54 protein-coding genes (2 of these 54 cut by a window edge) are annotated in these 57,403 nt (G+C 58.1%); 32 read left to right on the top strand and 22 right to left on the bottom strand.

Annotated elements, in window-relative coordinates:
* On the top strand, positions 1 to 101 hold the 3' portion of the coding sequence (locus RBB47_RS01315) for a hypothetical protein (RefSeq protein ID WP_305983912.1). The gene continues 442 nt to the left of window position 1, outside the view; 101 of the gene's 543 nt are visible here — the last part of the coding sequence; its start codon lies beyond the left edge, outside the window; the stop codon is at positions 99 to 101.
* Between the two features lie 49 nt (positions 102 to 150).
* On the opposite strand, the gene ade is transcribed toward RBB47_RS01315, so the two are convergent.
* Positions 151 to 1,872, bottom strand: a complete 1,722-nt coding sequence (ade, locus tag RBB47_RS01310) for an adenine deaminase (protein ID WP_305983911.1) — start codon at positions 1,870 to 1,872, stop codon at positions 151 to 153.
* 361 nt (positions 1,873 to 2,233) lie between these two features.
* Here ade and RBB47_RS01305 point away from each other — a divergent pair, with 361 nt between their 5' ends.
* The 13 genes from RBB47_RS01305 to RBB47_RS01245 all read left to right on the top strand — a co-directional run bounded on the left by RBB47_RS01305 (position 2,234) and on the right by RBB47_RS01245 (position 20,919).
* Complete coding sequence (locus tag RBB47_RS01305; RefSeq protein WP_305983910.1) at positions 2,234 to 3,556, top strand: ROK family transcriptional regulator; 1,323 nt, start codon at positions 2,234 to 2,236, stop codon at positions 3,554 to 3,556.
* 25 nt (positions 3,557 to 3,581) lie between these two features.
* Positions 3,582 to 4,598 carry a sugar ABC transporter substrate-binding protein gene (locus RBB47_RS01300; RefSeq protein WP_305983909.1) on the top strand — a complete coding sequence of 339 codons (1,017 nt, stop codon included), beginning with the start codon at positions 3,582 to 3,584 and terminating at the stop codon, positions 4,596 to 4,598.
* A gap of 117 nt (positions 4,599 to 4,715) precedes the next feature.
* A complete protein-coding gene (locus tag RBB47_RS01295) occupies positions 4,716 to 5,786 on the top strand; it encodes an ABC transporter permease (protein WP_305983908.1) in 1,071 nt (356 codons plus the stop codon).
* A complete protein-coding gene (locus tag RBB47_RS01290; RefSeq protein ID WP_305983907.1) occupies positions 5,762 to 6,568 on the top strand; it encodes an ATP-binding cassette domain-containing protein in 807 nt (268 codons plus the stop codon). Before RBB47_RS01295 ends, RBB47_RS01290 begins: the two co-directional genes overlap by 25 nt.
* 79 nt (positions 6,569 to 6,647) lie before the next feature.
* On the top strand, positions 6,648 to 7,595 hold the full coding sequence (locus RBB47_RS01285; protein ID WP_305983906.1) for a carbohydrate kinase: 948 nt from the start codon (positions 6,648 to 6,650) through the stop codon (positions 7,593 to 7,595).
* Positions 7,596 to 7,692: 97 nt separating this feature from the next.
* Positions 7,693 to 9,168, top strand: coding sequence for a glucose-6-phosphate dehydrogenase (gene zwf / locus RBB47_RS01280; RefSeq protein ID WP_305983905.1), 1,476 nt, complete (start codon positions 7,693 to 7,695; stop codon positions 9,166 to 9,168).
* Positions 9,169 to 9,302: 134 nt separating this feature from the next.
* Positions 9,303 to 11,123, top strand: coding sequence for a phosphogluconate dehydratase (edd, locus tag RBB47_RS01275; protein ID WP_305983904.1), 1,821 nt, complete (start codon positions 9,303 to 9,305; stop codon positions 11,121 to 11,123).
* Positions 11,124 to 11,147: 24 nt separating this feature from the next.
* Positions 11,148 to 11,786 (top strand): bifunctional 4-hydroxy-2-oxoglutarate aldolase/2-dehydro-3-deoxy-phosphogluconate aldolase, encoded by a 639-nt coding sequence (gene eda / locus RBB47_RS01270; protein ID WP_305983903.1) that lies wholly within the window; start codon positions 11,148 to 11,150, stop codon positions 11,784 to 11,786.
* A 558-nt stretch (positions 11,787 to 12,344) separates the two neighbouring features.
* Positions 12,345 to 13,493: a LuxR C-terminal-related transcriptional regulator gene (locus tag RBB47_RS01265; protein WP_305983902.1), complete on the top strand. Its 1,149-nt coding sequence runs from the start codon at positions 12,345 to 12,347 to the stop codon at positions 13,491 to 13,493.
* Between the two features lie 26 nt (positions 13,494 to 13,519).
* On the top strand, positions 13,520 to 15,766 hold the full coding sequence (gene bcsA, locus RBB47_RS01260) for a UDP-forming cellulose synthase catalytic subunit (RefSeq protein WP_305983901.1): 2,247 nt from the start codon (positions 13,520 to 13,522) through the stop codon (positions 15,764 to 15,766).
* A gap of 8 nt (positions 15,767 to 15,774) precedes the next feature.
* A complete protein-coding gene (locus RBB47_RS01255; protein WP_305983899.1) occupies positions 15,775 to 18,057 on the top strand; it encodes a cellulose biosynthesis cyclic di-GMP-binding regulatory protein BcsB in 2,283 nt (760 codons plus the stop codon).
* 1 nt (position 18,058) lies between these two features.
* Complete coding sequence (locus RBB47_RS01250) at positions 18,059 to 19,156, top strand: glycosyl hydrolase family 8 (RefSeq protein ID WP_305983898.1); 1,098 nt, start codon at positions 18,059 to 18,061, stop codon at positions 19,154 to 19,156.
* A complete protein-coding gene (locus tag RBB47_RS01245; RefSeq protein ID WP_305983897.1) occupies positions 19,135 to 20,919 on the top strand; it encodes a hypothetical protein in 1,785 nt (594 codons plus the stop codon). Before RBB47_RS01250 ends, RBB47_RS01245 begins: the two co-directional genes overlap by 22 nt.
* Positions 20,920 to 21,024: 105 nt before the next feature.
* Here RBB47_RS01245 and RBB47_RS01240 read toward each other — a convergent pair whose 3' ends face one another.
* Positions 21,025 to 21,648 (bottom strand): PilZ domain-containing protein, encoded by a 624-nt coding sequence (locus RBB47_RS01240; RefSeq protein ID WP_305983896.1) that lies wholly within the window; start codon positions 21,646 to 21,648, stop codon positions 21,025 to 21,027.
* Between the two features lie 289 nt (positions 21,649 to 21,937).
* Here RBB47_RS01240 and pgi point away from each other — a divergent pair, with 289 nt between their 5' ends.
* From pgi to RBB47_RS01215, 5 genes are all read left to right on the top strand, one after another.
* Positions 21,938 to 23,560 carry a glucose-6-phosphate isomerase gene (gene pgi / locus RBB47_RS01235; protein WP_305983895.1) on the top strand — a complete coding sequence of 541 codons (1,623 nt, stop codon included), beginning with the start codon at positions 21,938 to 21,940 and terminating at the stop codon, positions 23,558 to 23,560.
* Between the two features lie 241 nt (positions 23,561 to 23,801).
* On the top strand, positions 23,802 to 24,071 hold the full coding sequence (locus tag RBB47_RS01230; protein WP_305983894.1) for a glycine zipper domain-containing protein: 270 nt from the start codon (positions 23,802 to 23,804) through the stop codon (positions 24,069 to 24,071).
* A gap of 58 nt (positions 24,072 to 24,129) precedes the next feature.
* Complete coding sequence (locus tag RBB47_RS01225) at positions 24,130 to 24,399, top strand: lipoprotein (RefSeq protein WP_305983893.1); 270 nt, start codon at positions 24,130 to 24,132, stop codon at positions 24,397 to 24,399.
* Positions 24,400 to 24,698: 299 nt separating this feature from the next.
* Positions 24,699 to 24,917, top strand: a complete 219-nt coding sequence (locus RBB47_RS01220) for a bacteriocin (RefSeq protein ID WP_305983892.1) — start codon at positions 24,699 to 24,701, stop codon at positions 24,915 to 24,917.
* Between the two features lie 118 nt (positions 24,918 to 25,035).
* Positions 25,036 to 25,308, top strand: coding sequence for a hypothetical protein (locus RBB47_RS01215; protein ID WP_305983891.1), 273 nt, complete (start codon positions 25,036 to 25,038; stop codon positions 25,306 to 25,308).
* Positions 25,309 to 25,381: 73 nt separating this feature from the next.
* On the opposite strand, the gene RBB47_RS01210 is transcribed toward RBB47_RS01215, so the two are convergent.
* On the bottom strand, positions 25,382 to 25,972 hold the full coding sequence (locus tag RBB47_RS01210) for a bifunctional transcriptional activator/DNA repair enzyme AdaA (RefSeq protein ID WP_305983890.1): 591 nt from the start codon (positions 25,970 to 25,972) through the stop codon (positions 25,382 to 25,384).
* Between the two features lie 127 nt (positions 25,973 to 26,099).
* On the opposite strand from RBB47_RS01210, the gene RBB47_RS01205 reads away from it, so the two are divergent.
* Positions 26,100 to 27,014, top strand: coding sequence for a DMT family transporter (locus tag RBB47_RS01205; protein WP_305983889.1), 915 nt, complete (start codon positions 26,100 to 26,102; stop codon positions 27,012 to 27,014).
* A 162-nt stretch (positions 27,015 to 27,176) separates the two neighbouring features.
* Here RBB47_RS01205 and RBB47_RS01200 read toward each other — a convergent pair whose 3' ends face one another.
* Positions 27,177 to 28,097, bottom strand: coding sequence for a LysR family transcriptional regulator (locus tag RBB47_RS01200; protein ID WP_305983888.1), 921 nt, complete (start codon positions 28,095 to 28,097; stop codon positions 27,177 to 27,179).
* Between the two features lie 96 nt (positions 28,098 to 28,193).
* Between RBB47_RS01200 and RBB47_RS01195 the strand changes: the two genes are divergently transcribed.
* Together RBB47_RS01195 and RBB47_RS01190 are read left to right on the top strand one after the other, a co-directional pair.
* On the top strand, positions 28,194 to 29,078 hold the full coding sequence (locus tag RBB47_RS01195) for an SDR family oxidoreductase (protein WP_305983887.1): 885 nt from the start codon (positions 28,194 to 28,196) through the stop codon (positions 29,076 to 29,078).
* A gap of 80 nt (positions 29,079 to 29,158) precedes the next feature.
* Positions 29,159 to 29,998, top strand: coding sequence for an SDR family oxidoreductase (locus RBB47_RS01190; protein ID WP_305983886.1), 840 nt, complete (start codon positions 29,159 to 29,161; stop codon positions 29,996 to 29,998).
* Between the two features lie 78 nt (positions 29,999 to 30,076).
* On the opposite strand, the gene RBB47_RS01185 is transcribed toward RBB47_RS01190, so the two are convergent.
* Together RBB47_RS01185 and RBB47_RS01180 are read right to left on the bottom strand one after the other, a co-directional pair.
* A complete protein-coding gene (locus RBB47_RS01185; protein ID WP_305983885.1) occupies positions 30,077 to 30,706 on the bottom strand; it encodes a LysE family translocator in 630 nt (209 codons plus the stop codon).
* 149 nt (positions 30,707 to 30,855) lie between these two features.
* Positions 30,856 to 31,821: an AraC family transcriptional regulator N-terminal domain-containing protein gene (locus RBB47_RS01180; protein ID WP_305983884.1), complete on the bottom strand. Its 966-nt coding sequence runs from the start codon at positions 31,819 to 31,821 to the stop codon at positions 30,856 to 30,858.
* A 95-nt stretch (positions 31,822 to 31,916) separates the two neighbouring features.
* On the opposite strand from RBB47_RS01180, the gene RBB47_RS01175 reads away from it, so the two are divergent.
* Positions 31,917 to 32,852, top strand: coding sequence for a S9 family peptidase (locus tag RBB47_RS01175; RefSeq protein ID WP_305983883.1), 936 nt, complete (start codon positions 31,917 to 31,919; stop codon positions 32,850 to 32,852).
* A 151-nt stretch (positions 32,853 to 33,003) separates the two neighbouring features.
* Here the strand turns inward: RBB47_RS01175 and RBB47_RS01170 are convergent, their stop codons facing one another.
* Positions 33,004 to 33,669 carry a pyridoxamine 5'-phosphate oxidase family protein gene (locus RBB47_RS01170; RefSeq protein ID WP_305983882.1) on the bottom strand — a complete coding sequence of 222 codons (666 nt, stop codon included), beginning with the start codon at positions 33,667 to 33,669 and terminating at the stop codon, positions 33,004 to 33,006.
* A 62-nt stretch (positions 33,670 to 33,731) separates the two neighbouring features.
* Positions 33,732 to 34,751 (bottom strand): carbon-nitrogen hydrolase family protein, encoded by a 1,020-nt coding sequence (locus RBB47_RS01165; protein WP_305983881.1) that lies wholly within the window; start codon positions 34,749 to 34,751, stop codon positions 33,732 to 33,734.
* 163 nt (positions 34,752 to 34,914) lie between these two features.
* On the opposite strand from RBB47_RS01165, the gene RBB47_RS01160 reads away from it, so the two are divergent.
* Positions 34,915 to 35,880: a helix-turn-helix domain-containing protein gene (locus RBB47_RS01160; protein WP_305983880.1), complete on the top strand. Its 966-nt coding sequence runs from the start codon at positions 34,915 to 34,917 to the stop codon at positions 35,878 to 35,880.
* Between the two features lie 93 nt (positions 35,881 to 35,973).
* Here RBB47_RS01160 and ald read toward each other — a convergent pair whose 3' ends face one another.
* Positions 35,974 to 37,113 (bottom strand): alanine dehydrogenase, encoded by a 1,140-nt coding sequence (gene ald / locus RBB47_RS01155; protein ID WP_305983879.1) that lies wholly within the window; start codon positions 37,111 to 37,113, stop codon positions 35,974 to 35,976.
* A gap of 183 nt (positions 37,114 to 37,296) precedes the next feature.
* Between ald and RBB47_RS01150 the strand changes: the two genes are divergently transcribed.
* Both RBB47_RS01150 and RBB47_RS01145 read left to right on the top strand, forming a co-directional pair.
* On the top strand, positions 37,297 to 37,767 hold the full coding sequence (locus RBB47_RS01150; protein ID WP_305983878.1) for an Lrp/AsnC family transcriptional regulator: 471 nt from the start codon (positions 37,297 to 37,299) through the stop codon (positions 37,765 to 37,767).
* Positions 37,768 to 37,890: 123 nt separating this feature from the next.
* Positions 37,891 to 38,772 carry an SMP-30/gluconolactonase/LRE family protein gene (locus RBB47_RS01145; protein WP_305983877.1) on the top strand — a complete coding sequence of 294 codons (882 nt, stop codon included), beginning with the start codon at positions 37,891 to 37,893 and terminating at the stop codon, positions 38,770 to 38,772.
* Between the two features lie 66 nt (positions 38,773 to 38,838).
* Here the strand turns inward: RBB47_RS01145 and RBB47_RS01140 are convergent, their stop codons facing one another.
* The 3 genes from RBB47_RS01140 to RBB47_RS01130 all read right to left on the bottom strand — a co-directional run bounded on the left by RBB47_RS01140 (position 38,839) and on the right by RBB47_RS01130 (position 40,879).
* Positions 38,839 to 39,357, bottom strand: a complete 519-nt coding sequence (locus tag RBB47_RS01140) for a hypothetical protein (protein WP_305983876.1) — start codon at positions 39,355 to 39,357, stop codon at positions 38,839 to 38,841.
* Between the two features lie 12 nt (positions 39,358 to 39,369).
* Positions 39,370 to 39,957, bottom strand: a complete 588-nt coding sequence (locus RBB47_RS01135; RefSeq protein WP_305983875.1) for a hypothetical protein — start codon at positions 39,955 to 39,957, stop codon at positions 39,370 to 39,372.
* A 91-nt stretch (positions 39,958 to 40,048) separates the two neighbouring features.
* Positions 40,049 to 40,879: a rhodanese-related sulfurtransferase gene (locus tag RBB47_RS01130; protein WP_305983874.1), complete on the bottom strand. Its 831-nt coding sequence runs from the start codon at positions 40,877 to 40,879 to the stop codon at positions 40,049 to 40,051.
* A gap of 346 nt (positions 40,880 to 41,225) precedes the next feature.
* Between RBB47_RS01130 and RBB47_RS01125 the strand changes: the two genes are divergently transcribed.
* A complete protein-coding gene (locus RBB47_RS01125; RefSeq protein ID WP_305983873.1) occupies positions 41,226 to 41,906 on the top strand; it encodes a GntR family transcriptional regulator in 681 nt (226 codons plus the stop codon).
* Positions 41,907 to 42,080: 174 nt separating this feature from the next.
* Here RBB47_RS01125 and RBB47_RS01120 read toward each other — a convergent pair whose 3' ends face one another.
* Genes RBB47_RS01120 through RBB47_RS01090 form a run of 7 tightly spaced genes read right to left on the bottom strand, consistent with a single transcriptional unit; the run spans position 42,081 to position 48,000 of the window.
* A complete protein-coding gene (locus RBB47_RS01120) occupies positions 42,081 to 42,956 on the bottom strand; it encodes a dioxygenase (protein WP_305983872.1) in 876 nt (291 codons plus the stop codon).
* 10 nt (positions 42,957 to 42,966) lie between these two features.
* Positions 42,967 to 44,274, bottom strand: a complete 1,308-nt coding sequence (locus RBB47_RS01115) for a TRAP transporter large permease (RefSeq protein ID WP_305983871.1) — start codon at positions 44,272 to 44,274, stop codon at positions 42,967 to 42,969.
* Positions 44,271 to 44,831 carry a TRAP transporter small permease subunit gene (locus RBB47_RS01110; RefSeq protein WP_305983870.1) on the bottom strand — a complete coding sequence of 187 codons (561 nt, stop codon included), beginning with the start codon at positions 44,829 to 44,831 and terminating at the stop codon, positions 44,271 to 44,273. Before RBB47_RS01110 ends, RBB47_RS01115 begins: the two co-directional genes overlap by 4 nt.
* A gap of 29 nt (positions 44,832 to 44,860) precedes the next feature.
* Positions 44,861 to 45,946: a C4-dicarboxylate TRAP transporter substrate-binding protein gene (locus RBB47_RS01105; protein WP_305983869.1), complete on the bottom strand. Its 1,086-nt coding sequence runs from the start codon at positions 45,944 to 45,946 to the stop codon at positions 44,861 to 44,863.
* Between the two features lie 29 nt (positions 45,947 to 45,975).
* Complete coding sequence (locus tag RBB47_RS01100) at positions 45,976 to 46,431, bottom strand: OsmC family protein (RefSeq protein WP_305983868.1); 456 nt, start codon at positions 46,429 to 46,431, stop codon at positions 45,976 to 45,978.
* Positions 46,432 to 46,441: 10 nt separating this feature from the next.
* Positions 46,442 to 47,122, bottom strand: coding sequence for a malonic semialdehyde reductase (locus tag RBB47_RS01095; RefSeq protein ID WP_305983867.1), 681 nt, complete (start codon positions 47,120 to 47,122; stop codon positions 46,442 to 46,444).
* Positions 47,119 to 48,000 (bottom strand): fumarylacetoacetate hydrolase family protein, encoded by an 882-nt coding sequence (locus tag RBB47_RS01090; protein WP_305983866.1) that lies wholly within the window; start codon positions 47,998 to 48,000, stop codon positions 47,119 to 47,121. Before RBB47_RS01090 ends, RBB47_RS01095 begins: the two co-directional genes overlap by 4 nt.
* Positions 48,001 to 48,102: 102 nt before the next feature.
* On the opposite strand from RBB47_RS01090, the gene RBB47_RS01085 reads away from it, so the two are divergent.
* From RBB47_RS01085 to RBB47_RS01075, 3 genes are all read left to right on the top strand, one after another.
* On the top strand, positions 48,103 to 48,489 hold the full coding sequence (locus tag RBB47_RS01085) for a YciI family protein (protein WP_305983865.1): 387 nt from the start codon (positions 48,103 to 48,105) through the stop codon (positions 48,487 to 48,489).
* 93 nt (positions 48,490 to 48,582) lie between these two features.
* Positions 48,583 to 49,866: a malonyl-CoA decarboxylase gene (locus tag RBB47_RS01080; protein WP_305983864.1), complete on the top strand. Its 1,284-nt coding sequence runs from the start codon at positions 48,583 to 48,585 to the stop codon at positions 49,864 to 49,866.
* Positions 49,867 to 50,078: 212 nt separating this feature from the next.
* Positions 50,079 to 51,767, top strand: a complete 1,689-nt coding sequence (locus tag RBB47_RS01075; RefSeq protein ID WP_305983863.1) for an aspartate:alanine exchanger family transporter — start codon at positions 50,079 to 50,081, stop codon at positions 51,765 to 51,767.
* Positions 51,768 to 52,012: 245 nt separating this feature from the next.
* On the opposite strand, the gene RBB47_RS01070 is transcribed toward RBB47_RS01075, so the two are convergent.
* From RBB47_RS01070 to RBB47_RS01060, 3 genes are all read right to left on the bottom strand, one after another.
* A complete protein-coding gene (locus RBB47_RS01070) occupies positions 52,013 to 53,647 on the bottom strand; it encodes a hypothetical protein (RefSeq protein WP_305983862.1) in 1,635 nt (544 codons plus the stop codon).
* Positions 53,648 to 53,975: 328 nt separating this feature from the next.
* Positions 53,976 to 54,989, bottom strand: a complete 1,014-nt coding sequence (locus tag RBB47_RS01065) for an isopenicillin N synthase family oxygenase (RefSeq protein ID WP_305983861.1) — start codon at positions 54,987 to 54,989, stop codon at positions 53,976 to 53,978.
* Between the two features lie 108 nt (positions 54,990 to 55,097).
* Entirely contained in the window at positions 55,098 to 55,847 is a 750-nt protein-coding gene (locus RBB47_RS01060; protein WP_305983860.1) for a DeoR/GlpR family DNA-binding transcription regulator, read from the bottom strand.
* Between the two features lie 63 nt (positions 55,848 to 55,910).
* Between RBB47_RS01060 and RBB47_RS01055 the strand changes: the two genes are divergently transcribed.
* Positions 55,911 to 56,543, top strand: coding sequence for a TIGR00725 family protein (locus RBB47_RS01055; protein ID WP_305983859.1), 633 nt, complete (start codon positions 55,911 to 55,913; stop codon positions 56,541 to 56,543).
* Positions 56,544 to 56,600: 57 nt separating this feature from the next.
* Positions 56,601 to 57,403, top strand: the 5' portion of a protein-coding gene (locus tag RBB47_RS01050; RefSeq protein WP_305983858.1) for an ABC transporter ATP-binding protein. The gene runs 295 nt beyond the window's last position; only the first 803 of its 1,098 coding nucleotides appear in the window; it begins with the start codon at positions 56,601 to 56,603; the stop codon falls past the right edge of the window.

The following is a 57,403-nucleotide window of genomic DNA, read 5'->3' as shown; positions in this document are numbered from 1 at the left end:
TCCTGCTCGGGTCAATCTTCGCCGGATTGATTGCGATTTTGCTCAGCGTACGGGGCGTGCGCAGGTGGGCCCGATTCCGAAAGAAAATGCGCCGATATTAAAGTCGATTGGTTTCATTCGATTTGGCAGGAGGACCCACACATCCTGCTCTCAGCCGCCCTGATCCACCAGCTCGAACTTGTCGACATCAAAGACACCCAGGTCGGTGATTTTCAGATGCGGAATGACCGGCAGCGGCAGGAACGCAACCTGCAGGAAAGGCTCCTCAAGCGTGCATTCCAGCGACTTGGCCGCCGCCCGCAAGGTTTCGAGATCTTCCCTGACGGTTTCAAATGGCTCCAGGCTCATCAGGCCGGCAAGCGGCAAAGCGAGCTGCGCCAGGACACCATCGCTGTCGGCAACCGTGAAGCCGCCGTTCATTGCAATGACGCGGTTGACTGCGAGCGCCATCGCCGTTTCATCAGCGCCGACAACACAAATGTTGTGGCTGTCATGGCTGACGGAACTTGCAATCGCGCCGCGTTTCATACCGAAGCCATGCACGAACCCCCGGCCGATGTTCCCGACACCCTTGTGCCGCTCCACGACGGAGACTTTCAAAATGTCTTGCTCAAGATCGACAAGCGTCTTGCCGCCGGCGACCGGAAGGCTCTTCACCAGATGTTCGGTAATGATCTTCCCCGGCATGACCCCGATTACGGAGGTTTCGTTGTTGCGCGCTGCAACGTCGAAATCCGCCGCGGTCACGGCGTCCAGATTTACGCTCGTCAGGCCGACCGGTGCGACCGTCCCGCGTCCGGCAAACGCCTCGTCGCCTGCAACAACACCGCCGCTGATGACCTGTGCGACCCTGCAATCTTCGAAATCCCTCAAAAGAGCGATATCCGCCCGTTTGCCGGGTGCAATCACACCGCGGTCCTTCAGACCGAAGGCATTGGCCGCCGACCAGCTCGCAGACCGGTAAGCATCGAGCGGACGCACACCGCCTGCGATCAGACGCCGGATCATGCTGTCGAGATGGCCCTCCTCGGCGATATCGAGCGGGTTCCGGTCATCCGTACAAAGCGCGACAAAGGCAGACACTTCCGGCGTCAGAATTGGCAATAGCGCTTCAAGATCCTTCGAAACAGAGCCCTCACGGATCAGGATCGTCATGCCCTTGGCAAGCTTTTCCAGCGCTTCGTCCGCCGTTGTCGCCTCGTGGTCGGTCTGTATCCCGGCGGCAAGATAGCCGTTCAGTTTCTGGCCGAGCAGCAAGGGTGCATGACCGTCAATGTGCCCACCCTGGAATGCGGCCAGTTTGGCGAGCACATCGGGGTCCCGCGCAAGTACGCCTGGAAAATTCATGAATTCCGCCAGACCGATCACCTTGGGATGGTCCCTGAACGGCAAAAGATCTTCCACTTCCAGACGGGCTCCGGCCGTTTCGAATGTCGTGGCCGGAACGCAGGACGACAGGTTGACCCTTACATCCATCACCGTCTGGAGCGAGCAATCAAGGAAGTACCTGATCCCCTCGGCTCCAAGCACGTTGGCGATTTCATGCGGATCACAAATAGCTGTCGTGACACCATGCGGCAGAACACAACGGTCGAACTCGAAAGGCGTCACGAGAGACGATTCAATGTGAAGATGCGTATCGATAAAGCCCGGAACCGCTGTCAGGCCCGCCCCGTCGATCGTGTCAGACCCGGCGTATTTGCCATACGTTCCGACGATACGGTCGCCGACGATTGCAATATCGGTCTCACTGCTGCTGCCGTCCAGGACGTTGAAAAGCCGGACATTCTTGATAACCAGGTCCGCCGGCTCCTCGCCTGACCCGGCCGCGATTGCCCGCGCAAGAAACTTTTCGTCATGGTTGACCGGCATCACATATCTCTCCGAATCCGTGTCGCGCCTAGACAATACGACACCTGCTGCCTGCGGCAATGCCAAGCGAGCGGGAAAACGAATGCCGGTCCACTGGCTCGCTGATCGGTGAAAAAAATGGCGCACTTATTCGGCGTATTTCCCGATACCCACCTGCCGTTGCGGAATTTTTCTGATATCTTGTTTTCCGGAATACCTCATATCCGTCAGCCCACTACGGCGAGACGAGATCGAATTCTTGCGGTGCAAAACAATTATGGTTTGACAGAACCGATTTGCCGGAGAATAATTTCATCAAAATTAATTATTATGAAGCTGCCCGTTAAAAACGAGGTGGACGTCTGTTGGAGGAGCGAGGAAGGTGGTGGAGACCCGCACATCCGGACGAGGCTCGAATTCCGCGCAATTGCGTCGGTACAACGAGCGCATTGTTCTGCAGATCCTGAGGCGCGCCGGCGAAGCCTCCAAGGCGGATCTGGCCCGGGCTGTGCAGCTGACAAATGCGGCCATTGGCGCCATCATCCAGGACTTGATCGAGGAAGGTCTCATCTTCGAGGCGGGCAAGCGTCACGACGGCAGCAGGGGCCAGCCCGCGACCATCTTGAAACTCGCACCCGACGGCGCCTATTCGTTCGGTGTTCGTCTTGACCGGACGAATATGGAAACCGTGCTGATGGACTTTTCCGGTCAGATCATTGACCGGCGAATTCATGACATGATCCTGCCTGCGCCTGAACAGGCCCTGGCGATTCTGGTTGAGGACCTGAAGAGCCTGCGGGGCCGGCTCGGACAGGACAAGCAGGCCCGGATCACCGGGATCGGCCTTGCTCAACCCTTCAATCTGGGTGCCTGGCTTCATGAGCTCGGCCTGCCGACGGCAGACTTCAAGAAATGGGACGATTTCGATCTGGTAGCGGCGCTCGAAGCAGCGCTGAAACTCCCGGTTTTCAGCGACAACGATGGCACTGCCGCTGCGGTTGCCGAATTGTTTTATGGCCATGGCCGGCAGAACGACGATTTCCTTTACATGTTCCTGGGCCCGGCCATCGGTGGCGGCCTGGTCATCAAGGGGGACGTCATCCGTGGCATGTCGGGGAACGCAGGCGACGTTGCCATGCTGCCGGTGCCGCCAAGCAGATTGCCGACAGCGCCCAAACCGAAACAGGTGTGGGATCTGTTGTTGACGCGTGCCTCGCTGGTCGCCCTTGCGAGGCATATGGCGCCGAACAACTTCGCCGAACTCAGCCGCTCCGATCTTCAGGCAGCCGTTGAGGCGAACTACGACAAGTATCAGGAATGGCTGGAAGACTGCGCGGCGGCGCTAGGACTCGCCATCAGGTCCGCCTACGCACTTCTGGACGTCTCGCTGGTCGTGATCGACGGCGACCTGAAGGGCTCCTTTCCGGACACGTTCCGGGAGGTGCTGAAGTCGGCCGTGGAAGACGCCGCTCCCGAGGAGCGCCATTCACCAGACATCAAGATCGGGAGTTTCGGACACGACGCCGGGGCGATCGGTGCGGCAAGTCTGCCGCAATTTTTCAACTTCTCGCCAAGAGCAACAATATTGACCGGTGGGAAGGACAAGGGACCCGCAGGGGCTGGCAGCTCGGAAGACCGCTCCAGCTTTCCCGCGAGGGCAGCACGGTTGGGGTCTCATCTGGCCACACCCAACCGTTCCGAATAAACGAGGCCAGGGAGGGTAAAAATAAATGATCCGTAAACTACTTGCGACTGGTTCAGTCCTTGCCGCCATGGCGGCAGCTCCGGCAGCTGCTGCCGACATTTCGGCCTGCCTGATCACCAAGACGGACACCAACCCGTTCTTCGTGAAAATGAAGGAAGGTGCGACGGCCAAGGCAGAAGAGCTCGGCATCGAACTGAAGTCCTTCGCCGGTAAGGTTGACGGCGACCATGAAACCCAGGTTGCCGCGATCGAAACCTGCATTGCCGATGGTGCGAAAGGCATCCTCTTGACGGCGTCCGACACGTCCTCGATCGTGCCGGCCGTTGAACAGGCGCGCGAAAACGGCCTCCTCGTCATCGCGCTCGACACCCCGCTGAGCCCGATCGACGCCGCGGATGCGACCTTTGCAACCGACAACTTCCTGGCCGGCGAACTGATCGGCAAGTGGGCAGCCGGTGCGCTTGGCGACAAGGCGGCCGACGCGAAGATCGGCATGCTCGATCTTGCGATCAGCCAGCCGACCGTCGGCGTTCTGCGTGACCAGGGTTTCTTGCAGGGCTTCGGCATCGATCTTGGCGATCCCAACAAATGGGGCGATGAAACCGATTCGCGCATCGTCGGCAACGACGTGACACAGGGCAACGAAGAAGGCGGCCGCCGTGCCATGGAGAACCTTCTTGCCAAAGACCCGATGATCAATGTCGTTTACACGATCAACGAACCGGCCGCTGCAGGCGCATATGAAGCGCTGAAGGCAATCGGACGTGAAAACGACGTTCTGATCGTCTCGGTGGATGGCGGTTGCCCTGGCGTGCAGAACGTGAAGGACGGCGTCATCGGTGCCACATCGCAGCAGTATCCGTTGCTGATGGCCTCTTTGGGCATTGAAGCCATCAAGAAGTGGGCCGACGATGGCTCCAAGCCTGAAAATACACCGGGCAAGGACTTCTTTGACACCGGCGTGGCTCTCGTCACGGACCAGCCGGTTGACGGTGTTGAGTCCATCGACACGGCAAAGGGAACTGAGCTCTGCTGGGGCTAAGGTGACCGACTGTCCGGGGGGCATCCTGTATGCCTCCCGGGTTCTTCAAGAAATGGATCACAACCGACGAGCAGTGGGCGATCGCACGACTGATCGATCTGCCGCGAAGGGGGAAAGATGTCTCAAACAAAGGACGGGACTGAGAACTTCGAATCTGCAGCAAACAGATCGGACTCAGTTGCCGAGTTCGAAGACCACCGCCGTGGGGTCCTTGGCCAGGTGCAGCACACCCTGCACGCCAATCCGTCACTGGTGCCCTTGATAGTTCTGATCGTTGCAATCGCCGTTTTCGGCCTGTTGCTGGGGTCCAAATTCTTCTCTCCATTTGCCATGACGCTGATCCTGCAGCAGGTTCAGATCGTCGGCATCGTTGCGGCCGCGCAGAGCCTGATCATTCTGACGGCTGGGATCGACCTTAGCGTTGGTGCCATCATGGTCTTTTCCTCCGTGATCATGGGACAGTTTACGTTCCGATACGGCATTCCGGCCCCCGTCGCCGTTGCCTGCGGCCTTGCGGCCGGCACCATGATCGGGGCACTCAACGGCTGGCTCGTCAGCCGGGTCAAGCTTCCACCATTCATCGTTACCCTAGGCATGTGGCAGATCGTGCTGGCGACGAACTTCCTGTATTCGGCCAACGAAACCATCCGTTCGCAGGAAATCGAAGCCAACGCTCCCTTCCTTCAGTTCTTTGGCACGAAGTTCAATATCGGCGGTGCGGTGTTCACGGTCGGCGTGATCTTCATGCTCGTCCTCATCCTGGTGCTTGCCTACGCGCTCCGGCACACGGCCTGGGGGCGCCATGTCTATGCGGTTGGGGACGATCCGGAAGCGGCCGGGCTGTCGGGGGTCAACGTCCACCGAACCCTGATGTCCGTCTATATGCTGTCCGGCCTGATCTGCGCCTTCGCCGGCTGGGCCCTGATCGGGCGCATCGGGTCGGTGTCGCCGACATCGGGGCAGCTCGCGAACATTGAAAGCATCACCGCGGTGGTGATCGGCGGCATCTCGCTTTTCGGCGGGCGCGGGTCGATCCTCGGCTCCTTGTTCGGAGCACTTATCGTCGGCGTCTTTACTCTAGGACTGAGGCTTCTGGGCGCAGACGCTCAGTGGACCTTCCTCCTCATCGGCCTTCTCATCATCGCTGCCGTGGCAGCCGACCAGTGGATCAGAAAGGTATCGGCATAATGTCTGATAATGTTCCCATTGTAGAGGGCCGCGGCATCGTCAAACGCTACGGCCATGTCACCGCCATCGATCATTCCGATTTCGAGCTGCGCAACGGCGAAATCCTGGCGGTCATCGGAGACAACGGCGCTGGAAAATCTTCGATCGTCAAGGCGATCTGCGGCGCAACGATACCCGACGAGGGCGAAATCCTGATCGACGGCAAGAAGGTCAATTTCACGTCACCGACTGAGGCGCGGGATATGGGGATTGAGATCGTCTACCAGACCCTCGCCATGTCGCCCGCCCTGTCGATCGCGGACAACATGTTCATGGGGCGCGAAATCCGCAAATCCGGGTTCATGGGCAAATTTCTGCGGCAGCTCGACCGGCCTGCCATGGAAAAGTTCGCCCGCGAAAAGCTCACCGAGCTTGGACTGATGACCGTTCAATCGATCAACCAGACGGTTGAGACGCTGTCAGGCGGACAGAGACAAGGTGTTGCAGTGGCAAGGGCGGCAGCGTTTGCAACGAAGTTCATCATCATGGACGAGCCAACGGCAGCCCTTGGTGTCAAGGAAAGCCGGCGGGTTCTCGAACTGATCCTGGACGTGAAGTCGCGCGGTATCCCGATCATCCTGATCAGCCACAACATGCCGCATGTCTTCGAGGTCGCGGACCGGATCCACATCCATCGTCTCGGCAAACGGCTTTGCACCGTCAAACCTGGCGACTGCTCGATGTCCGATGCGGTGGCCCTGATGACCGGCGCCATGGAACCGCCCAAAGAGGTCGCGGCTTGACGGTCGTACCAACACTTTTCGAACGGTGGCCCGGCTCGCCCGGGTCACCTTTTTGAGGAATGAACAGTCTGGACTGTCTATGTTTTTGATCTGTGGTGAAGCTCTTTTCGACCTTTTCGGCGAAGCTGGTGCCGAAGACAGCGTTTCCTATGATGCCAGGATCGGCGGTTCGCCGTTCAATGTGGCCATGGGACTGGCGCGTTTGGGCGAAGATTCGGCCTTTTTCGGAGGGATTTCAACAGATGCCCTCGGTGAGAGACTGATCGAAAAGTTTCGCAAGGAAGGCGTCTCTGACCGTTACGCACTGCGAACAGATTATCTGACCACGCTGAGCCTCGTTCAAAAGGACGCACACGGACATCCGGCTTATACGTTTTATGGTGCAAGCGCCGCTGATCGCATGGTCACCACTGACGATCTTCCGGCGTTTCATAAAGCCCCTCTTTATCTGCACGTCGGCTCATATACGGCGCTGGTCGAACCTGTCGCTGGCGCTCTTAAGGCGCTGATCGCCCGTGAACGCGCTCACACGCTCATATCCTTCGACCCGAACATTCGTCCGACGGTAGAACCCGACATGGATTTGTGGCGCAGGAACACGGAAGGTCTTGTACCGTCCACAGACGTCATCAAGGTCAGTGACGAAGACCTGGAGCTGATCGCCCCGGAAGAAGAGATCGCGGCGATTGCCCGGCGCTGGCTTTCAAACGGGCCTGGCCTTGTCATCGTCACGCGCGGCGGCGACGGCGCGACGGTGTTTGCGACGGGGTTCGAAATTGACTGCCCTGGTGTAAAGGTGGAGGTTGAAGACACGGTCGGCGCTGGCGATACCTTTCAGGCTGCCCTGCTCTGCGGCTTGAAAACGCTTGGCGCAGTCGATAGGTCATCACTCGCAGCGCTTGAGGAGCAGCAGGTTCGGCACCTCGTTGAATTCGCAGTCCAGGCGGCTGCAATCACGTGCTCGCGCCGCGGTGCCAACCTGCCGCGCATGGCCGAGCTGGAAAAAGAATGGTCAGCCCTCAAATGAGGGGCTGACAATTGAATTAAATCGATTTAAAAGACCCTCGAAACATGCTGCACCGCAACAGTCCGGTGCACGATCAAGCTGTTGGAAGGATTTTCTCATGGCGGTACGCGTCATTGAAGTTCAGGAATTCGACCTGGTGGTCTTCGGAGCGTCTGGCGATCTGGCGCATCGAAAGCTTCTTCCCGCCCTCTACCACCGCGATGCGGACGGACAGATGCCGGAAAACGCACGCATCATCTGCAGTGCCCGCCGTGACTACACCGACGACGACTACCGGAACTGGGCGAAAAAAGCCCTCCAGGAACACGTCAAGGATCTGGACGATGCGCATCTGGCCCAGTTCCTGAAACGCCTGCGTTACGTCAAGATCGACATCGCGACGTCGGCCGGCTTCGAAGACCTCAAGGCCGTCCTTGAAGAACGCGAGGACGTCATTCGCGCTTTCTACCTGGCCGTCGGGCCGGATCTCTTCGGGACGATCTGCGAAAATCTCGGCCGGGTCGGCGTTGTGAACGACTATTCCCGCGTGGTCATGGAAAAGCCGGTCGGCAAGGACGGCGCGTCCGCAAAAGCCCTGAACGACACCGTCGGTGCTGTTTTCAAGGAAGAGCAGATCTTCCGTATCGATCACTATCTTGGCAAGGAAACCGTACAGAACCTCATGGCTCTGCGCTTTGCAAACGCGCTGTTCGAGCCCCTGTGGAACGCGGCTCACATCGATCATGTCCAGATAACGGTGGCCGAGTCCCTGGGTGTCGGTGGACGCGCAGGGTACTACGACACGGCCGGTGCGCTCCGGGATATGGTCCAGAACCATATTCTGCAGCTCCTTTGCCTTGTGGCAATGGAACCGCCTGAATCCATGAATGCCGACAGCGTTCGGGACGAGAAGCTGAAAGTGCTCAAGGCCCTCTCCCCCGTCGACGCGCAGAATGCGGACAAACTTACGGTGCGCGGCCAGTATCGCGCCGGAGCGTCGGCCGGTGGCGCTGTTCCGGGATATCTGGAGGAGCTGGGTGATGACGAAAGCAGGACGGAAACCTTTGTCGCGCTGAAGGCCGAAATCGCAAACTGGCGGTGGGCCGGTGTCCCGTTCTACCTGCGCACCGGCAAACGTCTCGCCAAACGCGTCTCGGAAATTGTGGTGCAGTTCCAACCGATCCCGCACTCCATATTCGGCTCCGAAGCCGGAAAGATAACCGCCAACCGCCTCATCATTCGCCTGCAGCCGGATGAAGGCGTCCAGATGCAGGTCATGATTAAGGACCCCGGCCCCGGGGGCATGCGGCTCCGGCAGGTTCCGCTCGACATGAGTTTTGCCGACGCGTTCAAGGTACGTAACCCTGACGCCTATGAGCGCCTGATCATGGACGTGATCCGTGGCAACCAGACCCTGTTCATGCGCCGCGACGAGGTCGATGCGGCTTGGGCCTGGGTGGATCCTATCCTGGCTGCCTGGGCAGGTTCAAAGGAAACACCCAAGGGATACACCGCCGGGACCTGGGGCCCGTCCGCATCTATCGCGCTCGTGGAACGCGACGGACGCACCTGGTCAGAGGACGATTCCGAATAACGAAGGCTCACAGGTTCGAGACCTGTGAGTTTTCTATCTCTTAAATCGATTAAAAAACATGAACGGGCGAACGCGCCCTATCTACAAGTCAACACCCCACCCAGCCGGATACCGGCCAGGAAAGGACGAAAAGAATGACCATCCAGGACCGCATTGGCGACGTTACGGAACGGATCGTCAAACGCAGCCATGACAGCCGCTCCACCTATCTGGACCATATCAGCAAAGCTGCCGACCAGGGGCCCCAGCGCTCACGGCTTTCCTGCGGCAACCTTGCCCACGGTTTCGCCGCCTGCGGAGTGTCAGACAAGAAAGCGCTTTCCGGTGATGTTGTTCCCAATCTCGGCATCATCACCTCCTATAATGACATGCTGTCGGCGCACCAGCCTTACGAAACCTACCCGCAACTTATTCGCGCGGCAGCTCACGAGGTCGGTGCCGTCGCCCAGGTGGCAGGCGGCGTCCCGGCCATGTGCGACGGCGTCACACAGGGTCAGGACGGAATGGAGCTATCCCTGTTCTCTCGGGACGTGATCGCGATGGGTGCTGCCGTCGGCCTGTCGCACCAGATGTTTGATGCCGCCGTCTTTCTTGGCATCTGCGACAAGATCGTTCCGGGGCTGGCCATCGCGGCACTTTCCTTCGGGCACCTGCCGGCAGTCTTCATTCCGGCCGGACCCATGACGACCGGGATCTCCAATGATGAAAAATCCAAGGTGCGTCAGCTTTATGCCGAAGGAAAAGTCGGCCGCGATGCACTTTTGGAAAGCGAGTCCGCCGCCTATCATTCCCCGGGCACCTGCACATTCTACGGCACGGCCAACTCCAACCAGATGCTGATGGAAATCATGGGCCTGCACATGCCGGGCGCTTCCTTCATCAATCCGGGCACACCGCTTCGCGACGCACTCACCAGGGAAGCGGCCCAGCGTGCGCTGGCGATTTCCGCATTGGGCAATGAATATACGCCGGCGGGCAAAATCATTGACGAAAAGGCGATCGTGAACGGTGTCGTCGGTCTGCATGCCACAGGCGGCTCCACGAACCATACGATGCACCTCGTCGCGATTGCCGCGACCGCCGGCATCAAGTTGACCTGGGACGATATCTCGGATCTGTCGGACGTCGTGCCGCTTCTCGCCCGGGTCTATCCGAACGGTAAGGCGGACGTGAACCAGTTCCAGGCCGCGGGCGGTCTGCAGTTCCTGATCCGCGAACTCCTGTCGGACGGTTACCTCCACCAGGACGTCAAAACGGTCTACGGTACCGATCTGTCCGGCTACACATCGGAAGCCAAGCTAGACGAAAACGGCAACGTGCGCCGCGAGGAAGCGCCTGAAACGTCAGGCGACGAGACGGTACTGGCACCGCTTTCGAAGGCCTTCCAACCCACCGGTGGTTTGAAGATGCTGACCGGCAACATGGGCAAGGCGGTGATCAAGGTCTCGGCTGTAGCCGAGGAACGCCACATCATCGAGGCCCCTGCCCGCGTGTTCCATTCACAGGATGATTTTCTGGCCGCGTTCAACAACAAGGAACTGAAGACCGACGTTGCCGCCGTTGTTCGTTTCCAGGGACCCAAGGCGATCGGCATGCCCGAGCTGCACAAGCTAACACCGTGTCTCGGCATTCTGCAGGACAAGGGCTACAAGGTCGCTCTGATCACCGACGGGCGCATGTCGGGCGCATCCGGCAAGGTTCCTGCGGCAATTCATGTGACACCGGAAGCCGCCAATGGTGGCCCGATTGCGAAGATCCGCGACGGCGACATGATCCGGATCAATGCCGTCACCGGCGAGCTGATGGTTCTTGTTGACGAGGCAGAATTCAATGCCCGCCCGCTGGCCGAGGCCGATCTCAGTGAACATCAATACGGAGTCGGCCGGGACCTGTTTGCCGCCTTTAGGGCGCATGTCAGCACACCGGATCACGGTGCCAGCGTGTTCGGCGGATGAAGCACGAAAAGATCGGAGAAGGCAGTGGCCCAGAATATTGAAAAAATAGAACAGATCATGTGCGCCGCACCGGTTATTCCGGTTCTGATCGTGGAAGATCCGAAAAAGGCGGTTCCCATGGCCGAGGCACTGGTGCGCGGCGGTCTGCCGGCTATCGAGATCACGTTGCGCACGCCGCATGCACTGGAAGCGATTGACGCCGTCAACGAGCACGTGGAAGGCGCTATTGCCGGCGCTGGCACGGTTCTGAACGGCGGTCAGTTCGATGCGGCGGTTTCCGCCGGGGCGCGTTTTGTCGTCTCGCCTGGTGCAACCAGGTCGTTGCTGGATGCTGCCGACGAACATGCAGTGCCGCTTCTTCCCGGTGCCGCAACGGCCTCGGAAGTCATGTTTCTGCTGGAACGCGGATACGAGCGTCTCAAGTTCTTTCCTGCAGAGCAGGCCGGTGGCGCAGCGTACCTGAAATCTCTCTCCTCGCCCCTGGCCGCAGCCAAGTTCTGCCCGACAGGCGGCATCAGTCTGGACAAAGCGCCGGACTATCTGGCCTTGTCAAGCGTGCTTTGTGTCGGCGGATCGTGGATTGCGGACCCCAAGGCGATTGCCAATGAGGACTGGTCCGGCATCGAAGAACGGGCACGCGCGGCTTCACAACTGCGCGATTGAGATCGACACACCACCAACTAAACTTATACGTTTGATACGGGTTGTACTATTTTTACTCAACTCTGCCTGTTTTTCAGGCAGAGTTGAATGCAGTCAAATTCTTTACTTGAACAAAGATAAAACGCCAGCACGAAATATATTTTCCTAGAGAAGCTCGCGAAAATCTTAATTCGAAATATTAGTTCAGTTTATATTACTATTTATTCAGTTAATATGATCAAACTGACTTAACGGCAGATATGTACTTTTCGCAGTCGCCGGCTGCACACTCATTTCAATTGGTGAATGCGCTGTTTCACTAGGAAATCGCAGCTTTTGATCGCGTGAGACGACCGTTTTTCCGCAAATAAACCATACTTACGCAAAGGCTAAAATTGGTGCATCTGCACTAGAGTAATCTATTGTCTTCTGAGATATAGAACGCTTAACAAATTATTAAAAAGCTTATTTCGAAAACCACAAAAGAACATCCGGGAGCGAAACAAAAAAGAATGCCGAAGAAAGTCTTCGGCAAACGGCTTGTGCTGGCCATGACAATTGTTGACTGGGGGTCTGTCAATGTATTTGGGCGTTGGAGTCTTCGACGAAAGTTCCAATTTGGAACGGAACTTTCGCGACAACAGAAAAACCAGAGCACCGGACTTTCCCTATGTCCTGGCGCATCGGTTCGAGTACCTTGTTTTCAGCGTTTTTGTCGTCGACACCGAAAACGGCGAAATTGAAGCCTGTCACACTTTTGATGAAGGCGGACGCGTATGGAACGCAGAACCGCTTTTAAATCAACAGGTTCCAACGCTTCTGGAATTCGACCGGGATGCCTGTATTCCGGTCTACTACGCTCCGCACGTTTTGCATTGCAAAAATCACTCAGACCCCGAAGCTTCGGTAAAAAAGGTTCTTGAGACGGATCGAGCTGCGGCGATGACGGTGGATCTCGGCAAGGGATTACGCCTCTATTTGACGGCACATGTGCCTTGCGGCTTTTCTGAATCTCTCTTTCAAGGTGTCATTGCTTATCTGGAAGACATTTTCGGAGGTTTCAGTGCGTATGCCTCCGATCTGCTTTACGGACCAGAAAAGAGCGCCCTGAAGAGCGCAAGCTACTGGATCAAGTTCATCAAATATCCGGCGCTGGTTGTATTCGGAAGAAACTGCCTCCTGGCGCGCAACACGGCAGCTGACCGGCTGCTCAACAAGCCTGGCGAAGTTCACTTGCACAATGGCCGGCTGGCCCTTCCGGATGAAGCGGCCTCGCTGGTCCATCCGCAAACGATGCCTGGACAGGTCGAGAAGACCACAGCCGACAACGGGATCGTCTCGGAACAGATCGGCGTGCACAAACTTGCAAGCGGCGTTCAGTACTATGTCGAGACCGTTCCCGAGCTCGGCGACGAGACCGTAACAAGCGACCCTATTCGCAGCTACTTCCGCAAAAAGATCCTGATCGTGTCCTCCGAACTGTCGACGGACACGGATCCCAATCTGATCAGGTCCGCGACAGGCGTGACCCTCCAGCAGGCACGGGTCATCCAGCAGATTCTGTCCGGAAAGACGCTCAGACAAGCCGCGGAAGAAATCGGCATTCGCTACAACACTGCACGAAACCACATTGCAATGGCTCAACAAAGATTGAGCGTCAGCTCGCAAATCGAGCTCGTCAACTTAATCCGGGGAGCGCTTTCGATATCCCCGGATCAATACAAATAAGAAATTCGAATTCAGGAGCTTAGACAATGCTAAGATATGCATCTTATTTGCTCGCGATTCTCGCAACCGCAATAATGTTTTTCATCATAACACTTCCACTTTCTGTCGAAGTGCAGCTGTTTCTGGGAATTTTCGTCCTGATTGCCATGCAGCTGGCAAAAGTCGTCCCGGGCACGCTTGGGCGCGTCACCTTTCTGTCCCTGGGCGGCATTCTGGTCGGGCGCTACGTCTACTGGCGCGTCACGCAAACGGTCCCCCCGATCGAGAGCCTTTATGACTTTGTACCGGGCGTCTTGCTGCTGATCGCGGAACTCTTTTGCATCCTCATGTTCTTCCTGTCCGCGCTCATTGTCTCTGACCGATACGAGCGGCCCCGCAGGGTCCAGCGCAGTGACGAAGATGCACCGACGGTTGATGTTTTCATTCCCAGCTACAACGAGGATCCGTCACTGGTTGCCTGCACCATCGCAGCTGCTCTGAACATGGACTATCCCAAGGACAAGTTCCGCGTGTTCCTCCTCGACGACGGTGCCACTGATCAGAAGCTGAACGCTCCGGATCCCGCCGCGGCCCGCGAGGCCCATGAGCGGGGCGCAGAGATGAAACGGATCTGCAAGGACCTGGGCGCCACGTATTTGGCGCGTCCGCGCAACGAACATGCAAAGGCTGGAAATCTGAACTACGGCCTGGCGCACTCGGAAGGTGATCTGGTCGTGGTGTTCGACGCGGACCATGCGCCTGCGCGCGAGTTTCTGCGCGAAACAGTTGCCTATTTCAGCGAACCCAAACTGTTCCTCGTCCAGACACCGCACTTTTTCCTCAATCCGGATCCGGTTGAGCGCAATCTGCGCACGTTTGATGTCATGCCGTCGGAAAACGACATGTTCTACGGCATGATCCAAAAGGGCCTGGACAAATGGGATGCCACGTTCTTCTGCGGCTCTGGTGCGGTGCTGCGCCGTACGGCCCTTAACGAGGTGGGCGGCTTCTCCGGAGTGTCCATCACCGAGGACTGTGAAACAGCGCTGGAACTGCATTCCCGCGGTTGGAAGAGCGCCTATGTCGATCGGCCGATGATTGCCGGCCTCCAGCCAGAAACAATCGCATCGTTTATCGGCCAGCGTTCCCGCTGGTGCCGGGGCATGCTGCAGATTCTGCTTCTCAAGAGCCCGCTTTTCAAATCCGGCCTGAACTTCATGCAACGCGTCGCCTATCTGTCGAGCGCCCTGTTCTGGCTGTTTCCCTTCCCCCGGCTGGTCTTCCTGCTGGCGCCCATGCTCTTCATCCTGTTCAGCATGAAGATCTATATCGCCTCCCCGCAGGAGTTCCTGGCCTATACGGTGACCTACATCTTTGCCGTAATAACCATCCAGGCCGGCATCTACGGCAAACTGAGATGGCCATGGATTTCGGAACTGTATGAGTACGTGCAGTCCATCTTCCTGTTCCCGGCAATCATTTCGGTTCTCATGAACCCGCGTGCACCCAAATTCAACGTCACGAACAAGGGCGAAACGCTTGAAAAGGAACAGCTCTCGGTCCTGGCTTGGCCCTATATCGTGCTCTTTGCGGTTATGGTGTTCACCACCGGCGTCTTGTTCTGGCGCATCGAGAACGATCCAGGTCAGGCTGCACTGCTGACGGTGGTCGGCGTCTGGCAGGTGTTCAACCTCCTGATTGCCGGCGCCGCACTCGGCACGGTTCTGGAACGAAAGGAAGTCAGGACGGCACCGCGGGTCAGGATCCAGCGGAATGCCACGCTTCAGCTTCGGGACGAAATGATCCCGGTCACGCTGCGAGAAGCCAACACCAACGGCGTTTTGATGCAACTCGAACAGCCTCCAGCAAGCGGAAACATTCTCGGAGAAAGCGGCGAGCTGAGCTTTGCTTCGAAGGGATCGTTTTTCCACGACGCCAACGGCGACGGAGCACAGGCTGAAAAGCAGAGCATCAAGGTCCGCATCGCCTCGCAGCGCGCAGGAAACTCCGGCCTCCTCCTGGGCGCGGGATACACGGACAGCGTCGCGAATTGCGCGACCGCATCGTCAGAGCTGGTCTTTTCCGATCTCACCATCCCGCGTGCTTTGCACAACCGTAAACTGGCGGGCTCTTCGGTCTTCGGAGGAACGGCGCGCATTCTCCGCTGGGCAGTCCTATACGGACTCAGGATCCCGATCGTGGCCTTCCTGACCCTGCTCAGGTCTGGAATGAGGCGCAAGCCCGCCGAGACCGAGCAGCATCTCCCGCAATCCGTTCTAACGCCTGCCGAATGAGGATTGTCATGACTAAGAGAAGAATTTTGACGACGGGTCTCGCTTGCCTGAAAGCCAGTCTGCTGTCAGCCGCGATCCTGACCTATCCCGCTACAGTGACTGCACAAAACCTCGATTTGTCGATCATCGAACCGGAAACGAAGTCTCGAAACGCAATCCGTCGGTTGACCGCTACCGTCGACCAGTTGCGACTCGAAGGCGAAGTCGCTGAAGTCAGACTGCCGCTTTACGCACCGCGCGACGAGGCGCTGCAATACCGGACGCTTCAGGTTGATTACCTTACGGCCGTATCTGCCGCACCCGAGCGTTCCAGCCTGCGCGTTCTTGTGAACAATCAGTTTGTCGGCGAGATCGAAATCAAGGCCGGCGAACAGAACACGCTGCGCAGTTTCAACCTCCGACCCGGCCTGATTTCCGAAGGTTTCAACGAGGTCCGGTTCGTTGCCAATCACCGGCACCGCGTCGACTGCTCCATACCGGCAACCTACGAACTTTGGACAGCCCTCAACCCTTCGAACACCGGGTTTGTCTTTGACCCGGGCAGCAGGACGGTTCCCCAGGTGACATCCAATCTGGACATCCTGAGAGCCATCCCGAACGACGACACCGGCGCCGCACAGTTCCAGATCGTGCAACCTGGTGGCGCAAGCGTCGGGAACCTGGATCGCGCCCTGACGGTTGCCCAGGCTGTCGCAGTGTTCGGCAAATATCAGAACCCGGTCGTCAAGATCAGAAACCAGCCGGGTGCCGGCGCCGGTATCGACATCATCGTCGGCACAAGGGCGGACCTGGTGCAGGCAGGATTTGATATCGACAACGCGCGTAGCGAAATCCCGGGCCTCGTCCTTATTCGCCACCCTGCGACAGGTCGTATCTCGCTGATCATCTCCGCGGAAAACCGCCTTGCGCTCGACAAAACCATCGAGGCGTTCCAGACCAGGATCGCCCAGATGCCCGTAACCGGGACAAAGGAAGGCATCAAAGCCTTTGACAACAAGTTCGGTTACAAGATCGACACGAACAAGCCGGTTTCGTTGGCCGACCTGGGCGTCAGCAGCCAGCGGTTTGACGGCCGCCTCCTGCAGCAGGATTTCGCCATCAACCTGCCGGACGACTTCTTCGTCGGCGACTATGGCAAGGCAACGCTCAGCCTCAATATCGATTCCCTGGCAGAATTGAACAGTTCGAATTCGCTTCAGGTTTTTGCGAACGGTGCCGCGCTCGCCTCAGCTGACCTGACACGCAAGGGCATCTCCGCCCGCAATCCGCTGAACATTCCGCTGGGCGGGTTTTCTCCGGGCTACAACGAACTTCGGCTGGAAGTTTCCTCGCTTACGCAAGACGATGAAGTCTGCAACGTGGCAGAAGCCGTGTCTTCTGATCGTCTTTTGCTGAATGCAAACTCTTCGAGCATTCAATTCGATACGTTTGCAAGGATGCGCGTGACGCCGAGCGTCGCCGTCAAGGATGTCGTGCCGCAAGGCAACCTCGAAGGTCGCCCGACCTTCGTCATGGTGCCTGCAGGAGATCCGAAGTCTCTGGAAGCTGCCTCGCAGATCGTCATAGCTGCTTCGGCGATCAATCAGCAGGTTCGGCCGGTGTCCCTTGTGGTTTCCAACACACCTTTGGGAAATCGTCCGGGTCTGGTCGTAGCACCGACCAACCGTCTGACCGGTGTCGCAAGAGCTGCCTATGCCGGTACCCATGATGCCGACAGCCAATCCGGCGGCAGCGGTATCGCAGGCTTTCTCAAACTCAACCACATCGATGAGAATGACGAGGGTCTTTGGCTCGACATGCGCCGCTACCTGGCTTCTGCCTGGCGTGGGATGGGGTTCAAGCTCAGTCCTACCAACGCTTCCGGCGAAGACTTCAAACTGGCGAAAAACGATATCATCGTAACGCAGCGAACAACGCAGCTATCGGCCAGGGAACGCTGGATCGCGTTTCTGGGAGCCCCTGTGAAGCAGGACGCATGGACGGTCGTCACCGGCCTGACCAGCGACGATATCAAGTCAGGCGTGGATTCGATGCTGCAGGAAGGCCGGTTCACCTGGCTGAAGGGTGACACCGCCCTTTACAACGCCCAGTCGGGTGAATTGACTGCCACTCAGCGTCAGGAAGCCAACTACTTTGCCTCGGTTGCAAATCCCTCGGAGTGGCACAACAGCAGACTGGTGGTGGCAGGTGTGGTTTCGCACAACATGCTCGCCTTTGTTCTGTTCATGGGCGCCTTCTGCCTGCTGCTTGCCTTCACATACTTTCTCACGCTCAGAAACTCAGGCAGGTAAAATGTTGAAAACCATTGTTTCAGCAACTCTCTGCCTGGTCCTGTCGACCCCTGGCTTATCCGCCGAAACGGTCTTCGGCCACGGTGCCAGAGCGAACGACGCGGTCGAGCTGTGGCTGAAGTCCGCGTGGCGGGATTACAAGGACCGTTTCGTAACCCAAGAGGGCGCCGTCATCGACGACGCCAACAAGGGCATCAGCCACAGCGAAAGCCAGGGGTACGGAATGATACTGGCTGTCGCGGTGCAGGACAGAGACACCTTCCGCCTGATCCGCGATTACACCTTCGAAACCCTTCAGGTCCGCAAGGACCGGCTGTTTGCCTGGAAAGTGGAACACACGGCGAAAGGCCCGAATGTTGCGGACACCAACAACGCAACGGACGGAGACCTCCTAATCGCATGGGCGCTCCTGGAAGCTTACAAAAGTTGGGGCGACCGGGAAAATCTGGGATCGGCGCAGCACGTTCTGACAGACATCGCCGCAAAGCTGGTGCACGACACCAGCCTTGGGCCCGTTCTGTTGCCCGGAGCGGAGGGATTTCTCGCGGACGAGGGCAAGGTTGTGACGCTGAACCCCTCTTACTGGGTGTTTCCGGCACTGGAAAGCATCGCCCGTTTCGACAGATCCGCCAATTGGAGCGAAATCGCCGTCATCGGGGAAGACGTGCTGGACCTCTCCCAGCGCGCACCTTCCTACCTGCCGCCCGACTGGGTCGATATCGCGGGCATCAAACTTGAGCCTTCCGCGAAGTTTGCGCCTGAGTTCGGTTACAACTCGATCCGGATACCGCTCTACCTGGCGATGTCGGAAAATGCCTTCCGTGAAAAAAAGGCAGCCGACTTCGCCACTTTGCGCGGATTTGCTGCAGGTGCCAGTCCTTCGGTCGTTCAAGTCGTTACCGGCGACATGACCAGCGTGATGGGCGGCAAGGGATTTCAGGCAATCACCGCCCTGACACGATGCATAGACAAATCGGAACCCTTTCCGACACCGCTCCTTCAAGTGGGTGGTGATCACTACTATTCGACGACTCTACAGATTTTTACCGTAATCGCGCTAGCTGAGAGGTATCCGCAATGCTTGTCTCTAGAATGGTAATCGCGACGCTCGCCACGGCAATTGCAGTCGGCAGCGCCGCAGCTCAGACCGCCCCCTGGGAAACGGTCACACTCCAGCAGGGTTCACAACCCTTTGCTCTTCAGCGTCAGGAAGAGAGCCAGTCTCCGCTGCAAAATGCCAGCGTGTCACCGTTCTCGCTGGGCGACAGCGCCGATCCGCTTGGCCAGGCAACAGGCGGCACGGCGACCGGTTCACCGGCTCAGGTCGATGAAACAGCTTTGCGGTACTATGCCAGCAACGGCGAGATCGGTCGGGTTTCAGCGGAAATCAACCGGCTGAAGAGCCTGCATCCGAACTGGGAGCCCCCCGAAGACATTTTTGACGCGAACCGGACCGTTGTCGACGAGCAGCCTCTCTGGGAGTTGTTCAACGCCGACAAGACGCAAGAGCTCTACGTCAAGATCCGCGAATACATCAAGGTGAACCCGGGCTACGCACCGTCAAGTGAACTCAAGCGCCAGATCTACCATGCGGAAGCGCGCCGGGCGATCGTCAGGGCTTCCAACGTGGAAAACCACCGCGAGGTCATCAAAATTGCGTCTGAAAACCCGGATCTCCTGGTCTGCACCGAGATCGACATGATCTGGAGAGTGGCCGAGGCATTGCTGAGGTCCGGAAACGACGCCAAGGCGCTGCAGGCGTATCAATACATCCTGTCCAGCTGCGGGAATGAACAGGAGCGTGTCGCAACGGTTCAAAAGGCCGCCGCGCTGCTGCCGCGGCAGGCAACGGAACAGCTGATTTCCCTTGGCAGGACGCGCCTGGACGGCCGGTCCGAGTTCGATGACATCTATCTCGACATTCTGCGGGGTGAAATCGGCAAGGGTGCCTCTGACGAAATGATCCTTGTCAAGAACGAGGACCTGACGGCGATGATCCGTTCTGTTCAGGCGACCCAGAATCCCGACGATGCCGAGCTCCTGGGCTGGTACTACTACGTCCGCCAGGAATACAAGACCGCTGAAAACTGGTTCCGGATGGCGATGAAAGTGCGTCCCTCGGCGAAAGCGATTGAAGGAATAGTCGTCGCCAAGAAGGAAGACGGGAACCTTCAGGACGCAGAAGACTTCGCCTACAAGCACCGGCGCAAGGATCCGCTCATCCTAAAAGCCTATCTTGAAGTCGTCTCACTTCAGCTTCTCGACGAACTCGGCGTCCCCATCGAATTCAAGCGCCTTTCCCGCTTCGTCAACGCCATTGAGGACGCACAATCAGCAAATGCGGCCCAGGTGTTGGGATGGCACTTCCTAGAAATGGAGGAAATAAGGGAAGCAACGATCTGGTTCGAGAAGTCGATGGAGTATCAACCCAACGAATCCGCCGTCCTCGGCCTGGTCGTGATTGCACAGAGGCAAAAACAGCGCGGGAAACAGAACCAGCTCATTGCCAAATGGTCGAAGAAGTTTCCCGATCTTGAAACGATGCGGCACATCCACAAGGTGTCAGCATCAAGAAGCGTTCCGAAACGCAAAAGCAGCACCCGCGCCAGCTCTCCGGTTCCCAAGGCTGCAAAAAGGCAGTTCGACCAGGGAAATTACGAGGAAACGCTCGCGCTTCTCGGAAATTCATCGACCTCATCGGAAGCCCGGCGCACCAAGCTTATGCGAGCCTGGTCGCTGCTGCACTCAGGCCGTCCGAAAGAGGCAAACAGAATTTTCGCCGAGGCGGACAGTCAAAGCTCCACGCGGGAGACACGCCAGGGCAGATGGTTCTCGGAAAAGGCCATGTATAACTACAAATGATGTCAGCCAGACAGGCTGACGCTTGAAACTGAGGGTTCGACGGGCGCAGGAGCCCGCCGGACCCTTTTTTGGCAAGGAAGGTGCAATTGGCACCAGGTTACGCCCTCAGGCGTCCTCGGTTTCCGCCTCGGGTTCATCGGCATCGGCCATATCGGCAGCTTCCTCGGCGCCCTCGGCGTGACCGGTTTCCTCAAGCGTCCGGTCCCACAAAAGCCTCAGACCCGCCGACGTTTCGTTGCGCCAGGCGAACTCGGCAACAACCGGTTTTTCGAATTTCTTCATTGTCAGAAGAACTTCCTCGGGCAGAGCGGTAAGGCCCTCGGCCTTGACCTTGCAACCGTTTTTTGCGGCATCCACGATGACGCCCGTTATCTCGGTAATGCCTTCCAGGTCTGCAATCTTGACCGGGATCTTCACATCGTTTCGCCGTTCTCGACGTTTGTCGGTGACGGAGCTCTCACCGGTAGAGAACACAACAGCGGCGTCCTTTCCCTTCACTGACGTGACATGCGCCTTTGAGAGCTTTCGCGAACCGGTGAGCCGGATGCCGATATTCTTGTAAAGCTCGCCGACATGATCCGAAGTTACGCAACAGCCCCACTCGTTCACGTTTGACACGACCGCTTCAACAATCGCGAGGGTGTCAAAATCAACAACAAGAACATCTTCCCGGGCATCGGGTTGTTCTTGAAGGTGGGCAAGATCGTGAGAAGGTTTGGCTGCGCACATTGGGTCTATTTGCCTGAAATCGTTTCATGTCGTTCAAAGCGGTGATGGCAGGCCTGCACATCGAAAACGGACGTTACGTCAAAACTCCTAATATCTCCTCAATTTCGGATCCAATCCCAGGCCAGGAAATCCAAAATGGTCACTCTGCCCAAATCTGGTCCATCTGGAGCATGTTTTTGCAGCACAGTCCAATTTGTTCTCCCCTCTGCCAAATTGCTGTGTTATCTGATGCCCGAAGTCGTCCGACGATGATAATTCAACCGGTTAAATCGATTTAAGGGGATGCTCCATGGCTCTCGAAGCAGCGTTTGTTTCTCTCAGTCAACAGGCCGAGCAACTGAAGAACACCACCCTCCGGTCTCTTTTCGCGGAAGATCCGGACCGGTTCGAAAAATTCACCGCACGGGCAGACGATCTTCTCCTCGACTATTCCAAAACAAAGATCGACGGCGACGCCCGGGACCGTCTTCTTGACCTTGCAAAAGCGGCCGACATCGAAGGCAAAAGAGCCGCCATGTTCGCGGGGGAAAAAATCAACGCCACGGAAAAACGTGCCGTTCTCCATACCGCCTTGCGGAACCAGTCTGATGACCCTGTTTTCGTCGACGGCAAGGACGTCATGCCCGACATTCGCGCCGTGCTTGCTGCAATGGCGGATTTCTCAGAAGCTGTCCGCTCCGGCGAGCTGGCGTCTTCAACAGGCGCTCCCTTCACCGACGTGGTCAACATCGGTATCGGTGGATCGGATCTGGGACCGGTCATGGCAACCCTGGCTCTTGCGCCCTATCACGACGGTCCGGAGCTGCACTATGTGTCCAATGTGGATGGCGCCCATATTGCGGACACGCTGGAGAAACTCGACCCCGCCACCACGCTGATCATCGTCGCATCGAAGACCTTCACCACGATCGAGACCATGACCAACGCGGCAACAGCCCGCAAATGGATCGCCGATGCTCTTGGTGAGGAAGCCGTCGGCGGACATTTTGCGGCCGTCTCGACAGCGCTGGACAAAGTGGCCGCCTTCGGCATCGACCAGAGCCGGGTCTTCGGGTTCTGGGACTGGGTCGGCGGGCGCTATTCAATCTGGTCGGCGATTGGTCTGCCGCTGATGATTGCCATCGGGCCGGATGCCTTCAACGACTTTCTTGCAGGTGCCTTCGCACTCGACACTCACTTCCAGGAAGCACCGCTCGAACAAAACCTGCCCGTGCTGATGGCGCTCGTCGGTATCTGGCACCGGGATATCCTGGGATATACAGCCCGTGCAGTCCTTCCCTACGACCAGCGTCTTGCCCGCCTGCCTGCCTATTTGCAGCAGCTGGACATGGAATCGAACGGAAAGCGCGTCCGGCTGGATGGCACGCCGGTTGAACAGCAAACCGGACCACTGGTCTGGGGAGAACCAGGTACCAATGGTCAACACGCTTTCTATCAGCTCCTCCATCAGGGCACGACGGTCATCCCTTGCGAATTCCTCGTTGCCGCGCGTGGCCATGAAGACGATCTGCAAAACCACCATCAGCTTCTGATGGCCAATTGCCTTGCACAGTCGGAAGCCCTGATGATGGGTCGCACACTCGAAGAGGCAAAAGCCCTGCTGGCTGCCGCCGGCATGTCCGAAGACGAGATCGAGCGCCTGGCCCCGCATAAGGTCTTTCCGGGAGACCGCCCTTCCTTCACGCTTGTCTACGACAAACTCACGCCCTTTTCGCTGGGTCGGCTGATCGCGCTCTACGAGCACCGGGTTTTCGTCGAAGGTGTGATCTGGGGAATCAACTCCTTCGATCAATGGGGCGTGGAGCTTGGCAAGGAACTGGCGACCGCGCTTTTGCCGATGGTCAAGGGCGATGTTGCGGCTGACACAAAGGACGCCTCGACACGCGGCCTCTTGGCAGCCCTGCGCGATTGAACCGGACAAAGTGATCAAAATTCAGCGAGTGCGTCGAAGTGGCCGAAACACGCGCCATATTTTTGCCCTACCCGCGCTATCTGTTTCGCGACACTGAAGAACTCTGGTCAGGCCGCCGGGTTGCGTTTTGTATGCTAATGAAATTCGGTAATTGCCCCGAGGCGCAAAGCAGCTTACCCTTGGTCAGACTTTAAACTATTGAATGTGCCGTCGAATGCGGCCCTGAAGGGAGTCATCTTTAATGAAGAAGTTTGTTCTGCTCGCGGCGATTGGTGTTGCCCTGGCCGGCTGTTCCTCTGACAGCCAGACCGATCGCGCACTTGTCGGCGGCGGCCTTGGTGCTGCAACCGGCGCGGCAATCGGCGCAGCGGCGACCGGTGATGTCGGTGGTGCACTCGTCGGTGGTGCAATCGGAGCAGCCGGTGGTGCGATCGTTGGCGCTGCAACGACACCGAAGAACTGCGTTGCCTACGATCGTTACGGCAACCCGTATCGCGTCGCCTGCCCGTAAGCGTCACAAGCACTGTTTGCGGCGCAGGGGCCCTGCCCTGGCCGCCAGGATGGAAACGATGAAAAAACTCCTTTTTGTTGCGGCGGCAGCAGCCCTGCTCGCGGGCTGCTCATCGGACAGCCAAACCGATCGCGCACTTGTCGGCGGTGGCCTCGGTGCAGCAACCGGCGCCATTATCGGTGCGGCAGCAGGAAATGGTGTTGGCCCCGCGCTCGCCGGGGCGGCCATTGGTGGCGCTGGCGGCGCAATTGTCGGCGCTGCAACAACGCCGAAAAACTGCGTCGCTTATGACCGCTACGGCAACCCGTACCGCGTTGCCTGTCCCTGATCAAACTGCCTGAATGCGCCCGATCTTAACGGGCCGTTTAGGTTACGGATTCAATAATACGTTGAATTGGATTTGAACGTTTTGGCTGTCTGCCGATTGTGCGGGCTTTGAAAGTGACTTCAGTTTCAAAGCTCTCCGCTCTGTAGACGGCCGGAGCGGCCAATTTTGAGTGGCGGCAAAAGCGTCGCCTCGTAGTGACAGCGTATTTGATGGATCAAGGTCCAGTTTTTCACGCGTCTCCTTTCGAGGTCTCGCCAGCACCGTCGCCAGGTGTTTCTCGTTTTGAGGCCGTATCCTAAATGAAGAAAATTCTGGTAGTGGCCGCTGTGGCCACATTGCTTGCCGGTTGCACGTCCAGCAGACAGACAGACCGGGCAATCATTGGCGGCAGCCTTGGGGCTGCAACAGGTGTCCTCGTCGGTGCCGCAGTGGGTGCCGGTGCCGCGCCGGTAATCGCCGGAGCTGCGTTGGGCGCTGCCGGTGGTGCGGCGATCGGAGCGGCCACCACCCCCAACTGATCCCGGAACGATCAGGGCTAAAGCTGCGATCCGCCTTGGATAAGCCGGCGGCGGTAAGAATCTGTTAACCATAAATCTCCACGCTTGGCGAACTTTTGAATTCGCTGGGGACCCGTGGATGAAACCGATTCTTGCAATGGCGGCCCTCGCCCTTGTGCTGACTGGCTGCGCCAATACTGAAAGCCAGCGGGACAGAATGCTGATCGGTGCCGGTCTTGGTGCCGCGACAGGCGCTACGATCGGTGCGGTCGCCGGTTCAACCGTTAATGCGACGATCGCCGGGGCGGCTCTTGGTGCCGTCGGTGGCGGCCTCGTCGGCGTCGTCACCACCCCGCGCAACTGCATTGCCCATGACCTGAATGGCACACCCTACAAGGTGCGATGTCCCTGAGCGCCCTCGCCCGTTGAAGCTCACCGAAGCAACCCAAACCAACTCGCCTTGATTTATGCGTCCGAACCGGAGGTTATGACTTGACCTTCAGTCTGCGCCGCATCGACGATGGTGGCCTGCCGTAAAGCGCCCTGAACACATCATTGAAGCGCCTGACACTCCGGAACCCGGCTGCAAAAGCGATTTCGGCAATCGGCAGATCGCTTGTGTCGATCAGGCGTTTCGCGCGTTGCACTCTAACTGTTGCGGCAACCTCGGTTGGACTCGCACCGGCATGCTTGGCAAAGAGGCGCGACAGATGCCGAGACCCGATCCCAAGCGTATCGGCGAGGTCATCCACACGTCTGGCATCCAGGAAGCCTTCCTCGATGAGGCGCATGGAGCGGCCAACTGTCGTGGCGGTCCCAAGCCAGGCCGGACTGCCGGGCGCGGTTTCAGGTCGGCAGCGCAGGCACGGCCGGAAGCCAGCACGTTCTGCTGCGGCGGCCGTTGGGTAGAAGGTGACGTTGGCTGATTTTGCCGGGCGGACGGGACAAACCGGCCGGCAATAGATCCTGGTTGACCGGACCCCTGAGAAAAACAGTCCGTCAAAGGCCGGATCCCGGGCCAGCCGCGCGCGATCGCAGGTTTCCGGATCGGGAAACGATGTCAGGGCGTCTTCCATACGCCTTTGTCGCGCACCGGTGCATCAATCGTCTAGCTGAAATCGGACTCCATCGGGGGACCACGTCCGAAAGCAGCCAGCACATGCGGAACCGAACTGGGATGTTGCTCAAACTCAGAGGTTCTGCATGTCTCATTCGCGTTCGAACGCATTTCTGGAAATTGCGCTGCTGGTGCTTCTGTCCTTCCTTTGGGGCGCATCATTTACACTTATTGAGGTGGCGATTGAGACCATTCCACCGGCGACAATCGTTTTTGGTCGCCTCTTCATCGGCGCGGTGCTGTTGGTTCTTTTTGCGCTTTGGAACAGCGTCAGTTTTCCAGCATCGCCTGCCCGTTGGGGCGCTCTTTTGGTTCAGGGCGTCCTTCAAAGCGCGTTGCCGTTTACGCTGATAAGCTGGGGACAGAAACACATCGATAGTGGTCTTGCGGGCCTGTTGAACACAACGCCACCCTTGTTCGTGTTTCTCATCGGGTTCTTCCTGCTGAAAGACCGAAGCGCCGGAGCGCGCCAGATCATCGGCATCTTTCTCGGCTTCGCGGGCGTCCTGATCATCCTGGGGCCGGTGGCATTTGCAGGAGAAGGAAACTCGGTGCTTGGGCAACTGGCCGTGACAGGGGCAAGCCTCAGCTACGCTGCCGCTGCACTTTTCGCCAAACGGTTTTCCGATCAGTCACCCGTCGTGACGGCATCCTGTTCAATGGCATTCGCCGCGTTGCTAATGCTGCCGGTTTCCCTGTGGGTCGATCACCCCTTCAGTCTCTCCCCCACTCCGCCTGCACTGGCTGCTGTTGCTGCAATGGGTGTCTTTTCCACCGCGATCGCGATGGTGATCTATTTCCGCCTGATCCGCACGCTGGGACCTCTCGGCGTGACAACCGGCAGCTACCTGCGTGCCGGTTTCAGCGTCGTTCTCGGCATATTGCTTCTGGGTGAAAACCTGTCTCCAAGTCTGATTGCCGGTCTGGTGTTGATCTTTGCAGGTGTCGCTTTCGTCACCGGACACTTGAACTTGGCGACGCGAAAGCGCGAAAAACCGTAGGAGATTGATAAGGGCAACCGCTGAGCTTCGAGACCTCATGCCGCTCGGTTCCTTCGGTTGTTCGAAAAACAATGGTCTTCACCAGACGCAAAAAGCGACGATCTTCCCGGCATTTATCGCGCTTGGAGAGACTTGCTTGTTAGCCGCCCGGTCAGGTCACACCTATCCCTTGAGGTTCGAAAGTAGCTTCGGGATCAGCTCTTCTGCGATGCGTGCGGTCGCTTCGACGCGCGCTATTCGACGCGCACCGGGCCGATAGGTCAGGTACACCGAATAAGGCCGGGAGACGAGATCCGGCAGGCAGCGGACAAGGTTGCCGTGGTCAAGGGCATCGCCAACCATGAACTCGGGCAAAAAAGCGTAGCCCTGACCGGCGACAGCAAGGTCGAACAGGACGGAAAAACTGCGGGCGGCAAAAGGACCGGAGACTTTGACTGTCGACAGTGCCGACGGTGTGGCAAATGTCCAGGTGGTCTCCGGCTTGTCATCCCGAAATGTCAGACAGGGTTGTTTCTCAAGGTCTTTTGCCGACTTGACCTCGGTTTCGCCGGCCAGCTCCGGGGAGGCCACGACCCAGCATCGAAACGTGCCAAGTTCCCTGGCGACGAGCCGGTCATCCTGGAAAGATCCTATCCTGAATGCCAGATCCGTGCCTGGATCCTGCATGTCTTCAAACGCGTAAGCGGGCCGCATCACCAGCTTAAGATCAGGATAGCGCTGATTGATCGCCGGGAGCAGGTGTGAGGCGACGAGTGCACCGAAGTCCGGTGTCGTCGCCAAGTTGACCTGCCCAGAAATGCCGATGCTTTCTTCGCGTGCAATGTCCTCCAGCAAGTCTATCTCAGACAGAATGGACCGGATCCGCTGATCCAGCAAAGCACCGATAGGGGTTAATTTCACAGACCTTGCGCCGCGCTCGAGAAGCTTGACCGCGAAATGCTCCTCAAGTTGTGAGACATGTCTGCTTACGCCGGATTTTGCCATGCCAAGCTGATCGGCAGCGGCGCTGATGCCCCCCAGGCGCGCAACCGTGTGAAAGCTCAGCAGAGCGGGCAGACCGATCGTTCTAATTTCTCGAACCATGAGTTCAAATTCTTACCTCTGTTGCACATTTCAAGCAATGCCTATCTTCGCTCCATTGAACGGGCCCGACACCGGGCAGCAATAGGAGAGATCAAGATGAACATACTTGTTACGGGAGCCAGCAGCGGATTTGGCAACCTGATTGTGAGCGATCTGGCGAAAGCCGGCCACAAGGTCGCCGGCACCGTTCGCGATCCGGAAGGACGCAACGCTCAGGTAGCTGCGTCGCTGCGCGCCAAAGGTATAGAGGTCGTTGACATCGACGTGACGGACGATGCCTCCGTTGAAGCCGGCGTTGCCGCAGCCGACAAGGCTCTGGGAGGCATCGACGTTCTCGTCAATAACGCCGGCGCCGGAGCCCATGGCCTGCAGGAGAATTTTTCCGGCGAGGACTTCCGCCGCATTTTCGATATCAACGTTTTCGGCGTTCAGCGCATGACCCGCGCAGTCTTGCCGCAGATGCGCGCACGGCGGTCGGGTCTCATATTGAATGTCACGAGCCTGCTCGGCCGGGTCACAGTGCCGTTCTTGGGCCCGTACAACGCCGCGAAATGGGCTGTCGAGGCCCTCAGTGAGAATTACCGCTGGGAGCTTGGGTCCTTCGGCATCGATGTTGCGGTCATCGAACCGGGCGGTTTTCCGACAAGCTTCTTCGGCAACCTGATCACACCGTCATCCCGCGACCGGGATCAAGGCTATGGCGAACTGGCGGGCGCGCCCGAGGCGATGCTCGAAGGAATGGGCAAATCGCTCGCGGAAAACCCGCTGCAGAAACCCCAGATCGTCGCGGACAAGGTCGTCGAGGTGATTAACACAGCACCTGGTGAACGCGCTTTCCGCAATGAAGTGGATCGCAGTGGCATGGCCGATCCAGTCATTCCCTACAACGCCCAGGCTGAACGCGTGACGGAAACCCTGTTCACCGCCTTCGGCATGGAAGGCATGCTCAAGCTGAACACGGCTTCGTCCGAAGCAGCCTAGCGACGGACCGTGTTGCTCAGTACTGGCCGGCAATCCTGCCGGCCGGCTCTCTTTGCTTTCCAGATCTGACAGGATTTGCCATGACCCACCCCGCCTTCAATTCCGGCTCCGTCGCCGTCGTCACGGGCGGCGCTTCGGGCATTGGCCTCGCCGCCGCAGGAAATTTCGCCCGCATGGGAATGCGCCTCGTGATTGCCGACAAGGCTGCCGACAAGCTCGCGGATGTCGCTGAAACCCTCCGCCTGGCCGGTGCCAGTGACATCATGACGGCAGAGCTCGATGTCTCCGATCGGAGCCAACTGCAAGCGCTCGAGACGAGGATCGCAGACCGGTTCGGAGGTACGGACATACTGATGAACAACGCCGGGATTGGCGGAAAATCATCGACGCTGGAGGCACTTGACCCCTGGCAGAAGGTGTTTGGCGTCAATTTCTGGGGTCCGGTAAACGGCACGCAAGTCTTTGCGCCGAGGATGATGGAACGCGGCAGACCGGGTGCGATCATCAACACCGGATCGAAGCAGGGACTTACCACACCGCCCGGAAACCCGGCTTACAATGTCTCAAAGGCGGCACTCAAAACCTACACCGAGGCGCTCGCACACGAGTTGCGCACATCCGTCGGTGACCGCATAACCGCGCATCTCCTGATCCCGGGTTTCGTATATACCGGTATGATCAACGCGCCCGAAAAACCGGCTTCTGCCTGGACGGCGGAACAAACGGCCGATTTCTTTTTCGACAGTATGAACCGTGGCGACTTTTATATTCTCTGCCCGGACAACGACGTCACAAGGGAACTGGACGAAAAACGAATTGCCTGGGCCGTCGGAGACCTGATCGAAAATCGCCCGCCTCTCAGCCGCTGGCACCCGGACTTCAAGGACGCCTTCGCCGCATTCATCAATGAAGAAAGATAAATCTTTGGACAGGTTCCCGCCTATACCGAAGGCGCGGATCGCAATGACCCAGGCTCAATCTCCGCTAAAGGCAGCACCTTAGCGCTGAACGATCGACTTGAGGCCGAGCAGGACCGCGGCTCCGATCATGAAGCCTCCGCCGATCCGCTCGATCCAGACCTTGGCGGCCCCCTTGAAGCGCGCCGCGATCCAGCTGGCGCTGAAACCATATGCCGACAGGAAAAGCCCATCCATCACAAGATAGGTCGCAGACAGGATCAGGAATTGCGGCCAGAACGCCGCATCGCCGGAAATGAATTGCGGAAACAGCGCCGCAAAGAAAACAACAGCTTTCGGGTTCGCTGCAGACGTCAGAAAACCCTGCATCCAGAGGCTCTTGAGCGAAACGACAGGGCGTTTTTCCATCAGGTGCGGATCGTCGGACTTTGCGCGCCTTATCATGCGCACACCAAGCCAGATGAGGTAAGCGACGCCGGCCCACTTGATCACGGACAGGGCCGCACCTGACGCTGCGATGACAGCAACCAGACCAAGCCCGGCAGCCAGCATCTGGAGAGCATTTGCGGACAAGTCTCCTGCAGCCGTGAACAAGGCGCGCCGGAAGCCCTGCGTCCCGCTGTTCGACAGCATCAGGAGCTGGCTCGGACCAGGGGTGCTCATGAGAGCGAGCACGGTTGCCACGTAAAGAGTCCAGACGTCGAAACTCATTTGATCACCTTGTAAAAGCTGCCGTTTCCTCTGCTCACTTTCCGACAAATTGGCTCCGATGACAACGCCACACCCAGGCAGTCTGCTTGTCTCTGCGCTGCCGGGCTAAGTCATTCCCGCAAACTCATCCAAGCGCATGGGTCCGGTCCCTAAGCCGGATATGCAGACTGGTCCGCGCGACTGGGCGGTGTACCGTAGTAGGCACTGAAATCCCGGCTGAACTGCGCGACGCTGAGATATCCGACAGCACGCGCGGTTTGCGCCACGCTCATCCTGCTGAACACAAGCAGGCTCTTTGCCCGCGCCAAGCGTTTTCGTTTTTGATACTGCAACGGTGAAAGACCTGTCACAGCCTTGAAATGCCGGTGCAACGAGGCAGGACTCATGCCGGCAGCGGCGGCCATGCTGCCGACACCGGAATAAGTTTCGCCCGCACAGTCCAGTTGTCGCAAAATCTCCACGATCCGCGCCTCCGGCGTGTTGTTCTGGGTCTGACCCAGCAATACCCGGCCATGTCTGTCGTGAAGCGCGTGGAAAAACACTTCCCGCAAGGTGTTTGGGCCCAGGATTTCCGCTTCGACGGGATTTTTGAGCTGACAAGCAAGACGGGTGACGGCATCGAGCATCGGAGCACTCAACGTCAGCGCTTCGATGCCCAACCCGGATTGCGCCTGTATCTTGGGCAAGTCATGGGAGGCAATCGCTTCTCCAAGGTTTCGCAGCTCCTCGGGCTCGATGCTCAGGAAAATCCCGACAAGCGGTTCTTCGCTGGAGGCAAAAGTCTCGCACTCAAAAAACAACGGCAGCCCAACGGCAAGATATTGTCCGGGACCATATTCAATCCGCTGGTCCTCAAAGAACCCGATCTTGCGCCCGGAAACGATAATCGCAATCCCGGGCGTGTAGCTCAATGGCGCACGTGCGACAGGTCCATCCGACCAGAACAAGCGAACGGATGGAAGCGCGGTTTCAATGAAGCCGAGAGACTGAGAAGCGCTCTGCTGGTCCCGCAGGGTTTTGACGCTGGATTTCAGGACGGCGAATGAGCCTTCTGGATTGGACATAATGCGAAAATGGCACGAAAAGCGCTCGATACGCCATTCAATTTGGCCCATTTGAGAGAATCCGGCATGAAATTGAGCCGAACTGAAATTCCGTCGAAGTTTGCATGTGCCTATTTCCAAACCGTGGATTTGTCTTGGAGATAGTAATGACGGATACAACGATTGTTCCTGCCGATAAGCTCGCTGTGGTCAAGGCGCTTGCCGGGTTCGCCGTAAAGCCTGCATTCCGGACACCGGTGCACAAAACGCCCGCCGATCACGGGATCACCGACTGGGAAGATGTCTATTTCCCGTCCGACGACGGAACGCCCCTGGAAGGGTGGTACGTGCCTGCCGCTGGCGGTGAAAGCGACAAGCTGATCATCATGAACCACCCAATGCCGATGAGCCGGTCGGGCTTCACGGGACATTACGGCGAGCCGTGGAGCCAGGTTGACGACATCGAAATTGATTTCGTCGCGCACATCGCCCACCTCGTGCGCGCCGGCTACAACGTCCTCGCTTACGATTTGCGCAACCACGGCAATTCCGGCGCGGCCAATGGCGGCATTTGCGGGATCGGGCGTTACGAGTGGCGCGACTGCGTGGGCGCAAAAACCTTTGTTGATCAGCATCCGCGTTTGTCGAAGATGAAGCTCGGCCTCTACAGCCAGTGCACCGGAGGCAATGCGCAATATGAAGCCATGTCGCGCCGTCCGGAGATGTTTGAAGACGTTTTGTGCATGCTCAGCCCGTTGGTGGTGTCGATGACGGCGCTGATGGGTCAGTTCGCGAAGCTGCAGGGTGTCGGCGATTACCTGGACACAATGGATTTCGAACAGAAGAAGCTCGGCGGGTTTTCAAATCCGGAAATGACACCGCATCTGTTTGCCGCGGATGTGAAGGTGCCGACTTTTGTCGTTCAAGTGCGCGACGATCTTTGGACGACGCCGGAAGACGGCCGGAAAACCTTTGATCTTTTGGGCTCAAATGAAAAGGAGCTGTTCTGGATTGAAGGGACGACACGTCGCTTCGATGGCTATAATTACTTTGGGCACAATCCGGAGCGCATGATTGCCTGGTTCGACAAGTACATGAACTGAAGCGACTTTGGACCCTCACTCCGGTTTCGAGGGTGAGCGACTGTTTTTTCCCGCAGCGTTGAGTTCCCAGAAAGGCAGGCACGGATTTCACCGTGCCAGCCAGTTCAAAGCCATGAATAGGAAAGCGGGAAACGGTCCCGCTCCCAGAAAGTCAGGACTCGCCCGCCATCAACTTGTCGACATAATCGTCAAACGTGATCGTCCCGCCCTCTTCCTCGGTCCGGGCGCGTGCGTCCTCGGGCAAGGATGTCTGGATCATGTCAATGCGTTTCCAGGAGGGATGAGGCTGCGCTCCGGCCGCATCCGGAACATACGGGCTGTCCGACACGCGCGTGTGTTTGTGGATGTAGCGCCCGCAATTCAGGAAACAGGAGGTGACCTTGACCCGCACCAGCATGGTCGCGCCCGGATACCGCGCCATTTCCGGATCGTCCGTAGACAAAGTTGCGGTGCCCTGGACGCGGACACGATTGGGTGTTTCCATATCGATGAACAGGAGACCGACCTTCGCGCTCGACTGGATGTTGCCCATCGATTTGAACATGCCGTTGCCGTCATAGCTCGGGAATATCAGCTCGCGGGAATTCAGTACCTTTACGATCCCGACCGGTCCTCCCTTGTAGCTGACCGTTGGTTCGCCGTCGGCGCTGACCGTGGACAGAAAGAAGAAATCGCGGCTTTCGATAAACGGAACCTGCGGGTCTTCGATCTCGTCTCGCACAATCGCGGTAACGACCGTATCAGCCAACTTTGTGCTGTCGAACTTTGCCTGCAGGTCACGCTGGTCATCGGTATAAAATTCATCGGCCGTAAGCATCATCGTCCTCCCTTCGCCTGGCGAAGGCGCGCAGCCGAGATGACGTCTGCGCACCGTTCCGCTCACTCAGCTGCTTCCGACGCAGGCGCGGCATCCACCGGGTCGACTGCCTCAAGCGGACGTGCCGCCTCGTTGTCGAACGCCATGACCGCCGGGCTGGGTTTCTTGTTGAACATCAACCGGAACACATCCGGGCGCGCATAGTGACCGCACGGGTCCGCAGCCGCTTTGCCGATGGCAATCATGTTGAGATCGATTTCCGCAACAACCAGGCCTTCCTGGTCGGGCGCAATATTCTCGCCCAACGGGGCGCCGTCCGGCCCGAAAATACGGGCGTATCCGCCGCCCTTTTTCAGCAGTTGCTGCTTGACCGGCGTATCGCAGAAGAACTCGACCATCTCGTCCGACACGACGGCACAGGCGGCAACCACGAAGCATTGACCTTCAACGGCGTACATTCTGGTCGCCGCCACATTGACTTCGGGTCCAAGCGCATACGCGCCGCCTTCATAAACCGAGAAACTCGGCCAGGCAGCAGCATGGATCTGCTCGTTTTGCGAATACATCGCATATTTGTTCAAGGGCTGCAGGTGTTCCCAGCAGCACAGCGCACCGACACGGCCAAGGTCGGTGTCATGAACCACCATGTCGCTGCCGTCGCCCTCGCCGTAGACAGACCGCTCCACATGCGTGGGCTTCAGTTTGCGGCGGCGTGAAATGATTTCACCGTCAGGGCCATAGTGGAACTGGCCCATATAGAGCGTACCGTTCACATTCCATGACACGCCCATGATGACATGCATGTCGTTGTCCTTGGCCGCCTTTGCCAGGCGTTTGTCCTCGGCGCTATCGGCAACGAGCGAGTTTGCGACGTAACCGGGCACGTGTGGCATATACATGGCTGCCGCGTCGAGCCAGATATACCAGGGGTAGCCCGGCAGGAACGTCTCGGGAAACACGATGAGTTTGGCGTTCTGGCTTGCTGCTTCCTCAATCAGCCTGATCGCCTTGTCGACGCTTGCGGAAAGGTCCATGAAAATGGGCGCGGCCTGAACGGCAGCGGCTTTGAAAGGTTGGGTCATGCGTGTCTCCCTTGGAATGGAACTTTCCAGGCAGTCTCGCAGGTCGCGGCGAACCCGACTTCGCAATCCGGGCGGAAAAATCACCCATTCTGAGCGGAAAACCCGGTCGGTTTCGCTTCTTGGGCGGCGCTGTGCTAAATACAGTGCCCAGGAGGTTTGGCTGATGTCACGACTGCTCAGCACGCAGAGCGTTCGGCAAGAGGACAGCTTCGCGTTCTGGCGCGAGGCGGTATGCGAGTCCTACGTTCAGCTTGAGTGTGACAGCGAGAAGCCGGAAAACTTCAAGGGAGAAATCCTGCTCAATCGCCTCCCGAGCATTTCCACGTCCTTCGTTACCGGCAGCCAGCAGTTTGTCAAACGCAGACGCAAGGATGTTGGCCGCGCCAACGACGAGAGCTTCCTCATAAGCCTGCAGCTGGAAAAAGCGGGGACCATCAGCCAGCAAGGCCGGGAGGCGCACCTGCGCCCGGGTGATTTCGCCCTCTACAGCAGCGTCGACCGTTACAGCCTTGACCTTCCGGACGGGTTTCGCCAGCTGGTCGTCCAGATCCCGCGCGACATGCTATTGGCGCGCATTCCGCAGGCAGACCAGTTGACCGCAATCTCCGTACCAGGCGACAGCCCGTTCGGCGCAATCGTTCACGATAGCGTCACGCGGTTGATCAGCGTCGTCGATCAGTCCGGCGACACTCTCAAATACTCGTTGCAAGACACGGTGGTCGATCTGTTTGTGACCGGGCTCGCATCCTTGAAGGAGATGCGCTTTGAGCTGTCGCAGCCCGAACGGCAGTTGCTGTTGCGGGCAGATGCCGCAATCAGGGCGAACTTCCACGACCCGGATTTCGATCGGGCTGCGCTCGCGTCAACGCTCGGCGTGTCGGTCCGGCGTCTCTCCGAAGTCTTTCGCGCAGACCAGAGATCGATCTCAGCCGCGATCCGTGACATGCGTCTTGGCCGGATTGCCGACGATTTGAGAGATACGCGCAACGCCCGCCAGTCCATCGGCGAGATTGCCTTTCGCTGGGGAATAGCCAACCAGCAAAGCCTCGTGCGCGGCTTCCAGGCGCGATACGGCGAAAGCCCAAGATCTTTCCGAACGCGCCACGCAGCTGCTGTCAAACCAGATTGATTACATGAGAGTTCGTCTCAGGCGCATCGTTCAAGCGCACGAAAAAAGGCCGGTCGAAACGACCGGCCTTTTCGGTTCCCTTGAACGGATGCGTTATGCCGCCCGGCTCTCGCCGTTCTGCGTGAGCGCAGTTGCCGGATCGACATAGTCGTAGCCGAGTGCTTCCGCCACGGCTTCGCAGGTCACCTGCCCGCCGATCACGTTGAGACCCGGCAGGAAGTGCGGGTCGTCGAGAAGCGCCTGCTTCGCACCCTTGTCGGCAAGCGCCAGTGCGAACGGGAGCGTTGCGTTGTTGAGCGCGTAAGTGGACGTCTTCGGAACAGCACCCGGCATGTTGGCAACACAATAGTGTACGACTTCGTCGACGATGTAGGTCGGGTCGGAATGGGTGGTTGCGCGGGAGGTCTCGAAGCAGCCGCCCTGATCGATGGCAACGTCAACCAGAACCGAGCCCGGCTTCATCCGGCTGACAAGATCCTTGGACACCAGCTTCGGCGCAGCAGCACCCGCAACGAGAACGGCACCGACCACCATGTCAGCTTCAAGGACATGTTTTTCGAGCGCAGATCTTGTCGAATAGACCGTTTTCAGGGCCGGACCGAAAGTCTGGGCCAAGTGACCAAGCACAGCCGTGTTCCGGTCCAGAACCGTGACATCCGCGCCAAGGCCGATTGCCATGGTGATTGCATGAGATCCGACAACGCCGCCGCCGATCACGACGACTTTGGCCGGCTCGACACCCGGAACACCGCCGACCAGCGTACCGGAGCCGCCATGGGCCTTCTCCAGCGCCTTTGAACCGGCAATCACCGACAGGCGGCCGGCAACCTGGGACATCGGAACCAGAAGCGGCAGGCCGCCCTTGGCGTCGACAACGGTTTCATAGGCAATGCAGGTGGCACCGGACTTCACAAGATCAGCGGTCTGATCTGCATCGGGTGCCAGGTGCAGATATGTGAAGAGGACATGGTCCGGGCGCAGCATGGCGCGCTCGACGGCCTGTGGTTCCTTCACTTTCACGATCATCTGTGCCGCGTCGAAGACTTCCTTGGCGGTTGCCAGGATTTTCGCACCAGCGGCTTCATAATCCGCATCGCTCGCACCGATACCAGCTCCGGCGTTGGTCTCAACGACAACGTCATGTCCGTGAGCGACCATTTCATGAACACTGTCAGGCGTCAGGCCGACACGATATTCATGGTTCTTGATTTCCTTGGGCACACCAATGCGCATCACTTCGTCTCCTCTGGAAGCAATCTCGATTAATTTCAAGTGTACGCCTGATGGGGTCGAATGTGCTTGCGTTCCACGGGTGCGTTTGCGCAATTGAGACAATTTTCTTGCGTCAAACTAGAATATTTTCAAATATCATGCCGTAAGTGCTTTCCAAAGCAGCAGTATGTGCGGTGCAACAAAATGAAACTCGATCGTCTCGACAAACGGATCCTCGACGCCCTGCAGAAGGATGGACGGATTGCAAATGCGGACCTGGCCGGGATTGTTGGCCTGTCGGCTTCTGCATGTCTGCGCCGCGTCAGGGCGCTGGAAGAAGCCGGTGTGATTGAAAATTACGTCGCTCTGCTCGATCAGCGCAAACTGGGCCGGCGCATGGATATCTTTGTCGAGATCTCGCTGACCGGCCAATCCAAGGAAACACTTGAGAGCTTCGAACGGGCCGTTGCCCGCTCAGAAGAGATCATGGAGTGTTTTCTGATGGCAGGCGATGCGGACTACATTCTTCGCCTGACCGCCGCCGATCCGGTCGATTTCGAGCGCATTCACAGGGACCACCTGTCACAGCTTCCGGGCGTGCTCAAAATGAAGTCGTCCTTCGCGATCCGCCCGATCGTCAAACGCACGGCGATCCCGCTTGAAACGGGCAATTGAACCAGGCTTTTGCACTGATAGACACACCTGCAGGGATGGCTTATTGCAGTCTCGACGCCGGATGCGGTCGGATATATAGTCCGCTTCCGATCTTTTGCTTGGCGTTTCAAGGAACCTGCCTCGGTGTCCCACACGATCACCCGATTTCTCGACACAACGTATCAACTTGGCGAATGCCCGACCTGGGATGACAGACACAATCGGTTGCTTTGGGCCGATATTCAGGGCCGCACGATCCAGTCGATGGACTGGGAAAGCCGCGATGTCACCACCTGGTATTTCGACAATGAAGTCGGGTCGTTTGGATTGACCGATGACGACCGGCTGATCGTCGGCGTCTGGGACAAGGTTCTGCTGTTCGATCCGAAGACTGAGAAAAGCGAAGTTCTTGCGGAAGTCCAGGCCGACCAGCCGGGAACGCGCCTCAATGACGGCAAGATCGGACCGGACGGCGCCTACTGGGTCGGCACGATGGACACCGCCTCACCCCGAGAGCCAATTGCCGGTCTTTACCGGGTCGATGCCGGCGGCAATGTCGAGGAAATCCGAGACGAATTGCTCTGTTCCAACGGCCTCGCCTGGAGCGCTGACGGCGCGTACATGTACCATGCCGATTCAACCCCCGGCTGGATCGAATGCTATGCCTTTGATCCGGCAACCGGCGCACTCGGCTCGAAAATGCTGTTTGCACAACAGACCAACGAGACAGGCCGCCCGGACGGCGCGACTGTCGATGCAGACGGCAACTACTGGAGTGCGGGCGTTTCCGCCGGTTTGCTCAATTGCTTTGCGCCGGACGGCAATCTGCTGGAAGCGATCAAGATGCCGGTGCCAAAACCGACCATGCCCTGCTTCTGCGGCCCTGACCTTGACCAGCTGATCGTCACGACCATCAAGCAGCCGTCCGATCCGACGGCAATCGAGCCGGACACCCTGTCGGGCGGCCTGTTTCTCGTGGAAGGTCACGGCAAACGCGGATTGAAAGCCGAGCGCTTCAGGACATAGGGCCCTTTTTCATCAGGAACTTGCCGGCGTTTGCGGAATCAAATCCTCAAAAGCGCGCCCACGCTGCTAGTCGGCGGAAGGCAACGTCTCGCACTTTTGGATTTTGGGCTCAGCTGTCGAAACGCGGGTTGCCGACCACCGGCAGCTTTCAACCAGAAAGTCGCCTTCTGAACCCGGCAGGCTGTCGCTGACAAAAACCGTGCTGGCGGAAAAGCCGAAAGGCTTGCTCTGCGTGCTGGCCGGGAAAAGCCGGATCAGTTCCTTGTAGGGGAAGCGCGACTTGCAGGCTTCGATGAAGCCACTTTCGAACTCACCGGAAGGGCTTGTCATCACAAGGCCATGATAAAGCGACGGCTGGGTGCCGAGCGCCGGATCGTCGATCCCCGTGGCGATGTTGATGACGTTGCCGTCCTGCACGAAATGAAGTTCAAGTGCTCTGCCGAACGTTGACGGCACCCCATCCATCACACGGTCGCAGACAACGTAGCCTTCGTAGCTACCGGTCCAGGAGAACGTCGCTTCTGCACGAGCTGTTGCAACGGACAACACCAGCAGCAAACACCCAGCCAGCGCATTGCGCGTCACAGCTTCCTCCCCTTACCAGCGGCAACCCTTGACCTTCACTGGTTGCCAGACCGTGCGAGCCGGTTGCACCAGGACCTGCCGGTTGACGGTCTTGTAGACCGCAGGCTGCTTGACGACGTGACTTGAAGCCGGCTGCACCAGAACCTTTTCCTTCTGCGTGCTGTAGATGGCCGGATGACGCACTGCCACCTTGGACGCCGGCTGGACCATCACCCGTTCGCTGACCGTTTTGTAAACGGCCGGGTGCTGAACCTTGCACAGCGTCTTGACGCCCTTGATCATCCGGTACTCCCAGCCAACGCTCGCCTTTTGCACCAGGACGTGTCGCTGACGGGTCTGGTAAACGGCGGGCGTCGTTCTATAGGAAACCCTTTCAGGCTGAACCAGAACCTTCCGGGTCTGATAGCCGTAAACAGCCGCTTTCTTGACCACGTGGCTGCTGGCCGCCTTGACCAGAACACGCTCCTGCACGGTCTTGTAGACCGCTGGAACGGTTGCTTGCTGGTAGCATTGAAGCGGCTGACCGCCTGCAAATGCGGAAGTTGCAAAAAATGGACTAATTGCCAGCGCGAACACCGCGCTCCAGGAACTGCGACGCATAAACTCATCCCCCAGTCTGGTGCAGGAAAATGACCTGCAACCTGACTTTAGGGAATTTTACCAATGCGTTAAAGCAAAAAGTTAATAGTCGTTAAGAATTTGACGCTTGTGCCGTCTTGCTGTCGGCCGTGTCCCTGGCACCCAACTCGTAATCCGTATCCTCGTTGATGATGTGACGGGCCTCTTCAGGCACCCATTCTCCCCAACGAGGCTGCAACTGATGGTCGACAGAAACACGGTCGTCGAACACGAAGCACTCCCCTTTCCAGAGGCTCTGGTCTTCGGGAACTTTCTCCAGATAGTTCAGAATGCCGCCTTCCAGGTGATAGACCTCGTCAAACCCGTTTTTCAGCATCCATGCGGTTGCCTTCTCGCAACGGATGCCGCCGGTGCAGAACATGGCGACCTTCGGCTTTTTCTTGAGGTCGTCCTGGGCATTCACCCAGTCCGGAAACTCCCGAAAAGACTGCGTTTCCGGATTGAGCGCCTTTTCGAATGTTCCAAAGGCGTATTCGTAGTCGTTCCGGGTGTCGATCACGATAACGTCTGGATCCTTGATCAGCTCGTTCCAATCCTCTGGCTTGACGTATTCGCCGACAATCTCGTTGGGATCGATGCCGTCCACCGCTAAACGAACAATCTCCTGCTTCAGGCGCACCTTCATGCGCTTGAACACATGACGGTGGGTCCACGCTTCCTTGTGGGTCAGATCTTTCATACGCGGATCGGCGCGCAGATGCGCAAGCACCGATCGCACACCTGCTTCCGGCCCGCAGATGGTGCCATTGATGCCTTCTGAAGCGAGCAGCAGGCTGCCGCGCACATCATGCGCAACGCAATAGGCCTTGAGGTCGTCGCGCATCGCTTCATGGTCGTTCAGCGGCGTGAACTGATAAAGGGCAGCAACAAGAAAATCGTTCATCGGAATTGTTCTTTTTCTTCTGAAAGCGCTCCGCTCGCACAGGTAGCGGCTCGCCGGGCATATCATTTGGTGTCGTCCATACCCAAGTTGCACCCTCATAACCCAGAGCTCCAGCGCTGAAAAGTCCGCAGTTTATCTGATGACTTTCCTTGCTCTACCGGATCGGGGCGTCTGGTCCCTGCCCGTCTATTCAACGTTGCGAATGGTTTCTTTTGGTTTCGGGATATTTCTTTTCTGATCAGAACTTTTATATATTCGAATTCTCACATAATTGCGTGAATCGACCAGATTCTGAAAAGTCGCAGTTAAAACTGGATAATTGGTCAGAAAATCGATATTATTAGCCATGGCCATACAAATGCACATAGACCCCGCGCAAGAACCATCGGCAACCCAGCGTGCGTATCTTGCAATCAGGCGAATGATACTGATCGGCGAATTGCCGCCGGGCGAAAAACTGAAGATCGAGAAACTCCGTACGATCCTGAGTATGGGCGGTTCTCCGATCCGTGAAGCCTTGACGCTGCTCGTTTCAGACCTGCTCGTGGAACGGCTGGACCAGCGCGGATTCAGAACGGCGGATATCAGCCCGTCCAATTTTGCCGAAATCCTCAACCTGCGCTGTCACCTTGAGGAGATGGCGCTCAGGGAGAGCCTGGCGGCCGCCGACCATGCCTGGGAGGATAAGCTCGTCATTTCGCATCACCGGATGATGCGCGAACCACGCGCCAACGTGGAACGGTTCGAGGAATTGCACAAAGCGTTCCACATGAACCTGCTCAGCGCCTGCCATTCCCTGGTGCTGTTGAAGTTCTGCAATCAGCTTTACGACCTGAACATCCGCTACCGCTACCTGGCGGGCCAGGCGCTGAATTATTCCAAGCGCGATATCAGCAAGGAACACACCGATATCATGAACGCCGCCGTTGATCGCGATGCGGACACCGCCTGCCGGCTGCTGCTTGATCACTATCGCAACACCGGCGCGTTTCTGGAAAAGCACTTTTCGTCGGAAGCCGCCGAATAGACGGCACCGTCAGAACAGGAAAAACAACGGGCCGGATTGTTCCGGCCCGTTTGCATTTTGCAGAAGGGGCTGAATTGCCCTCTGTTGTGCCACAGCTCGCCATAAACTCACTGCAAAGGAGGTGGTCCCGGATCTTGTCCGGGACAGCTCAGGTGGCAGTTGCCTGCACCTGCGTCAAACGTTGTCCCGAACAAGCACCAGGTCGAAATCAGCCAAAAGATACGGCTCGTCGACCTTTCCGGAGAGCACGTATCCGTCGGACGGGAAAGATCCCGCCGGCTGTTCGATGTAGGTCATCACCAGATCCTCGCGCACACCAAAGACCGTGTCCTCATCGAGATAAGGATCGTCATCGGGGAAGATCTCCGTCACAAGCGTCCTGAAGCCGGGAGCCTTGACGATATAGTGCAGGTGGGACGGCCGCCAGGGATGACGCCCGCTGGCGTTTAGAATGTCGCCAACCGGGCCGTCGCTCGGCACGGTATAACTGACGGGCTTGACCGTGGTGAACCCGTAGTGCCCGTCCTTGCCCGTCGTTTGAATGCCGTGGAAGGAATACGTGTCCTGCTCGGGATCCTGGCTGGAATACATCCCGTTGGGTGCCGTCTGCCAGATGTCCAGCTCCGCGCCTTCGATCGGATTGCCGTCTTCGTCCCGGATCGTCCCCTTCGCCAGAAGCACCTGACCGTCATAGTCACGGCGCATGTCGCCGCCAATTGCAAGCGGTGGCGCGCCGGTTATATGGAACGGGCCAAGGACGCTGGACGACGTGCCTTTCGGGCTCGAATGCAGCATGTCGACAAGAGACGACAGCCCGAGCACATCGGACAAAAGCACGAATTCGTGGCGCTCGGCATCGGAGATATTGCCGGCCCATTCCAGGAACTCGATGCCCTTGCGCCATTCGTCATGGGTAAGGTTGGTTTCCCGGGCAAAATCATGCAGGTGCGTGACCAGACTCTTCAGAACTTCTTTCAGGCGCGGATCCGTGTCCGGACCGAAATACCCCATGAAGACGTCTGTTATGTTGTCTTTCGTGACGTGACGCATGGAACCTCTCTTAGTTCAAGATCGCCAGGCTGAGCGACGGCCAGCGGATCAGCGCAATGAGGACGACCAACATCACCAGCGCGAAGGGGAACGCGCCAATGAAAACGTCCTTCAGCGAAATTCGCGGATCGTTCAACGTGGCTTTGATAACGAAACAGGATATGCCGAGCGGTGGCGTGAGCAAGCCGATCTCTGCTCCGACAACCGTGATGATACCGAACCAGACGAGCGAGAGACCCATCGGCTCGACGAGCGGCAAGAACAGCGGCACGACAATCAGGATGATCGACGCCGTGTCGAGGATCGTTCCCAGGAAGATCATCAACAGGACATAGAAGACCATGATCCAGAAGAAGGTCAGCTGTGTATCGTTCAGAAGGTCGCCAAGCTCGTTCGGCAGCCCGGCAAGCCCGAGCATGCGGCTGTAGATCGACGCCGCCGTGATCAGGAACAGGATCGAAGCGGTGATGTGACCGGTCTCCAGAAGCGCTTGCCAGAGCGTTTTCAGGGTCAGCTTCTTGCGGAAAGCTGCAATGAGAAGACCGAGCAGCGAGCCGGTTGCGCCCGCCTCCACCGGCGTCAGCCAGCCCGTATAGATTCCGCCGAGCACGGCAACAATGAGGACAAGCGTTGGCAGCGTCTTGTCGGCAATCTCAAGCGGCGACATCCACTCCACTTCCTCCGCAGGCCGGCCACCGACATATTTCGGCGTCAGACGGCCCATGAGGAAGATCGCGATCACGTAAGCGATCGCGAGCAGAATACCCGGGACGACCCCGGCCAGGAACATGTCGCCGACGCTTTGTTCGGCAACAAAGGAATAGATGATCAGCATCGCGGAGGGTGGAATGATCATGCCCAGGACCGACGAACCGGCAACGACGCCCACGGCAAAGCGGGGATTGTAGTCGAATGCCAGCATCTGTGGCACGGACACTTTCGAGAACACGGAAGCAGACGCGATCGACGAACCGGTCACGGCGGCAAAGACGGCATTTGCGCCAACGGTTGCCATACCGATCCCGCCCTTGACGCGCTTGAACCCGGAATTCATCACGGTATAGATGTCCGAGCCGAGCCCTGCCTTGGAGACGATCAGCCCCATGAAGGTGAACAGCGGCACGGTCGCGAACGTGTACTCCATGACGCTGTCGCCAATGGCGATTTTCAGAAGATTGATGGCCAGGTCGAAATTGTCCCGCATCAATATGATCGAGACGAAGGACACGAGACCGAGCGCAATCGGAATGTAGACGCCGAGATAGACCAGAACGACAATCGCGACGACCGACAGGATGCCAATTTCAAAAGGTGTCACGAGTTTTCCTCTGGGTGTTCGTCGAGACGGACCGCCTCAACCTCGGCGTCTGGCATCAGGACTTTGATGAAGAACACGAGCGTGCACAAAATCGAGCTTAGGAAGATGACGAGCTTGATCGGCCACCAGGGGGCTGTGAAGACACCCGGAACACCGAAAAAGTCCTTGGTTTCATACATTTCCAGGAATTCCGGCCAGATGGCATAAGCCACCAGCCCCATGAAGACGGCAGAGACGAAGTTGATCGTCCGCCTGATGGAGCTCGCGGCGCCGGGCCTGGTTGTGGAGAGAATGGTCAGAAAGCCGTCGGAGCGCGTGAGCCGGTTCATGCGCACGACATCCGGCAATTGCATAAAGACGATCAGCACCATGGAAAACTGAACCACTTCGTACGCCCCCCGGAAGGGGGCGTTGAAGAAGTTTCGGGCCACAACGTCATAGTTCACGATCAAAACCAGCGAGAGAACTATGAGTGTGCCAACTGCGTTGGCTCCGATCGCGATCCAGCTGGCCAGTTGGGATAAGGCGCGAACGCCAGGGATGTTTTGAGACAGCATTCTGGCGCCCCGCTTATCGTTCGCTGCTGCTACTGAGACAGGTCAGCCGTCCAGTCGCGTGTCGGGGTGTGGCCCGCATCCTTGAGCTTGGTCATGTAGGATTTCAGCATGTCGCTGCCCGGCTCACCTTTCGAGTCAAGCTGAGCGGCCCATTCAACCGCAAGGTTGGGCATGGCATTCGCCCACTCTTCGCGCTCGGCGGGATCCATTTCGACAATGGTGCCACCTGCCTCGACATACTTGTCACGGCTGGCCTGTGCGCGGTCCATGGCAATCCCGGCGACGTGGTCACGATACTCAACCGCAACTTCCTGCAAGACGTTTTTGACTTCGTCCGGAAGACCGTCCCAGTAGTCCTTGTTGACGGTGATGGTCTTTGAGTTCACAGCCCCGAGGTCGGCCTTGAGCATGTAAGGGGCGACTTCCGCAATCTTGAACGTGCTGGCAGCTTCCGGCCACAGCATCGCGTTGTCGACGAGACCTGTCTGCAACATGTTGTAGAAGTCGGTCAGTCCGCCACGCACACCTGCCGCACCGTCGATGCCTTCCAGGTAGCGAAGGTTCATGCCGGCACCGGCTACCTTGCTGCCCTCAAGCGCCTTGATGCTGTCGATCGGCTCTTTGGAGAACACCTGGTAGGTATCGAGCACCACACCGGTTGCCAGGTAGACCTGGTTCTGCTTTTCGAACTCGTTCTGCATGGTCGGGTATTCTTTGGCGATCTCGTCAACCGCCTTTGCGACCGCGCGCGAATCCGGGGCCACGAAAGGTGTCACCGCGGAAATCGCCTGGCTCGGCAGCTTGGACGAATGGAAGATCGTTGTCACGATGCCGATGTCGCCCAGACCCAGCTTGATCCCTTCCAGAACACCCTTCGGCTTGACGATCGAGCCGCCGTAGCTTTCCTGCCAGTCCATCTTGTAGTTGCCGGTTTCAGCCAGCCGCTTGTCGACTTCAGGAATGAAGAAGTTGGTGAATTCCTTGACCCAAAGAGCACGCGCCGGATAGCCGTCGATCACGACAGCCTTGATGGTTTCCGTCGCAAAGGCCGGCATAGAAGTCGCGCTCAGGAGCGCCAGTGCAAGTGCACCCCGTCTTGTTAGTTTTCCAATCATGGCATTTCCTCCCAAGTAGAAACAGACGATCAGGCTTGCTGCCAGATCGTTTCGAGTGCGGTCCCGGATTGTTCAAACAGCTTGGACAAGGGACAGTATTTGGCAACGTCCGACGCGACACGCTGGAGATCGCTCTCCGATGCGGTCCCGTCGCTGGTTACCACCTGACGCAGCGCGACAAAGGGAACGTCAATTTCCTCCTCGAGTGTGACGCCCCGGCGATCGAACTCGCAGGTAATTTCAATTGTGAGATGTCCGACATCGACGCCGAGCTTGTCGGCGCATTTGTTGCCGATGACATTGGTACAGCCTGCAAGCGCAGCCAGCGCTGCCTCGGTTGGTGCGGGTCCAAGATTTGTACCGCCACGAGCTTCCGGTTCGTCAATCGAAAAGGTCAGATCGCGGATGTCTACGTCCGTCCTGGAATGACTGACTCCCCTGCCCGTTGACCGAAGCTTTACGACCGTTTTTTGTCTCAAGGCCATCCTTAGGACCTCACAGGAACTTGCACGCTTTGTCGAAGGGCAAGCGCGGCAACTTCTGGAACAGCGCAGTTTCGTCTGCGTAGCCCATGTTGCACAGGAAATTGGACTTCAACGTTGTGCCGGCGAAGAACTCCTCGTCGACGATCTGGTTGGAAAATCCGGACATGGCACCCACGTCGAGGCCGAGGGCCCGCGCAGCAATCATGAAATAGGCTCCCTGCAGGGTACCGTTTCGGAATGCAGTGACCTCGGAATGCTCCAGCTTGCCTTCAAAATGCGGCCGCCTGTCTTCGTGCGGAAACAGGTATGGAAGCTCCTTCCAGAACTCCAGATCATGCGCGACGATCACCGTGACCGGCGCAGACATCATTTTGTCGACGTTCTTGTCCTTCAGCGACTTTGCCAGGCGTTTCTTGGCCTCGATCGTCTCAATGAAGAAGAAGCGCGCCGGACAGGTGTTCATGCTGGTCGGACCGGCTGCCGTTATGTCGTAGATCGTCTCCAGAACGTCGCGCGGAACCGACTTGTCCTGCCAGGCATAGTGCGAGCGCGCGCCGCGCAAAATCAGATCGATGCCATCGTCGTTCAGCTTGCCGATCCGCTCACGCAGGCCGCGTATGGTCGCGTGCGCCTCCGCACGCAGCTTGGCTAGGGCCTCACCTGTTGGAGCCTTGGACGCAGCCATCGTCATTCCGCCGCCTCCGTCGCAACAATGTCTTCTTCGGCAACGATGGGGTTGGCGCAAATCCCGATGCCTTCGATTTCAACTTCCACCGTTTCCCCTGGCCGCAGCCAGCGTTGCGGCGTCTTGGCATGACCGACACCTGGCGGCGTCCCCATGGCCAGCATGTCGCCGGGCTGGAACGTCGTGAATTCCGAGACCGTTGCGATTGTTCGTGCAACGCTCCAGAGCATGTCGGACGTCGTCGCACTTTGCAGGATCTCCGATCCGACGCGCGACTCGATCTTTAGGCCATCCGCCCCTTCCGGCAATTCGTCCGGGGTAACGACAACCGGGCCGATCGGGCCGGTTCCGTCGAAATTCTTGCCTGGAGTCCACTGGTGGGTCTTGCGCTGATATTCGCGCACGGATCCGTCGTTGAAGATCGTGTAGCCAAACACGTGGCTCAGAGCATCCTTTTCGCTGATATGCTTGCCGCCCTTGCCGATGATCACCATAAGCTCGGCCTCGTAATCGAGTTGCTCGGAGATGCTCGGACGGATCATCGGCGCTCCGGCCGGGATCATCGACGTGGTGCAGCGCATGAACAGGGCCGGATAGGTCGGCACGTCATAGCCGCCTTCCTTGATGTGATCGACGTAGTTGAGGCCAAGGCACATGATCTTGCCCGGACGTTCCACCGGAAGTCCAGGAACCACAGAAGACAAAGGCTCAGCATCGACGTTGTTCTTTTGCGCGACCGCATCCTGAAGGTCGACGCGACCCTCGATCAGAGCGCTCAAATCCGTCCCGACGTTGCTGTCGCCCGCCGTCAGGTTCCATGCCCACTCGCCCTCGACGAGATAGACACCATGACCTGACATTCCTGTTCCAACTAAGAATCGCATACTAGCCTCGGTGTTTCCACATTTTTTGTTACTTTGACGACTATTTTTTAGATTGTCAAATAATATCGATTTTTTTATTCTAGCAAAAAATGGAGGTAAATCATGCCGAAATGGTCTGACTATAAACGCATCGCAAAGGAGCGCGGAGCCCTCGCGCTGGAGCTTTATGTTGTGAACACAACACCTGCCGGACCGGACGTGGATCTGCCCGGGACATTGCCGGATCATCTTGCCTATCAGGCAAAGCTGGAAGAAGAAGGCAAGTTGGCCTTCGCCGGCCCCGTCTCGGATGAGACCGGCGAAGAACTGCACGGTGAAGGCATGATAATCTACCGGGCAGCTTCGCTTGAGGATGCGCGACAGCTCGCAGAAGAAGACCCGATGCACAAAAGGGGCGTCCGGACATTCACGATCCGCCGCTGGCTCATTAATGAGGGCAGTTTCTCGCTTTCCGTGGAGCTTTCGGCAAAGAAAGCGACTTTCTCGTAGACCGGTCTCTGAACTGGCGGCTTGCTACGCCAAATTGGCAACTGGCCTGCCGAAGAAACGGACCTATCCTGTCGCTGCCCGCTGGAGATACGCATGACGATTCTTGGTGATTTGCTGTCGACAATCTTTGAACGCAGGTACCTGGCTTTCGCGCCGGACCGGCAAGACTCGCGTTCGATGGAAGAACTGACCAGCGCCCTTGTCGGCGCCACCGGCGAAGTAACCGGCCTGTCGGCTGCAACACATATCCTCAGGCGCTACCAAAATATGGAAGATGACGAAAAGCTCGCGTTTTTCCATCATCTGGCAAGCGATATGAACATCGATCCGGAGGAAGTGCGTTCGGCTCTGGAAGCTTATGAAGCTGATCCCAGCAAACAAACCTACCGCGCGTTCATGTCAGCGGTCGAACCGAACCGTCAGGAATTGATCCGCAGGCTCAACCAGATACCCGGCGCAACCGAAACGCTTGTGAAGATGCGGGCGGATCTGTTGCGGCTCGGCAGGAACGATCCGCGCCTGCAGGCGCTCGACCAGGACTTCCGGCATTTGTTCATGTCCTGGTTCAATCGAGGCTTCCTGGTTCTGCGCCCGATCAGCTGGGAAAGTCCGGCCCATATTCTGGAAAAAATCATCGCCTATGAGTCGGTTCATGAAATTGCCAGCTGGGAAGACCTGCGCAGCAGGCTTGTCCCCGGCGACCGGCGTTGCTTTGCGTTTTTTCACCCGACCATGCCGGACGAACCACTGATTTTCGTCGAAGTCGCCCTCACCGGCGACATTCCTGGTTCCATCCAGGGCCTTTTGATCGAGGACCGGGAAGCAATCACGACAGACAAGGCCAGGACCGCTGTCTTTTACTCCATTTCCAACTGCCAGGACGGGCTTGCCGGCATTTCGTTCGGCAATTCACTGATCAAGCAGGTCGTTGCCGACCTTTCGGCAGAATTGCCGGGATTGAAGACCTTCGTCACCCTGTCGCCCATTCCCGGTTTCACGAAGTGGCTTCAGTTGGAGGACATCCCCTATCACGACGCCGATGCCAAGCAGCTGCGCACGCTCGCGGCCCACTACTTGATGTCGGCAAAGCGGTCGGACGACATGCCGCTCGACCCGGTTGCCCGCTTCCACCTGGGCAATGGCGCACAGATCCACGCGGTTCATGCCGACGCGGACACTTCGGAAAAGGGCATCGCGCAGTCGGCAGGAACCATGGTCAACTACCTTTATGACCTCAACAAGGTCGCGCAGAACCACGAGCGGTTTGCCACGGCGAAGGAAATCACGGCGTCAGCCGAGATCAGGAACCTGGACGCGGCCGCCAAGAAGCAGGAGCTCAAGCGGCCGGAGAACGAAGAGGAAGCCGTTCAGGGCTAGGTTCCGCCCCAAGGCTTTTTGCCCGCCCAGGTCCACATGACCTGGGCTTTTTTGTCTTGTCACGGCGCTGTCTCGCCAAATTCTCCAATGCGGTCATCTTTTTGACGCAACTGGCGCGCAGGGGGTGTCTCCACTTTCAACGATCCGGACGATGCCTTTCGTGCCAAGCTGAAAGCACGGGTCGACACGCGAGACAAAACCGCACGCTATTCATGACCATCGATTTCACCCAGATCTTCCATCAGGACTCCGTCCTCGTGATCTTTACGATCATCGCGATCGGCTACCTGATCGGAAACATCCGAATTGCCCGGTTCGAGATCGGCGTCACCGGTGGTGTCCTCCTGTGTGCGCTTTTGTTCGGCCATTACGGCTACACCATCGATCCAATCGTTCAGTCGATCGGCTTCACCCTGTTCATTTACTCGGTCGGCTGGCAGGCTGGGCCGCAAATCCTGAACGTCCTGCGCCAGGACGGCCCGAAATATCTGGTTCTGACGATTTTCATGGCGGGCGGATCGTTTCTCCTGGTACTCGCAATCGCCTGGGCCACCGGCTTGTCCAATGCCTTCTCCGCCGGCCTGATGGCCGGCAGCCTGACAAGCACGCCGACGCTCGTTGGTGCCCAGAACGCGGTTTCGTCAGGCCTTGTCGCAGCTCCGGCAGGTGAAACAGCCAACAGCCTGATCGAAAGCATCAGCGTTGCCTACGCAATCACCTATATTTTCGGAACAGTCGGCCTGCTCCTAATCGTGAAGCTCCTGCCGAACCTCTTGCGCGTCGACCTGGTTGCGGCTGCCGAAACCTTCGCCCAGGAACGTGGATTCAAGACGGAAAACGTCGAGGACAAGATCGAACGACCCATTTTGCGGGCCTACCAGCTTGACGATCCGGAGCTGAATGGCCTCACGATTGCACAGGCGCTTGCTGCACGAACGGCAAAAGACATCAGCATCAGGTCACTTTACCGGCTGAAGCGCGGCTCGGACCTGATCGATCCCAACCATGACACGGTGATTGAAACGGGTGACAAGGTCGCTGTCTTCGCCACACCGGAAGAACATGCCAAGGCGCGGGACCTTTACGGCCTTGGCGCGGAAGTCCTGGACAGGGACCTGATCGACGCGGTTGTCGACGTCGCCGAGGTTGTTGTCACCAACCCGAACGCGGTTGGAAAATCCCTTGAACAGCTCGGCATCTACGAGCGCCACGGCTGCTACCTCACCCGCATCACCCGTTCGCAGATCCAGTTGCCGCTGTCACCCGGCACTGTGGTACAGCGCGGTGACGTCATGATCCTGACCGGAGAGCGGCGTGCGCTCGACCGGGCGATTGCCGAACTCGGTGCAGAAGACCGCAAGGCGGTGGAGACGGACCTCCTGACATTCGCCGCAGGCATTGTGTTCGGTCTCCTGCTCGGCCAGATCACGGTCAAGATCGGCGACATCAATGTCGGCATCGGCACCGCGGGCGGTCTGCTTGTGGCAGGCATCTGCGTCGGCTTCCTGCGCGCCAACCGGCCGACTTTCGGCCGCATGCCGGCGGCGGCACGCTTCATCCTGATGGAACTCGGATTGCTTTTGTTCATGGTCGGCGTGGGGCTGAACGCCGGCGGCGGCATTGCGGAAGCAATCGGGTCTGTCGGTCCGGTGTTGTTCCTGTCCGGCGTCGTGGTGACCTGTCTGCCGCTGCTGTGCGGGTACTTCTTCGGCCGCCTGGCCCTTGGCATGAACCCTGCCCTGCTTCTTGGGGCGCTGACAGGTGCGATGACCAGTACACCTGCCCTCGGGATTGTCCAGCAGGCGGCAAAAAGCACTGTGCCGGCGCTCGGCTATGCCGGCACATACGCGCTCGCCAATGTCCTTTTGACGCTCGCCGGCACGATAATCATGCTTCTTTGAACCCCTTTGCCCTCCCGGACTTGATCCGGGACCATGGCGTCGTGCGTTCAGGCCTGGCCCCGGCTCAAGGCCGGGGCGGCAAAAGCCACGGTTGGAGCCGCAGCACTCGATTTCGAAACCTTGATGTTGAAAAACAGTGCCGTCCCGGACTTGATCCGGGACCTCAGCCATCGTGCGTTCAAGCCTGGCCCCGGCTCGAGGCCGGGGCGGCGAATTACATTTGGCACAAAAGCTTGATTTAGAGCTTACGGCTTGGGCCGGCCGGCAAGTGCTGCCGTCAGGCGAGCATCTTCGAGATAAGGATCATTGCCGAAGCGGATCAGGCCCTGGCGCTGCACCCACACGGACTGGTGCGACACCACCGCCATCAGCCCGCCTCGCGCGGGAAAGGTCACGGTATCCTGCCTGGAAATCCGATCCTCGATGCCATCTGCCGGCAAGACGCGTGGCTCGATGATCTGGTCGAGGATGTCCAGCCCGTTGACGATGCCGAACGCCGTCTTCGGCAAATACGGATTGCAGAAGACTTCATCCTCTGGCGCAGCCGCCAGGTCGAAAAGCTGCAGTCTGTTTTCTTGCCGAAGCCGGTAAGCGTATTGACCAAGCGGGTTTTCGCTCGAGGCCGGCAAAAACAATTCGAACTGTTCCCGGTTACTGGCCCGCTCTATGTCGCGCAGAGAGGCTTCCTTCCAGGGCAACGCGTCAAGTGGAACATCCGCCCCGCTGCGCTTCAGATAATATCCCGCCGCTTCGACCTGCCCGGGGTCCTGCCGCAACCTCGGCAGCAGTTCCTTGCCGAAAAACTCCCAGGGCACCTGCCAGGTCGGATGAAACGTGACTGCCTCGATTGTTGTCGCCATCGTCGTGTGGTTCCGGTCAGGACAATTGGCATACGCCCTGCCCTCGTCCGCAACACGGCCATTTTCCAGAAACACGAAGGAGTTCTCGCCCTTGTTGATGAAGAGCTGCAACCGGGAATATTCGTTTGGCAGCCAGCGGATTCTTTCCAGCGCGCTGGAAAGCTGCTCGATCCGCCGTTCAACAGGTATGTTGAGCGCACGTATGAGTGCCGGTGTCACCTGCCCGGAGACTTCAAGCCCGTATCGTTGCCGTGCCTGTCCAACGGCAAAGGCAAGCCGTTTGTCGAAAAGCGTGTCTTCAGAAGCTTCTGCAAGAAGGGCATCTTCCAAAAGCCGCTGCCGTAGCGCCGGCACACGCACGTCGTTCGTTCCGGCATCCAGCGTTTCGCCCGGGTCCAGATAGGTAAAGCCGCCGTTTTCCCGAACGTCCTGGAGATGCCGCAAATGCCCTTGCAGACGCCGGTAAGTGTCGTCCTGTGGTTGCCAAACCGTGAGGAAGGCTTCGAGATCGTCCGACGTCGCCAGTCTTGTCAGCGCATCGACCGTGTCGATCGAGTTAGACGGCATGTAGGCATCGGGATAAAGGATCCTCGGCGAAACCCGCCCGGCCCGAATGTCGTGGGCGTAGTCGAGAAAATGGCCGGTGTAGAGCAACTCGACCCAGGCAATCTCGGACTCAGATGACAGGCTGCTGAGCGAGGCTGTTGCCTGCGTCAGCACGCCGGCGGGATAGTCTTCCGGCCGCAATCCGTTCCGGTCGGCACTTTCCATGCTCTGAATGAGTTCCAGACTACGCGGCTGGTCCAGCCAGAGCACCTCGCCCCGGTCGGAGCCGTAGAAGGCAGCGATCTCGTTTCGCCGTTTCTCGACAATCAGCGGCAGGCGATCCGGGTTCGACAGCAGCCAGCGGACATTTTCCAGGATCTCGTTTGCCCGTGCGGACACCGTTTCAACGAGGAATGCGAATAGAAATACGGTCGAAAGTCCGGCAATACGCCTCAACACCCTGTCTGCTTTCATGCCGCAATCTGCCTTTTGATCAGTTCTTTCACCAATTACCGCCAGCACTAGGGTACGGACTCATAAATGAATTCGATTTGGTTTGGATCGTTTTGACCAGCAGCAAGGAGCGAAAGTGCAGAAAATGTGGTTCATTTTCAATCCTTTCGCGACGAAGCAGATGGCCAAAAAGGACAAATCCGAAGGACGGCAAAATGGCCGGACCTCGCAGCGTCACCGTGCTTGGCCGGGCGTAAAGCCCGCTCTTCACACGCTTCCTCGCGAGATTTCGCCATTTCTGCCGCCAAATCGCCTTCATTTATGAGTCCGCACTCTCGCCCACAAAACCCTACGCATCAGCTCCTCCTGTGGATGCAAACCGATCGTCGGCACGTTTCGTCCGGGCATGATCATAGGTCGCGTCCAGCCTGGAGCGCAGGTAGTCCGCACCTGATATTGCCGGATATCTGGCCGGATTGTCTTCAGACATGCATCCAGGCAAACAGGACACGATCGCATCCGGATTGGGATCCAGGAAAAAGGCGATCGAATAGCGGTCCCTTTCGCCGGAATTGATGACGCGGTGCGGCGTCGACACGTAGGTGTCATTCGACCAGCGCATCAGGCAGTCGCCAATATTGCAGATGAACGTCCCGTCGATCCTGGGTGCCTTCAGCCAGGCACCGTCACGCCTTTGCACCTCAAGACCGCCAACCGCGTCCGGTAGGAGAAAGGTAACGTTGCCATAGTCCGTATGAACACCGGCGCCAATCTGTCCGTCCATCGCACTTTCCGGATGCGGCGGGTAGTGCAACAGGCGCAACGTTGCGAGCGGCGCATCAAGTTTGTCCTCGAAGAAATCCGGCGCGGCGCCGAGATCGACGGCGATCGCCCTATGCATCTCCCGCCCGAGCGCCCAGACAGCCTCGAAATAGGCGAGCAGCGTGTCCCGCCAGCCCGGGATATCAGGCCACTGATTCATGGCCCGGAAGGGCTCGCCTCCGGTTATTCTCGGGTCATCTGCCGAAAGGTCCAGACCAATATTGAAGGCTTCCTTGAGGTCAGGCGGCGTACCCGGGTTCAGGTTTTCACCTTCTTGCGGCACGTAACCGCGATTGGTTTTGAAGAAATCCTTGGTGAGCGCCATCTTGGCGTCCAGCGGCAGCGCAAAAAGGGCATGTGAGGCAGAAAAGGTGCGTTCGATGAGCGCCGCGTCGATGCCGTGATTTTTGACATAGAAGAAACCGATATCGCGCGCTGCTCTGCCAATTGCGTCAGCAACCTCTTGAAGGCCACCCTCCGTCCCGGCCGAGAGCGGTTTCAGATCAACAACAGGGATGTCCACCTGATTCAATTCCTGCACGACTGTCGGCAACTCCTTGACGCGGAACGCTCTTGGCTCTCGGCAAGCCTTCGATAAGACACAGTCGCACACAGCCACGCTGCGTCAAGCAGGAAAGGAAACTGGACGTCAGGGCTGGTTTTGCGAGGCCCCGGTCTGCTCACCTGTAACGACAACGTCGAATGCTTCAAGTGTGGCAAGCGTTGACAGAGCCGTCCGTCCGAATTTTGACGGCGTCGCCAGAAGTACGCAGCGAGCTGCAGCAGCCATGGCAGCCTTCTTCACGGCAATTTTCGACATGTCGAAATCCATCACGCGGCCACGGTCGTCTATCGCCGAGCAGGCGATCAGCGCATAGTCGACCCGGAGGCCGTTGAGCATCATTACGATATCTTCCCCCACCAGCGAGCCGTCGTTGCCGGCCATACGTCCCCCCAGCACGGTGACCTCGTGCCGCTTTGGATCGAAGGTGAGCGCTGTTCGCATGCTGTTGGTGAACACTTTCAGGCCATTCAGCCGATTAAGCTGACCGGCTGTATATTCGATCGTTGTACCAACATCGAGATAAAGGCTCGCACCATCGGGGATCAGCGCGCTTGCCTGAGAGGCAACGGCCAGTTTTCCCTCGACACCGAGCCGCTCCTTGTGACCGTGATCGAGACGGATCGTCTCCATGTCGCCGATTGCCCCCGCGCCGCCGTGAAAGCGTTGCAGCTGCCCGGCTTCGGCCAAAGCAATTATGTCGCGCCGCACAGTCTGCGCCGACACGCTGAATTCTTCTGCAAGCTTCTCGATCGTGACAAAGCCCTGCTGTTCCGCAAGTGCAATGATCCGGTGTTGCCGGTCGCTGAACGTAGCTGTCGGGATAAATCGGTTCATGAAACTGTCAGGTTCCCATGCAAGATATGTAAAATATCTTACAGGGAATTGCGAAAGACGCCAATGGTCCAGACTCACTATTTTTTACATGACGCCAATATCTACAGTGAACACGGCAGGCTCGATCCCTGGACCTGGAGGTGGGAAAGCGCGGACGTTCCGAATGGCGCAACTGAAGTATCGGCGCTCGACGCAGTGCAAAAAATTCAGGCAACCGGCAAGGCGCGGCGCATCCCGATCGGCATGATTGGGCCGCGCGATGCAACCGATGCGCAAATGGAGGCTGCCGAAGCGATCGGCGCCGATCTCGGGCGAATGGGTTTGACGGTGATCTGTGGCGGAAAAAGTGGCGTCATGTACGCGGCAGCCAAGGGCTGCCATGAATCTGGCGGACTTTCGGTAGGCCTCGTCCCGGATCACGACTGGCGTTTGGCCAACCCTTATATTGCCCTTCCGATCGCAACGGGCCTGAGCGAAGCCCGCAACATGATCATCGCCAAGTCCTGCGAGGTTCTGATTGCGGTCGGCGGATCCTACGGCACGCTCAGCGAAATCGCTTATGGCCTGCACTTCTCAAAGCCTGTGATCGGTCTGCTCGGTGCACCTCATGTGGAAGGTCTTGAGGCAGCGGACGGGCCGGACGATGCAGTCAAGCGGATGGCCAAACATCTTATGGCGCGCATCGAACTGTCATAATAGCTACATCACCTAGCCCTAAATGTAAGAAAACTTACATCAACTGGTAACGTGAGCATGACTTCACAGGCCGTACTGGAATTGCGGGACGTGACGAGGCGGTTCGGTGCATCAACCGTGCTCGACGCGGTCAACGTGACGGTTCGCGACGGCAGCTTTACTGCACTTCTAGGCGCCTCCGGATGCGGCAAGTCGACGACGCTCAGGATCATGGCCGGACTGGACCGGCCGACGGAAGGCGAGGTTCTCCTGAGCGGCGAAAATGTTGCCGATAAAACCGCTTATGAGCGGAACATCGCCATGGTGTTCCAGTCCTACGCGCTTTATCCGCATCTGACTGTTTTCCAGAACATCGCCCTGCCACTGACCATGCGCCACCTGAATGCCTTCAGCCGCGTACCGGGACTGGGCCGTCTGGCGCCCGGCAGCGCTACCGCACGCGAATTGATCACGAAGAAGGTCACGGAAACAGCTGACATACTGAGCCTTGCCGATCTGCTTCACCGCAAACCCAACAGCCTGTCTGGTGGTCAGAAACAGCGCGTCGCCCTGGGCCGCGCTCTGGTGCGGGACCCGGTGATGTTTCTGCTGGATGAGCCGCTTTCCAACCTCGACGCGAGGTTGCGGGTGAAGATGCGCTCCGAACTGGTTTCCCTTCACAAACGCACGGATCGCCCGTTCGTCTATGTAACCCACGACCAGGTCGAGGCGATGGCCATGGCAGACCAGATCATTGTGATGATCAAGGGCAAGGTGGCCCAGGCAGGGTCTCCGCGCGACCTTTATGACCGGCCCGCAGACAAGGAAGTTGCCGCCTTCATCGGCACCAATTCGATAAACTTTTTCGAGCCGGATGACGG

The sequence above is a fragment of the Roseibium sp. MMSF_3544 genome (genome assembly GCF_030732845.1).
GTDB lineage: Bacteria > Pseudomonadota > Alphaproteobacteria > Rhizobiales > Stappiaceae > Roseibium.
Note: the sequence above shows the minus strand (reverse complement) of the source record. Positions and strands in the feature narration are given on the sequence as shown.

Coding starts and splice junctions, on each gene's coding strand:
- ade (WP_305983911.1), bottom strand. CDS start 1,872: ATGCCGGTCAACCATGACGAAAAGTTTCTTGCGCGGGCAATCGCGGCC.
- RBB47_RS01300 (WP_305983909.1), top strand. CDS start 3,582: ATGATCCGTAAACTACTTGCGACTGGTTCAGTCCTTGCCGCCATGGCG.
- RBB47_RS01295 (WP_305983908.1), top strand. CDS start 4,716: ATGTCTCAAACAAAGGACGGGACTGAGAACTTCGAATCTGCAGCAAAC.
- RBB47_RS01285 (WP_305983906.1), top strand. CDS start 6,648: ATGTTTTTGATCTGTGGTGAAGCTCTTTTCGACCTTTTCGGCGAAGCT.
- zwf (WP_305983905.1), top strand. CDS start 7,693: ATGGCGGTACGCGTCATTGAAGTTCAGGAATTCGACCTGGTGGTCTTC.
- edd (WP_305983904.1), top strand. CDS start 9,303: ATGACCATCCAGGACCGCATTGGCGACGTTACGGAACGGATCGTCAAA.
- RBB47_RS01265 (WP_305983902.1), top strand. CDS start 12,345: ATGTATTTGGGCGTTGGAGTCTTCGACGAAAGTTCCAATTTGGAACGG.
- bcsA (WP_305983901.1), top strand. CDS start 13,520: ATGCTAAGATATGCATCTTATTTGCTCGCGATTCTCGCAACCGCAATA.
- RBB47_RS01255 (WP_305983899.1), top strand. CDS start 15,775: ATGACTAAGAGAAGAATTTTGACGACGGGTCTCGCTTGCCTGAAAGCC.
- RBB47_RS01250 (WP_305983898.1), top strand. CDS start 18,059: ATGTTGAAAACCATTGTTTCAGCAACTCTCTGCCTGGTCCTGTCGACC.
- RBB47_RS01245 (WP_305983897.1), top strand. CDS start 19,135: ATGCTTGTCTCTAGAATGGTAATCGCGACGCTCGCCACGGCAATTGCA.
- RBB47_RS01240 (WP_305983896.1), bottom strand. CDS start 21,648: ATGTGCGCAGCCAAACCTTCTCACGATCTTGCCCACCTTCAAGAACAA.
- pgi (WP_305983895.1), top strand. CDS start 21,938: ATGGCTCTCGAAGCAGCGTTTGTTTCTCTCAGTCAACAGGCCGAGCAA.
- RBB47_RS01230 (WP_305983894.1), top strand. CDS start 23,802: ATGAAGAAGTTTGTTCTGCTCGCGGCGATTGGTGTTGCCCTGGCCGGC.
- RBB47_RS01225 (WP_305983893.1), top strand. CDS start 24,130: ATGAAAAAACTCCTTTTTGTTGCGGCGGCAGCAGCCCTGCTCGCGGGC.
- RBB47_RS01220 (WP_305983892.1), top strand. CDS start 24,699: ATGAAGAAAATTCTGGTAGTGGCCGCTGTGGCCACATTGCTTGCCGGT.
- RBB47_RS01215 (WP_305983891.1), top strand. CDS start 25,036: ATGAAACCGATTCTTGCAATGGCGGCCCTCGCCCTTGTGCTGACTGGC.
- RBB47_RS01210 (WP_305983890.1), bottom strand. CDS start 25,972: ATGGAAGACGCCCTGACATCGTTTCCCGATCCGGAAACCTGCGATCGC.
- RBB47_RS01205 (WP_305983889.1), top strand. CDS start 26,100: ATGTCTCATTCGCGTTCGAACGCATTTCTGGAAATTGCGCTGCTGGTG.
- RBB47_RS01200 (WP_305983888.1), bottom strand. CDS start 28,097: ATGGTTCGAGAAATTAGAACGATCGGTCTGCCCGCTCTGCTGAGCTTT.
- RBB47_RS01195 (WP_305983887.1), top strand. CDS start 28,194: ATGAACATACTTGTTACGGGAGCCAGCAGCGGATTTGGCAACCTGATT.
- RBB47_RS01190 (WP_305983886.1), top strand. CDS start 29,159: ATGACCCACCCCGCCTTCAATTCCGGCTCCGTCGCCGTCGTCACGGGC.
- RBB47_RS01185 (WP_305983885.1), bottom strand. CDS start 30,706: ATGAGTTTCGACGTCTGGACTCTTTACGTGGCAACCGTGCTCGCTCTC.
- RBB47_RS01180 (WP_305983884.1), bottom strand. CDS start 31,821: ATGGGCCAAATTGAATGGCGTATCGAGCGCTTTTCGTGCCATTTTCGC.
- RBB47_RS01175 (WP_305983883.1), top strand. CDS start 31,917: ATGACGGATACAACGATTGTTCCTGCCGATAAGCTCGCTGTGGTCAAG.
- RBB47_RS01170 (WP_305983882.1), bottom strand. CDS start 33,669: ATGCTTACGGCCGATGAATTTTATACCGATGACCAGCGTGACCTGCAG.
- RBB47_RS01165 (WP_305983881.1), bottom strand. CDS start 34,751: ATGACCCAACCTTTCAAAGCCGCTGCCGTTCAGGCCGCGCCCATTTTC.
- RBB47_RS01160 (WP_305983880.1), top strand. CDS start 34,915: ATGTCACGACTGCTCAGCACGCAGAGCGTTCGGCAAGAGGACAGCTTC.
- ald (WP_305983879.1), bottom strand. CDS start 37,113: ATGCGCATTGGTGTGCCCAAGGAAATCAAGAACCATGAATATCGTGTC.
- RBB47_RS01150 (WP_305983878.1), top strand. CDS start 37,297: ATGAAACTCGATCGTCTCGACAAACGGATCCTCGACGCCCTGCAGAAG.
- RBB47_RS01135 (WP_305983875.1), bottom strand. CDS start 39,957: ATGCGTCGCAGTTCCTGGAGCGCGGTGTTCGCGCTGGCAATTAGTCCA.
- RBB47_RS01130 (WP_305983874.1), bottom strand. CDS start 40,879: ATGAACGATTTTCTTGTTGCTGCCCTTTATCAGTTCACGCCGCTGAAC.
- RBB47_RS01125 (WP_305983873.1), top strand. CDS start 41,226: ATGGCCATACAAATGCACATAGACCCCGCGCAAGAACCATCGGCAACC.
- RBB47_RS01120 (WP_305983872.1), bottom strand. CDS start 42,956: ATGCGTCACGTCACGAAAGACAACATAACAGACGTCTTCATGGGGTAT.
- RBB47_RS01110 (WP_305983870.1), bottom strand. CDS start 44,831: ATGCTGTCTCAAAACATCCCTGGCGTTCGCGCCTTATCCCAACTGGCC.
- RBB47_RS01105 (WP_305983869.1), bottom strand. CDS start 45,946: ATGATTGGAAAACTAACAAGACGGGGTGCACTTGCACTGGCGCTCCTG.
- RBB47_RS01100 (WP_305983868.1), bottom strand. CDS start 46,431: ATGGCCTTGAGACAAAAAACGGTCGTAAAGCTTCGGTCAACGGGCAGG.
- RBB47_RS01095 (WP_305983867.1), bottom strand. CDS start 47,122: ATGACGATGGCTGCGTCCAAGGCTCCAACAGGTGAGGCCCTAGCCAAG.
- RBB47_RS01090 (WP_305983866.1), bottom strand. CDS start 48,000: ATGCGATTCTTAGTTGGAACAGGAATGTCAGGTCATGGTGTCTATCTC.
- RBB47_RS01085 (WP_305983865.1), top strand. CDS start 48,103: ATGCCGAAATGGTCTGACTATAAACGCATCGCAAAGGAGCGCGGAGCC.
- RBB47_RS01080 (WP_305983864.1), top strand. CDS start 48,583: ATGACGATTCTTGGTGATTTGCTGTCGACAATCTTTGAACGCAGGTAC.
- RBB47_RS01075 (WP_305983863.1), top strand. CDS start 50,079: ATGACCATCGATTTCACCCAGATCTTCCATCAGGACTCCGTCCTCGTG.
- RBB47_RS01070 (WP_305983862.1), bottom strand. CDS start 53,647: ATGAAAGCAGACAGGGTGTTGAGGCGTATTGCCGGACTTTCGACCGTA.
- RBB47_RS01060 (WP_305983860.1), bottom strand. CDS start 55,847: ATGAACCGATTTATCCCGACAGCTACGTTCAGCGACCGGCAACACCGG.
- RBB47_RS01055 (WP_305983859.1), top strand. CDS start 55,911: ATGGTCCAGACTCACTATTTTTTACATGACGCCAATATCTACAGTGAA.